This is a genomic window from Gemmobacter aquatilis (assembly GCF_900110025.1).
Classification (GTDB): domain Bacteria; phylum Pseudomonadota; class Alphaproteobacteria; order Rhodobacterales; family Rhodobacteraceae; genus Gemmobacter; species Gemmobacter aquatilis.
The window spans coordinates 113,684-168,145 of the sequence record NZ_FOCE01000005.1 but is presented as its reverse complement, the minus strand read 5'-3'; the positions used below and the strand labels follow the sequence as shown (position 1 = coordinate 168,145).

Below are 54,462 nucleotides of genomic sequence, written 5' to 3'. Positions count from 1 at the left end.
ATGGCGGTCGTGGCGATGGTGGTCACGTCGATGGCGCCCGCGCGGATCGGCGCGCCGACCACGGCGCCGGTGCCGCCCGTGGTGCTGCCGCCTGCGGTTTCCGCCACGCGGCGGGGCAGCGCCAGAACCTCACCGTCGCGCAGCGGGGCTTCGGGCTTGGTGGCGTTGTAGCGTGACAATTCTGCGGCATCGACGCCAACCCGCGCGGCAAGGCTGGCCACGGTATCGCCTCGCCGGGCGACAGCCACCTGATAGCCGGGATAGGAGATCACGCCGCGCGCATCCGGCGTGGGGCGGTTTTGCGCGGCGGAGCGCGCCGCCTCGGCGGTGCTGAGCCCGCTGCGCCGCAGATCCCAGTCGAAGGGTTTGCCACCGCCCGACTGGCAGGCCGCAAGCGCGAGGGTCAACCCGAAAGCGGGCAACAGCGGAAGGGGGGAACGGATGTGACTGCGCATGGATCTACCTCAACTCGGACGCCCGGTTGCCCCGGGTCGTGACTGATTACACCGTATCTGGTGGCCAAAGTCTACTCTGACGCGATCCCTTCGACCAGCGGAACAAAGCGCACTGGGCGGAGTTCCTCGTAGTCAAACCCCTGATCGGTGCGGGTGACCTTGATCAGGCTTTGCACCGCATCGGATTGCCCGACCGGCAGCACCATTACCCCGCCCGGCTTCAACTGCGCCAGCAGCGGCCCCGGCGGGTCTTCGGCGGCGGCGGTGACAAGGATGCGGTCGAACGGCGCCTGTTCGGGCAGGCCGAAACTGCCATCGCGGGTGACGGCGGTGATGTTGTTCAGGCCCAGGTCGCGGAACAGATCGACCGCCTCGCGCACAAGGCGGCGGTGCCGGTCCACTGTATAGACGCGGCGCGCCAGCAGCGACAGGATCGCCGCCTGATAGCCCGATCCGGTGCCCACCTCCAGCACCACATCGCGCGGCTGCACGGCCAGCGCCTGCGTCATCAACCCCACGACCGAGGGCTGGCTGATCGTCTGGCCGCAAGAGATTGGCAGCGGCATGTCTTCATAGGCGCGATCCGAGAAGATGTTCTTCACGAAACGACCGCGATCAATCCGCTCCATGGCGGTGAGCACGCGGCTGTCGGTCACGCCGCGCGAGCGCAGGGCAAAAAGGAAGCGCATCTTGCGTTCTGCCGGGTCGTCGTCGTGATCCGGCACCTCTGTCGTCATGCGAACCGCGCCTCAAGCTCTGCCAGCACGTCATGGGCGGTCAGATCGGCGCGCATCGGGGTGACCGAGACATAGCCTTCAAGATTGACGGCGGCATCGGTGCCGGGCTGGGTCGGCGTGTGCTGCGGCCCCCCCTTGATCCACAAAAACCGCTTGCCCGAGGGTGAGATATGCGGATCGGCGGAGAAGGTGGTATCGCGGCGGAAACCTTGCGCGGCGATGCGGGTGCCTTTGACATTCGCGCCGGATACAGGCGGAAAATTCACGTTGTAGAACAGGCGGTAATCGGCCTCGGCCTGCCAGATGCCCTTGTCGAGCAGCGCGCGCACCACGTCGGCGCCATGCACGCGGGCCGCCTCGAACGGGTCGGCCAGATCATTGGTTTCCGGCCCCATGAACTGCGACAGCGCAATCGCCGGAATCCCCTGCAACGCCGCTTCCATCGCGCCGCCGATCGTGCCGGAATAGAGCGTGTTCTCGGCGGCATTGTTGCCCCGGTTTACCCCCGACAGCACCAGATCGGGTCGTGCGCCTTCCAGCACGTCATAGATGGCGGCCAGCACGCAATCGGCAGGGCTGCCTTCGGTGGCAAAGCGGCGCGGGCCCAGCTTGGCGATCAGCATCGGGTGGGTATAGCTGATGCAATGGCCGACGCCCGATTGTTCAAAGGCGGGCGCCACGGTCCAGACCTCGCCCTTGGGGCCGGCGATGGCCTGCGCGATCTCGGTCAGCACTTCCAGACCGGGGGCGTTGATCCCGTCATCATTGGTAATCAGAATGCGCATCGGCCCCTGCCTTTCTCTTGCCTCCTGCTTAGACGAGGCGGGGTGAGGCGGCAAGCGCCGGGGCGGCGGAAGCCGGGATTTTCCACGGCTTCCACGGGTTTGCACCGCCTAGCGGTTGCGGAACTGCGGTTTGCGCTTTTCGGCGAAGGCGGCCATGCCCTCGCGCCGGTCCTCCAGCGCGAAGGTCGCGTAAAGCAGGCGGCGTTCCAGATGGATGCCTTCCTGCAGCGCCGTCTCGTAGGCCTTGTTCACCGCCTCTTTCGCCAGCATCACCACCGGGCGCGACGAGCGCGCAATCTGCGCTGCCAGTGCCAGTGCGGTGTCCAGATAGGCGTCATCCGGTTCGACCCGCGCCACCAGTCCCGCCGCCCGCGCCTCTTCGGCGGTCAGCACCCGGCCTGTCAGGATCATGTCCATCGCCAGCGCCTTGCCGACGACCCGGGTCAGCCGCTGCGTGCCGCCCGCGCCGGGGATGGTGCCGATGCGGGTTTCGGGCAGGGCAAAGCGGGCGCAGTCTGCCGCGACGATGATGTCGCACATCATCGCCAATTCGCAGCCGCCGCCGATGGCATGGCCCGACACGGCAGCGATGGTGGGTTTGCGGGCCGAGGCGATGCGTTCCCAACTCGCGGTGACGAACTGTTCGGAATAGACATCGAACAGGGTCTTGTCCTTGATTTCCTTGATGTCTGCCCCGGCTGCAAAGGCGCGGGCCGAGCCGGTCAGGACGATGGCGCCCACCGCCTCGTCCGCCTCCATCGCATCAACGGCGGCAGAAACCTCGCGGGTCAGCCGGTCGTTCAGGGCGTTCAGCGCCTCGGGGCGGTTGAGGGTGATCAGGCCCACGCCATGTTCGACGCGGGTGAGGATGGTGTCATAGGTCATGGGGCCCTCAGGCAATGGTGATGATGATCTTGCCCAGCCGGTCCGGGTGTTCCAGCCGGTCGAAGGCGCGGGGCACGTCGGCAAGGGGGAAGGTGCTGTCGATCTGCGGGGTGAAGGCGCCGGCGGCGAAGGCGGCGATCAGGCGGCGGAACTCCTCGCGGCTGCCCATGGTCGATCCGTGGATCGACAGTTGCCGCACGAACAGCCGCTGGATATCGGCGGAAGGGTGGGCGCCTGTGGTGGCGCCGCAGGTCACCAGATGGCCGCCCCGCGCCATGGCGCGCAGCGAGGCGGGCCATGTCCGCTCGCCCACATTGTCGATCACCAGATCGGCACCATCGCCTGCGGTCAGCGCGGCCACGGCCTTGGGCACATCGGCGGTGCGATAGTCGATGACCTCGACCCCCAGCGCGCGGAAATGGGCCAGCTTGTCAGCGCCGCTGGTGGTGACGATCACCCGCGCCCCGGCCATGCGGGCCAGTTGCATCGCGGCATAGGCCACCCCGCCGCCCGCGCCCTGCACCAGCACCGTCTGCCCCGGCCCGGCGGGGGCCTTGCCAAAGACCATGCGCCAGGCGGTCAAGTAGGCCACGCCAAGCGCCGCCGCCTGCGTGACATCTGTGCCCAGCGGCAGGGCCACCAGTGCGGCGGCGGGCACCACGATTTCTTCGGCGAAAGTGCCATCGCGGTGTTCGCCGAAGATCCGCGCCGAGCTGCACAGCGGCTGATCACCCGCAAGGCAGGCGCGGCACTGGCCGCAAGTGTCGTAGGGATACAGGATCACCCGGTCGCCCGGCGCAAAGCCGGTGCCTTCGGGCGCCTCGATCACCTCGCCCACGCCGTCCACGCCCATGATCTGGGGCAGCGAATGAGTGATGCCCGCCCCCGAATCACGCATGTAGAGATCAACGCGGTTGACCGAGGCTGCAAGCATCCGCAGCCGGGCCATGCCGGGGCCAGCGCTGGGGCGGGCGGTTTCGGTCAGGCGCGGGCCGTCGGGGCCGCGGCTGTGCAGGATGATGGCTTTCATGGTGGTCCTCCCGATAAAAAGACAACATATTTACGTTATTTGCGCAAGGGGTCTGTGGGCTTTCTCCGTGCTACGCAGATTTCCGCAGGTTCTGCCTGTATCAAGGCAGTTGCTGTTCGGAATATAAGTAAATATATTGTCTTAAATTTGGAGGAGGATCCCATGCCGCTTGACCCGGAAACCCGTGCCCAGCTTGTTGAAACCATGCGCCGCTTTGTCGATGAACGGCTGATCCCGCGCGAGGCGGAGGTGGCCGATGCCGATGCCATGCCCGCCGACATCATTCAGGAGATGCGCGACCTGGGGCTGTTCGGCCTGTCCATCGCCGAGGAATATGGCGGGCTTGGCCTGACCATGGAGGAGGAGGCGCTGGTGGTGATGGAGGTCGGCCGCGCAGCGCCCGCCTTCCGTTCCATGTTCGCCACCAATGTCGGCATCGGCAGTCAGGGCATCGCCATTGACGGCACGGCGGAGCAGAAGGCGAAGTATCTGCCGGGCTTGGCTTCGGGCGCGATTATCGGCTCTTTCGCGCTGACCGAACCGGAGGTCGGATCGGACGCGGGCAGCGTGCGCACCACGGCGCGGCGTGACGGGGATCACTATGTGCTGAACGGCACCAAGCGTTACATCACCAACGCCCCCCATGCCGGGTTGTTCACCGTGATGGCGCGCACCGATCCGGCGGTGAAGGGCGCCGGCGGCGTGTCGGCCTTTGCGGTCGAGGCGGGGGTGCCGGGGCTGAGCCTGGGCAAGCCCGAACGCAAGATGGGCCAGCAGGGCGCGCATGTCTGCGACGTGATCTTTGACAATTGCCGTGTGCCCGCAGAGGCGCTGATCGGCGGGCGCGAGGGGCAGGGGTTCAAGACCGCGATGAAGGTGCTGGACAAGGGCCGCCTGCATATCGCCGCTGCCTGCACCGGCCTGGCCGAGCGGATCATCGACGACATGGTGGGTTATGCCGTGGGCCGCAGGCAGTTCGGCAAGGCGATTGCCGAGTTCCAGTTGCTGCAGGGGCTGTTCGCCGACAGCAAGGCCGAGGCGCTGGCGTCGCGCGCATTGGTGCTGGATGCGGCGCGGCGGCGCGATGCGGGCGAGGATGTGGCGATGGCGGCAAGCTGTGCCAAGATGTTCGCCTCGGAAATGGTGGGGCGGGTGGCGGATCGCAATGTGCAGGTGCATGGCGGCGCGGGCTATATCCGCGACTACAGGGCCGAGCAGTTGTTCCGCGATGCGCGGCTGTTCCGCATCTATGAAGGCACGACGCAGATCCAGCAGACCATCATCGCCAAGGCATTGATTGCCGAGGCGCGTGGCAAGGCCGGTCTGTAAGCTGGCCGTTCAGTCTTCGCCCCCCTGCGCGTCATCCACGGCGCGCAGGTTCTGCCGCAGCCTGTCCATGTAATGCAGCATGTGGATCATGTCGTTGTTCGACAGATCGCGCATCGCGTCGGCATAATAGGCGGCGATGTCGGCCTGCATGTCCGACCAGCGCTGCCACCCGGCCGGGGTCAGCTTGATCAGGCGCGAGCGGTTGTCGTTGGCGTCTACCGTCCGCTCCACCAGCCCGCGCGCCTCCAGCCGTGACAGTACGCCGGTCAGGTTCTGGCGGCTGACCATCAGCAGCGCCGCCAGATCGCGCACCGCGATGCCGCCCACCCAGCGGTCGCGCACCAGCGCGCCGAGGATCGCCCATTGCTGGGTCGTCACTTCGTGCCGTTCCAGCGCCTTGGTGCCGGTCTTGTTCAGCATGTTTGCGCATTGATACAGCCGGAACGCCATCCGGTTGGCGAGGCTGAGGCCGAGCGGGTCTGATGGATCAACATCTTGCTTCATTGCGCCACCATCTGCCGCTGTGGGGGCGAGGTCAAGAGGGGCCAGTGTAGCGGGATCTTTCGTCAATATACGTAAATAAGTTGACATAAATAGCCCGCGCCCGGTATCAAGATTCGAGGAAGCCAGCGAAAGATTCGAGCGTCAGCTCTGCCGGGTGCGAAAGGAAAGTTCCTTTTCTCGGTGCGAAATCGGCTGGTCATGTGATGCGAGGAGGAAGCCGTGAGAGGCCTTAAAGGAAAAGTAGTTGTCATAACGGGCGGCGGCGGCGGGATCGGCACGGCCACCTGCCTGCGCTTTGCCGAAGCGGGTGCGCGGGTCGTGGTCTGCGACATCAATCTGGCTGCTGCCGAGGCGGTGGTGGCCCAGATCGTGGCTCAAGGCGGCGAGGCGCTGGCGGTGGCGGTGGATCTGACCGATTTCGCCGCGACCGGCGCTGCGGTCGAACAGATCGAGGCCGGGTTCGGCGCCATCGACGTGCTGGTGAACAATGTCGGCTGGGATCTGTTCGTGCCCTTCCTGAAATCGGAGCCGTCGTTCTGGTCGAAGATCATCGACATCAACCTGCGCGGCGTTCTGAACATCACCCATCCGGTGGTCGCCCGGATGCAGGCGCGCAAATCGGGGCGGGTGGTGTCGATCGGCTCGGATGCGGGCCGGGTCGGTTCGTCGGGCGAGGCGGTCTATGCCGCTTGCAAGGCCGGGGTCATCGCCTTTTCCAAGACCATGGCGCGCGAACATGCGCGGGCGGGCATCACCTTCAACGTGGTCTGCCCTGGCGTGACCGAAACCGCGATGCTGGAAAGCTTCATGGATGCTTCGGGCAACAAGGAAAAGCTGCGCGACGCTTTCACCAAGGCGGTGCCGATGGGCCGCATGGGCCGCCCCGACGATCTGCCGGGCGCCATCCTTTTCTTCGCTTCCGACGATGCGGGATTTGTCACCGGGCAGGTGATCTCGGTCTCCGGCGGCCTGACCATGCACGGGTGACCAGATGACCTACGAAGACATTCTTTACACTGTCAAAGACGGCGTGGCGACGATCACCATCAACCGCCCCGACAAGTACAACGCCTTTCGCGGCCAGACCTGCGAAGAGCTGATCCATGCCTTCAACAAGGCCGGGTGGGACAAGTCGATTGGTGTGATCGTGCTGACCGGCGCGGGCGAAAAGGCGTTTTGCACCGGCGGCGACCAGTCGGCGCATGAAGGCCAGTATGACGGGCGCGGTACCATCGGCCTGCCGATGGAAGACCTGCACACCATCATCCGCGATGTGCCGAAGCCCGTGATCGCCAAGGTGCGCGGCTTTGCGGTGGGCGGCGGCAATGTGCTGTGCACCATCTGCGATTTCACCATTGCAGGGGAAAGCGCGCAGTTCGGGCAGGTGGGGCCGAAGGTCGGCTCGGTCGATCCCGGTTTTGGCACGGCGTTCCTGGCCCGCGTGGTGGGTGAAAAGAAGGCGCGCGAGATCTGGTATCTGTGCCGCCGCTACAAGGCGGCCGAGGCGCTGGCCATGGGGCTGGTGAATGCCGTGGTGCCGGATGACCAACTGGACGCCGAGGTGGATCGCTGGTGCGCCGAGATCATGGAGAAATCGCCCACCGCCATCGCCATCGCCAAGCGCAGCTTCAACGTGGACACCGAACACCAGCGCGGCATCGCCGGTTTGGGCATGTATGCGCTGAGCCTCTATTACGACACCGACGAAAGCAAGGAAGGCGGGATCGCGTTCAAGGAGAAGCGCAAGCCCGATTTCCGCAAGTTCTCGCGCTGAGGCACGACAGCGGTGGCGCCCTGTCGAGGAGGGCGGGGCGCCATCGCCGGACATTACAAACCAAGAACAGGGAGGATTATAGGATGCGTGTACAAATTCTGTGCGCCGCTTCGGTGCTGGCACTGGCTGCGGGGGCCGCACTGGCCGAGGGCGAGGCGCTGAAAGTGGGCTATGTCACCGGGCTGACCGGCGCCTGCGCCCCGATTTCGGAAGACGGGCTGAACGGATCGAAGCTCGCGGTGGCCGATCTGAACGCCAAGGGCGGGATTCTGGGCCGCCCGGTGGAACTGCTGATCCGCGACAGCCAGACCAAGCCGGAAGAGGGCGGCAAGCAGGCGCGGGAACTGGCAGCCTCGGAAGGGATCGAGATGCTGACGGGCGTCTGTTCCTCGGCCGTCATGCTGGCGGTGAACGAGGTGGCGAAGGAATTCAAGCTGCCGCATCTGGCGATGATCGGATCGACCCAGAAGGCGAATATCGAGGCGTTCAACCCCTATTTCATCCAGACCCAGGCCAATGCCACGATGGAGGCGCGTGCCGCTGCCGAATATGTGGCCAAGAAGGCCGAGTGGACGCGCATCGCCCCGATGGGCTTTGATTACGAATGGGGGCACACCTCGGTCGAGGCCTTCACCGCGCGGCTGAAAGAACTGCGCCCGGATATCGAGATCACCGAGCCGGTCTACATGAAGGTCGGCGAGGCGAATATGGGGCCCTATGTGACGGCGGCGCTGTCCTCCAAGCCCGATGCGGTGTTTGCGGCGGTGTTCGGCGGCGGGCTGGTCAGCCTGATCAAGCAGGGGCAGGCTTTCGGTCTGTTCCAGAAATCGAACCTTGTCACGCTGCTGACGGTGGACACGCTGCAATCCATGGGCAGCGCCATGCCCAAGGATCATGTCTATGGCATCGCCCGCGCGCCCTTCTTCGCGCTGGAGCAGACGCCGGAACTGGCCGCCTTCATCGAGGCTTACCGCGCCGCCTATGGCGAATACCCGACCGACTGGGCGATCAACGGCTATGACGCGATGATGTTCTACGCCAAGGCCGCGACCGATGCGGGCGAAACCGGCGGCGATGCGGTGGTGGCCGCCTTCCAGACTGGCAGCTTCGACGGATTGAAGGCCAAGGGTTTGAAACTGCGCGGCTTTGACGGGCAGATGGATGCGCCCGCCTATGTGGGCGAGGTGAATTTCGATCCCGCCTTCCCCTTCCCGACGATGAAGAATGTCGAGAAGTTCGCCGGTGCCTCGCTGATGTTCAGCGAAGAGACCATCCAGGCCATGCGCGACGCCGCGCAATAAGGGGCGGAGGCGGCGCCGGGTACTGCCCGGCCTGCCACCGGAAAACAACCATGATCTGGGTTCAGCTTGTGAACGGGCTGATGGAGGGCATGATGCTCTTCCTCATCGCCTCGGGATTGACGCTTATCTTCGGTGTCTCGCGCATCGTGAATTTCGCCCACGGCTCGCTTTACATGCTGGGCGCCTTTCTGACCTATGCTTTCGTGCCGCTGATCGCGCCCGGCACGGTGGCGGGCTTCTTTGCCGCCGTGCTGGCGGCAGGGCTGGTGACGGCGGTGATCGGCACGGCGTTCGAGGTGCTGGCGCTGCGCCGCATCTATGGGCGCGACAGCCTGATGCAGCTGATCATCACCGTGGCACTGGTGTTCATCATCCGCGATCTGGTGCGCTGGATCTGGGGGCCGAACAGCCTGATGGTGCCGGTGCCCGATGCGCTGCTGGGCGCCTGGGTGGTGGGCGAGACCTGGTTCCCGCTGTTTCCCTTCGTGATCTTCGCGGCGGGTCTGGTGGTGGTGGTGGCGATGATCGGCACGATCCGCTTCACCCGGGCGGGCATCCTGTTGCGCGCCGCCACCGATGATCGCGGCATGGTGGCGCTGCTGGGCAGCAACGAGAAGCTGATCTTCACCGGCGTCTTTGCGGCGGGGTCGTTTCTGGCGGGGATCGCCGGGGGCATGGCCGCGCCCTATGGCGACGTGAACTATCTGCTGGATACCACGGTGATCGTGTCGGCCTTCATCGTCTGCGTGATCGGTGGGATGGGCAATCTGTATGGCGCGCTGGCCGGGGCGATGGTGGTGGGCCTCACCAAGGCGGTGGGGGTGATGTATTTCCCGCGCCTGTCGATGATGTTGATTTTCCTCATCATGGCGGCGGTGCTGGTTGCGCGGTCGATGGGCCGTCAGGGAGGGCCTGCACGATGAGCCTGCTGTCCAATCAAATGAGCCCGGCGCGCTGGGCGGTTCTTCTGGCCGCCGTTGTGGGGCTGGAACTGGCCAACCGGCTGACCGGGGCGGGCACCTCGCTGATGCTGGCCGAGATGCTGATCCTTGCGATCTTCGCGGCCTCGCTGAACCTGTTGATGAGCTATGGGCACATGGTCAGCTTCGGCCATGCCGCGTTCTTCGGGCTGGGCGCCTATGGCTTTACCCTTGCGGTCAGCCGGGCCGGGTTGCCGGTGGAACTGGCGCTGCTGTTCGGGCCGCTGCTGGCGGGGTTTGGCGGGCTGGTGTTCGGCGCACTGTGTGTGCGGCTGACCGAGATCTACTTTGCCATGCTGACGCTGGCCTGTGCCCAGATCACCTATACCGTGCTGTTCCAGTGGTATGACGTGACGGGCGGCGATACCGGCATCACCGGCTTCATGCCTGCCCGGTTCGGCCTGTCCGAGGCGAATTTCACCACGCTGGTGCTGGTTGTGCTGGCGGTCTGTCTGGCGCTGATGGCGCGGCTCGTCGCCTCGCCCTTGGGCCTTGCGATCCGCGCCGTGGGGCAGGACCGCTGGCGGGCCGAGGCGCTGGGCCTTGCGCCACGCCGGGTGCAACTGGTGGCCTTCGTGATCTCGGCGGCCTTCGCCGGGGTGGCCGGCACGCTGTTCGCGGCGTTCCAGGGCGCGGCCTTCCCCGATTATGCCGGGCTGGGCTTCACGCTGGAGGCGCTGATCATGGTGGTTCTGGGCGGGCTGCACAGCTTCTGGGGCGGGGTTCTGGGGGCGGTGCTGTTCACGCAACTGCGCCACTGGGCGCCCGTGCTGACCGGCCATTGGGGCCTGCTGCTGGGCATCGTTCTGCTGATCTTCGTCATCGCCCTGCCGCATGGCGTGGCCGCGCTGGGCGCCCGTCTGGGCCTTGGCCCGAAAGGAGACCGCGCATGAGCCCGCTTCTGTCAGCCCGTCAGGTGCGCAAGGCCTATGGCAGCTTTGTTGCGCTGAACAATATCGACTTCGATCTGGCGCGCGGCGAACGCCATGCACTGATCGGCCCGAACGGAGCGGGAAAATCCACCTTCATCGCCTGCATTGCCGGGCAGTTGCCGGGGGTGGAAGGCTCGATCCGCTTCAAGGGCGACGAGGTGGCGCGGCTGCTGCCCGCCGAGGTGGCGAAACGCGGGATCGGGCGCACCTTCCAGATCAGTCGGGCCTTTCTGCAGATGAGCGCGCTGGAAAACATGACCGCCGCCTTCATCATCGCCTCGGGGCGCTGGGCCAGCCTGTCGCGCGCCCTGCTGGCCGAGGCGGAGGACCGCGCGGGCGGGATGCTGGCCACGGTGGGCCTTGCCGCGCGGGCGGGCAGCCGCGTGGCCGACCTGTCGCTGGGCGACCGCAAGCGGCTGGAATTCGGCATGGTGCTGGCGGGCGACCCCGATCTGCTGCTGCTGGATGAACCGACGGCGGGCATGTCGATCAAGGAACGCCATCACCTGATGGAACTGGTGGCGACCCGCGCCGAAGAGGCGGGCAAGACGTTGCTGTTTGTCGAACATGACATCGACGTGGTGCTGAAGATCGCGCAGCGCGTGACGGTGATGGTGCGTGGGGCGGTGCTGGCCGCCGGAACGCCCGTCGAAATCGCCGCCAACGCACAGGTACAGGCCGTTTATCTGGGGGGGCATCACTGATGCTGCGTCTGACATCCGTCCATGCCGCCTATGGCAAATCCGAGGTGCTGCACGGCATCGACGTTGCGGTGCAACCGGGGCAGGTGGTCTGCCTGATCGGGCGCAACGGGGTGGGCAAATCCTCTACCATGAAGGCCATCGTGCAGGATCAGATCACCGTCACCGGCGGCGAGATCACCTTTGATGGCGCCTCGCTGGCGGGCCTGTCGCGGCACGAGATCGTGCGGCGCGGTGTGGGCTATGTGCCCGAAGACCGCCGCGTCTTTGCCACGCTGACCGTGCTGGAAAACCTGCGGGTGCCGCGCAAGGTGGTGGCGCAGGACCGGCGCATGTGGAGCCTCGATCAGGTCTTCGCGCTGTTCCCGCAGCTTCACGATTACCGCCACCGCATTGCCGGGGTGATGTCGGGCGGCGAGCAGCAGATGCTGTCGATTGCCCGTGCCCTGCTGACCCAGCCGAAGCTGCTGCTGCTGGACGAACCGCATGAAGGGCTGGCGCCCAAGGTGGCCGAAGAGGTGGTGGATGCCATTGTGGCGCTGAAGGCCGAGGGCGTTGCGATGATCGTCTCGGAACAGGCGCTGAACACCATCCGCCGCTGTGCCGACCGGGTGATCGTGGTGGACCGGGGCAGCACCGTTTGGGAAGGCACGGTGGATGCCTTCTATCAAGATCCTGAAATCGCAAGAAAATATCTGATGGTCCAATAGGGCCGGGAGAGACGCATGACCCGAACGATTTTCGATACCGAAGAACTGGATGCGATCCGCGATCTGGCCCGCAAATTCGCGCAAGACCGCGTGGCGCCGGGCTACATGGCACGCGAAAAGGCCGGGGCGATGGATATGGCGCTGGTGCGCGAGATGGGCAGCCTTGGCCTGATCGCCCCCGAACTGCCCGAGGAATTCGGCGGCATGGGGGCAGAGTTCCTGTATTCCGGCGCCATCGTCGAGGAAATCGGCCGCGCCGATTTCACCTTTGGCTATATCCCGCTGCTTGCCTCGCTGAACGGCCAGATCCTTGCGCAATTCGCCAAGCGCGAGATTGCCGCCGAATGGCTGCCCAAGCTGACGGCGGGAGAAATCGTGCTGTCCATCGGGCTGACCGAACCCAAGGGTGGATCGGATGCCGCCAGCCTTGGCCTGCGGATGGAACGCGACGGCAACCACTATATCCTGAACGGCGAGAAAACCTCGATCTCGGCCAACCAGATTTCGGCGGGCACCGTGCTGTTCGCCCGCTCTGGCCGCCCCGAGGACAAGGCGCGTGGCGTGTCGGCGCTGTTGGTGCCGATGGATCTGCCCGGCATCACCACCTCAAAATTCTCGAACATGGGGCAGAATTCCATCGGCCACGGTTCGATCTGGTTCGACAATGTGCGGGTGCCAGTGGACTATCTGCTGGGCGAAGAGGGCAAGGGCTTTGTGCAGGTGATGCAGGGCTTTGACTTCTCGCGCAGCCTGATCGGCCTGCAATGCCTTGGCACCGCGCGGCAAAGCCTGGATGAAACCTGGGCCTATGCCGGGGAACGCCGCGCTTTCGGCAAGCCGCTGGCCAGCTTTCAGGGCGTGGCGCATCAACTGGCGGATTTCGACACCAAGGTCGAGGCGGCGCGGCTGATGTCGATGAATGCGCTTTGGCTGAAGGACCGGGGCCTGCCGCATACCGCCGAGGCGGCGATGACCAAATGGTGGCCGCCGCTGCTGGCCTATGAGGCGATCCATGCCTGCCTGCTGATCCATGGCCATGCCGGCTATGCCGACGCGCTGCCCTTCCAGCAGCGGCTGCGCGATGTGCTGGGCCTGCAGATCGGCGACGGCACGGCGCATATCATGAAGAACATCATCGCGCGGGAACGCGCGGGCCGCGACGCGGTCAGCGGCTGACGCCGGAACAGGGAGGAGGACACCATGAAATTCGATGCGGTTCTGATCGAACCCCGCCGCGCCCGGATGGAGGCCGAAGGGCTTTGGCCGGGCAAGACCCTGCTGGATTACTTCGAGATGCGGCTGGCCGAAAAGCCCGATGCGCTGGCACTGACCGCCTTTACCGTGGCGACCGGCGCGCGGGCCGATCTCACATGGGCCGAAATGGACCGCCTGTCGTGGCGGGCGGCGGCGGGTCTGCACCGGCTGGGGCTGGGGAAGGACGATGTGCTGGCCTGCCAGTTGTCGAACTCGTGGCAGTTCGTGGTGCTGTATATCGCCTGCCGCAAGCTGGGTGTGGTGTTCAACCCGCTGATGCCGATCTTCCGCGAACATGAACTTCTGTTCATGTTGCGCCATGGCGAAGCGAAGGCCTTTGTCGTGCCAAAGCTGTTCCGGGGTTTCGATCACGAGGCGATGGCCGAAGGAATGCGCGGCAGCCTGCCCGATCTTGAACATGTCATCGTCATGGGGGGCAGCGGCGCCAACAGCTTTGACGCCTTGCTGCAAGACCCGGCGCTGGAGGCCACGCCGGACCTGCGTGCGATCAGCGCCCGCGACCGCGGCGATGCGAATGATGTGTGCCAGCTCATCTACACCTCGGGCACCACGGGGGAACCGAAGGGCGTGATGCACAGCGCCAACACCATGTATGCCAACCTTGTGCCCTATGCCGAACGGCTGGGGCTGGGGGCGGGGGATGTGGTGCTGATGGCCTCGCCCATGGCCCACCAGACCGGGTTCATGTATGGCTTCCTGCTGCCGGTGATGCTGGGCGCGCGCATGGTGCTGATGGACAGCTGGGACCGCGTGCTGGGCGCGCAACTGGTGGCGCAGGAGCGTGTCAGCTTCACCATGGCCTCCACTCCCTTCCTGATGGATCTGTCCACCACGGTCGAGGAACTGGGAACCGATTCCTCCAGCCTGCGCATTTTTCTGTGCGCGGGCACGGCGATCCCCGGCGCGGTAGTGGAACGGGCGCAGCGGATCCTGGGAACCAAGGTGATCTCGGCCTGGGGGATGACGGAAAACGGCGCGGTGACGCTGGTCAGCCCGTCGGACCCGGACGAACGCTCGATCAACACCGATGGCTTCCCGCTGCCGGGGATCGAGTTGCAGGTGCGCGGCCCGGATGGGCAGGTGCTGCCCACCGGGCAGGAGGGCGAGCTGTATGTGCGGGGCTGTTCCAACTTCGGCGGATATCTGAAGCGTCCGCATCTGAACAATGTCGATGACGCAGGCTGGTTCGACACCGGCGACATCGCCCGGATCGACGCGCAGGGTTACATCCGCATCTGTGGCCGGTCGAAAGACATCATCATTCGCGGTGCGGAAAACATCCCGGTGATCGAGGTGGAATCGATCCTGTTCAAGCACCCGGCAGTGCAGAGCGTGGCGATTGTCGGCTATCCCGACGAACGTCTGGGTGAGCGGGCCTGTGCCTTCGTGGTGCCGAAGGCGGGGCAGGATTTCAGCTTTGATGACATGCAGGCACATCTGAAGGCGCATCACCTGGCAGTGCAATACTGGCCGGAACGGCTGGAAGTGCGGCAGGCGCTGCCTTCCACCGCCTCGGGCAAGATCCAGAAATTCGCGTTGCGCAAGATGCTGCGGCAGGAAATGGGGCTGGAATGAGCGTCGCGGGCAAGATTGCCGCCGTCAGCGGGGCGGGCGGGCCGATGGGGCGTGCCGTCATCGCCCGGCTGGTGGCGGGGGGCATCGGCGGGCTGGCGCTCACCGACATTTCCGCCACGCGGCTGGCCGAGGCGGTGGCGGCGCTGCCGCCCGGCCTGCCGGTGGTGGCATTGCGCGGCGATGTGACGGTGGCGGACGAGGCTGCGGCCTTCACCGCTGCCGCGCTGGATCGGCTCAAAGGTGTGGACCTGCTGGTGAACCTTGTGGGCGGCATCCGCTCGCGCCAGCTTTACACCCCGTTTCTGGAGATGGAGGAGGCGCAGTTCCGCGCGACCTTCGATCTGAACCTGATGGGCGGCTTTCACCTGACCCGTGCCTTCGCGCCGGGGATGCTGGCGCGGCGCTGGGGGCGGATCGTCAACATTGCCACCATCGTCTATGGCGGCGAGGCGGGGCAGGCGGATTACGCGGCGGCCAAGGCGGCGGTCGCCTCGCTGTCCCGGTCCCTCGCGGCGGAATTCGCGCCGGATGTCACGGTGAATTGCGTGGCGCCCGGGCTGACCAATACCTCTGTCACCCGGCTGATGCCCGAGGCGGAGCAGAACCGGCTGGTCGGGCAGGCCTTCCATCGCCGCATGGCCGAGCCTGCGGAGACCGCCGAGGCGGTAGCGTTTTTCCTAAGCGACGCCGCCCGGTTTATCACCGGCGAGATGATCGCCGTCTCGGGCGGCATCCGCCCGCATCTTTGAGGTTTCCCATGGCTGTGCGCTATTTGATCGAGGATCAGGTCTGTCTGATCACGCTGGACAATCCGCCGGTGAATGTCATCGGGCAGGCTTTGCGCGCGGGGCTGGTCGCTGCGCTGGAGGCGGCCGAGGCGGCGGGGGTGCAGCGCATCATCCTGACCGGCGCCGGGGCGGCCTTTGCCGCCGGGGCCGATGCGCGGGAATTCGATACTCCGCCCGTGCCGCCGCATCTGCCCGATGTGCTGGCCCGGCTGGAACGCCTGCCTGCCATTGCCGCGATCAATGGCACAGCGCTGGGAGGCGGGCTGGAGATCGCGCTGGCCTGCCGCTATCGCATCGCCGCGCCCAAGGCGCTGCTGGGCCTACCCGAGGTCACGCTGGGCGTGGTGCCCGGCGCAGGTGGCACACAGCGCCTGCCGCGGATCATCGGCATGGCCAAGGCGGCGGATCTGATTGCCGAGGGTCGCACCTTCCTTGCCCCCGAGGCGCTGGATCTGGGCGTGATCGACGCCATCGCCGCTGATCCGGTGCAGGCCGCGCGTCGGCTGCCCGATGCGGTACTGGCCTGCCACCTTGCCGCGGCCGACCGGCCCACGCCCGCGCCCGAACCTCTGACGACCGCCCGCGCCCGTGCGGCGAAACGCACCGCCGGGCAGGTGGCGCCGCAAGTGGCGCTGGATCTGGTGGAGGCCGCGACCCTGCCTCTGCCCGAAGGGCTGGCCCGCGAACGCGCCGCCTTTCTTGCGCTGCGCGACAGCGATCAGGCCCGCGCGCTGCGCCATGTGTTCTTCGCCGAGCGCGCGGCGATGGGCCGCAAACCCGCCGCCCCGGCCACCGAGATCACGCAGGCCGTGGTGGTGGGGGGGGGCACCATGGGGGCGGGCATCGCCTATGCGCTGGACGGGATCGGCATCGCGGTGACGCTGGTCGAAACTGGCGCCGAGGCCGCCATCCGCGCCCGCGCCAATCTGCAAAACCTGTTCGACGAAGCGGTGCGCCGGGGCAAGCTGACGCCGGAGGCCGCAACGGCGCGGGCGGCGGGGATCGCGGTCGTCACTGGCTATGACGCGCTGCCCCCCGCCCAGATCGCCATCGAGGCCGCGTTCGAGGATATGGCGGTCAAGCGCGCGATCTTTGCCGCGCTGGATGCCGCGCTGCCGGAAACCACGGTGCTGGCCACCAATACCTCTTACCTTGATGTGAACCGGATCGCCGAAGGCATCCGCCACCCCGACCGCCTGCTGGGCCTGCATTTCTTCAGCCCGGCGCATGTGATGAAACTGCTGGAGGTGATCCGCGCCAGCGCCACCTCGGACACCACCTTTGCCACCGCGCTGCGGCTGGCGCAGCGGCTGAAGAAACTGCCGGTGGAGGCCGGGGTCTGCGACGGGTTCATCGGCAACCGCATCCTGACGCGCTATCGCCAGACCACCGACATCCTGCTGATGGACGGCGCCTTGCCGTGGGAGGTGGATGCCGCGCTGGAAGGCTTCGGCATGGCGATGGGGCCTTATGCGGTGCAGGATCTGTCGGGGCTAGACATCGCCTATGCCAACCGGCAGCGCAAGAACCTGAAGGCGCAGCCTGGGGTCCGCTATATTCCCATCGCCGACCGGATGGTCGAGGAGTTGAAGCGGCTGGGCCGCAAGACCGGCGCGGGTTGGTATGACCATGGCGGGGCGAGCCCCGCGCCGTCTGCCGAGGTGGCGGCGCTGATCGCCGAAAGCTCGGTCGCCGCTGGTATCCGCCGCCGCGCCATTCCGGCAGGGGAAATCGTGGAACGTGCGATCACCGCGATGATTGCCGAAGGCTTTGACATCCTTGAGGAAGGCATCGCCCGTCGCCCCGCCGACATCGATCTTGTGCTGATCCATGGCTACGCCTTTCCGCGCTGGCGGGGCGGCCCGATGCACCATGCCGATACCCTCGGCCTGCCGCAGTTGCTGAGCCGGATCACCGGCTATGCGGCGCAAGACCCGCTGTCCTGGCGCGTGCCGCCGCTGCTGTCGCGGCTGGTGGCGGAGGGGCGCCGCCTTGCCGATCTGAACCTCTCTGAAAGGGCCTGACTGATGGATGCCTTCATCTGCGATTATATCCGCACCCCGATTGGTCGCTATGCCGGGGCGCTGGCCCCGGTGCGGGCCGATGATCTGGCGGCGCTGCCGCTGGCGGCGTTGCTGGCGCGCAATCCGGGGCTTGACCCCGCGATGATCGAGGAGGTCTGGCTGGGCTGCGCCAATCAGGCGGGCGAGGATAACCGCAACGTCGCCCGCATGGCGCTGCTGCTGGCGGGCCTGCCGGACAGCGTGCCGGGGGTGACGGTGAACCGGCTGTGCGGTTCGGGGATGGAGGCGGTGGCGGCCGCAGCCCGGGCGGTCAAGGCGGGCGAGATCGGCCTTGCCATTGCCGGGGGCGTGGAAAGCATGACCCGCGCGCCTTTCGTGATGCCCAAGGCGGGTGCCGCCTTTGCGCGCAGCGCCGAGGTGCATGACACGACCATCGGCTGGCGGTTCGTGAACCCGAAGATGCAGGCGGCCCATGGCACCGACTCGATGCCCGAAACCGCCGAGAATGTCGCGGAGGAATACGGGATCGCCCGCGCCGATCAGGATGCCTTCGCCCTGCGCTCGCAATTGCGGGCGGTGGCGGCGCAAGCTAACGGGCGGCTGGCGGCGGAAATCCTGCCGGTGACTGTGGATCTGGGCCGGGGCAAGCTGGCGCAGGTGGCGCAGGACGAACATCCGCGCGCGGGCGCCACGGCTGAGGATCTGGCGAAGCTGCGGCCCATCGTGCGGGCGGGCGGCACGGTGACGGCGGGCAATGCCTCGGGCGTCAATGACGGGGCGGCGGGGCTGATCGTCGCCTCGGCAGAGGTGGCGCGGGCGCAGGGGCTGCGGCCGATTGCGCGGATTGTCGGGGCGGCCTCGGCCGGGGTGGCGCCGCGTATCATGGGCTATGGCCCGGTGCCCGCGATCCGCAAGCTGTGCGCGCTGACCGGGATCGGCCTGCCCGACCTTGCGGTGCTGGAACTGAACGAGGCCTTTGCCGCGCAGGCGCTGGCCTGCACGCGGGTGCTGGCGCTGGCGGATGACGATCCGCGGGTGAACCCCAATGGCGGGGCCATCGCCCTGGGGCATCCGCTGGGCATGACCGGCGCGCGCATCGTGGGCACCGCCGCGCTGGAACTGGCGCGCGGCGGCGGGCGTTATGGCATGGCCGCGATGTGCGTCGGCGTGGGGCAGGGCGTGGCGCTGCTGCTGGAGCGGGTCTGAGCGGCTCAGGCGCCGGGATTTGCCGCCAGTTGCGCCAGACGCAGGCAGACGCGGGTCGCCTTCGCCATGTCCTGTACGCTGACCCATTCCAGCGGGCCGTGGATTTCCTGCATCCCGGTAAAGATATTGGGCGTGGGCACGCCCATCTCGGTCAGCCGCGACCCGTCGGTGCCGCCCCGGATCGGCACCGACACCGGCTCCATCCCCTCGGCCCGGCAGGCGGCGCGGGCCAGTTCGACCGGCGTCATGTCCTGTTCCAGCCAGTAGCGCATGTTGCGATATTGCGGGCGGATGTCGCAGGTGATGCGGGCGCGCGGCTCGGTCGCCTGCACCGTGGCGCAGACCTGCCGCAGCAGATCGCCCTTTGCCGCCAGCCCGTCGCGTTCGAAATCGCGCAGGATGAAGCGCAACTCGGCCTCGGCTGCCGTGCCGCCCATCTGATAGAGGTGCAGGAACCCCTCGCGCCCCTCGGTCACTTCCGGCGTCTGGGTGGCCTGCGGCAGGGTCGCCACGATCTTTGCCGCCAGATGCAGCGCGTTGACCAGCTTGCCCTTGGCATAACCCGGATGCGCCGAAACGCCGGTGATCTTGACCACCGCCCCATCGGCGGAAAAGCTTTCAAACTCGATCTCGCCGGGTTTGGCGCCGTCGAAGGTGAAGGCGAAATCGGCGCCAAGATCCTTAGGCAGCCGGGCATCCACGCCGCGCCCGATTTCCTCGTCGGGGGTGAAGGCGATGCGCAGCGAGGGATGCGGAATGTCGGGATGGGCCAGCAGGTGGCGCGCAGCGGTCATCAGGATTGCCACCCCGGCCTTGTCATCGGCGCCCAGCAGAGTCGTGCCGCTGGCGGTGATGATGTCTTCGCCAAGCTTTTCCGCCAGATAGGGCGAGATTTCGGGTGACAGCAGCAGATCGGGCGCATCGGCAAAGGTGATCGCGCCGCCGTTATAGCCGCGATGCACCACGGGCTTCACCCCCTGCGCGGCAAAGGCGGGGGCGGTATCGACATGCGCCAGCAGACCGATGACAGGCCCCGGCGCGGTGGCGGGTATGGTGGCCAGAACCGCGCCATAATCGGTGATCCGCACCTCTGCCGCGCCGATTTCGGCCAGTTCGGCGGCCAGCATCCGCGACAGATCCAACTGGATCGCCGTGCTGGGCGATGTGGTCGCGTTCTCATCGCTTTGGGTATCGACGGCAGCATAGCGCATCAGGCGCTGTTCCAGTTCGCGGTCAAATTTGGGCATCTTTGGCTCTCCTGCACTTGCCGCGATCACGCCGCCGCGCGGGCGGCGTGTCAAGCCCGCGCGGCGCTCAGATCAGCCGCGCCAGCAGCGATTGCGCCAGCCCGTGCCCGGCCCGGCTGAGCCGGGCGTGTTTGTAGAACAAGCCGATGCGCAGCGGCGCCAGCGGCGGCAGCCCGTCGCCCACATCGGCGCGGCGCAACCCGGCGGCCAGCGTGGCCGGGGTCAGCGCGGTGACCCCCAGCCCCGCGCGGACAGCGGCCACCAGCCCTTCGACATCGTTGCACACCAGCAACGTGCGCCAGGGGCGACCGGCATCGCGCAGCGCACTGCGCATCCGGTCGGCATATTCGCAAGGATCGGGGTGGCGCAGCAGCGGCACAGGGGCGGCCGGATCAAGCTGTACTGCCGCGCTGATCGCCCAGAAGGGCGTCACGCGGAAAGACTGCACCAGCCAGGGCATCCCGTCCTCGGGGGCGATGGCAAAGATCATGTCCAGCTCCTCGGCCGCCAGCGCCGTGCGCAGATCGCGCGAGGCACGGCTCGACACCTCGATCCGCACCCCGCGATGGGCGGCGGCGAAATCGGCAATCGCCTGCAGCATGAAGGCATTCGAGAAATCTGTGGGCACGCCAACCCGCAGCCAGCCCGACAGCCGTTCATCAGCAAAGCTGGCGGCGATGTCGTCATTGATGCGCAGCATCTGCCGCGCCAGCGTATCCAGCGTGCGGGCGGCATCGGTCAGGCGGATCTGCCCCGCCTCGGCCAGCAGCAGCGGCTGGCCGATGATCGCCTCCAGCCGCCGCAATTTCTGGCTGATCGCGGGCTGGGTGCGCCCCAGCGCCTCGGCCGCGCGGGTATAGCCGCCAAGGTCGATGACGGTGACGAAGGCGCGCAGCAGATCGGTGGGGATATTGGTCGGCATGGCATAAGAATCCATTATGCAATGATCAAGTCAATCAATTTCCATTCTGCCGCAATGCAGCGCAGGCTGGCAGCAAGGAGAGTGCCATGACCCCAAACCTGACCAGACACGACTTCCGCCGCCGCTTCGGCTGCACCGGCCCCGTCGTTACCCCTGTGATCCACGTGCTTGGCGTGGCGCAAGTGGCCGAAAACCTCGACCATGTGGCGCGGGCCGGGGCGGCGGGGGCCTTTTTGATCAACCATGATTTCGACCGCGAGACCTTTCTGCCGATCCTGCGCCAGGCGCGGCGCGACCACCCCGACCTGTGGCTGGGCGTCAATTTTCTGGCCGAGGATGGCCGGACAGGCTTTCCGTTGCTGGGGGCGCTGGCGGCAGAGGGGCTGGCCCTTGATGCCCTTTGGGCCGATGACGCCTGTCTGAACGAGACCCGCGCCGATCAGACGGAGGCAGAGGCCATTGCGGCGGCGCGCGCCGCCTCGGGTTGGCAGGGGCTTTATTTCGGCGGTGTCGCCTTCAAGAAGCAGCGCCCGGTGGCCGACGCGGATTACCCGGCCTCCGCCCGGTTGGGCGCGCGCTGGCTGGATGTGGTGACGACCTCGGGCCTTGCCACCGGGCAGGCGCCCGATCTGGCGAAGATCGCCACTTTCCGCGCCGCGATGGGGGATCGTCCGCTGGCGCTGGCCTCGGGCATCACGCCCGACAACGCCGCAGCCTTCTGCGCCGATGTGGACTGTTTCCTTGTCGCCACCGGCATCAACCGCCCCGGCGATTTCTACACCATCGACCCCGCGCGCCTTGACGCGCTTCTGGCCATCACCCGCACGGAGGGAACCCGCCATGACTGACCTGAACAGCCCTGATCTGCACAGCCCGCGCGACAACCGTTGGTATCTGTCGCTGATGTCGCCCAACACCAAGGGGCCGAAATTCGCCTGGCTGGACCCGACCTCGATCTACATCAATCAGGCGGCCTTCGGTGATCTGCTGGATGATCTCTGTGCCGAGATTGCGCCTGACACGGTGGATGTGGTGGGGGGCTGCGATGCGATGGGCTTTGTACTGGGGGCGGCGCTGGCGGCGCGGCTGAACCGGGGCTTCCTGCCGATCCGCAAGGCGGGCAAGCTGTGTGTCGAAACCGACCGGGTGGAGTTTTCCAACTATTCCGGGCGGGAACAGGGGATGGAGATGCGCCAGCCTGCCTTCGCCACCGGCACCCGCGTCTTGCTGGTCGATCAGTGGATCGAGACCGGCGGCACGATGGATGGTGCGATCCGTCTGGTGGAAAGGCAGGGAGGCAGTGTGGCAGGGCTGGTGGCCGTGGCCATGGAAACCAATGCCCGCACCGCCGGGTATCGCGCGCGCTATCGCTGCGTGACGGCGGTGCTGCCGGGCAGCCGCTGGCAGACGCAATGCGATGCCCAAAATCTGGACAGCTTCGCCACCTATCAGGCCGAGCGCACGTTCCCCACCGCAGGGCGCAGCAGTGCTGCCTGATCAGGCTTGCATTTTGCATACGATCTGTCGCCATTATGCGTGCAGTAGCATGTGTAACGAGGCAGGATCATGGCCGCAAAAAAGACGCCGCGCGCCCCGCAATCGCGGACGGAAAAGGTTCATGCCGCCCTGCGGCTGGCGATCATCGAACAGCGCCTGACCCCCGGCGCGCGGCTTCCCGAAGATGCAATCGGCGAAAGCTTCGGCACCTCGCGCACCATTGCGCGCGAGGCGCTGGGGCGTTTGGCCGTGGAAGGGCTTGTCGATCTGATCCCCAATCGTGGCGCCTTTGTCGCCAACCCCTCGCTGGACGAGGGGCGCGATATCTTTGTGGTGCGCAAGGGGCTGGAGCGGATGGTGATGCTGCAGCTTGCGGCGCGCATGACACCAGAAATCGCCGGAATTTTGCAGAAATTTACCGAGGAAGAAGCAATTTACGCCGCTGTCAGCGAGGCTGAGGCCATTCGGCTGGCCGGGGAGTTTCACTTGCGGCTGGCTGAACTGACCGGCAATGTGTTGCTTTTGCGCTATGTAACCGAACTCGTTTCGCGCTGTTCACTGGTTCTGGCGATGTATGGCCGCCCCCATTCCGCCGATTGTGGCGCCGCTGAACACGCCCAACTTGTTGCCGCGCTGGTGGCAGGTGACGGGCCGCGTGCGGCAGATCTGATGGACCATCACCTGGATTCTGTGGCCGGTCGCGCCCTGATGGAACGCGTTGCGCCGCGCGATATCCGCGCCATCCTGTCGGACTATGCGCGCAAGGCCGAGTGACTTCTGGATGATTCGTATCGCGGGAAAATTGCATGCAATCCTGATATAGAAATCCGGCAGCTTTCCAAAATCCGAACCGAGCCCCCCGAAAGATGCCCGAATTTTGTGCGCCAAGAAAATCGAGCCCCTCCTCGCCCGTTTTGCGCCGAATCTGTGATGCCGCAGCGCAGAAGCGCCGCAAGACTTCTCTGCGGGATCAAACGACAGGAGTGGTGCACATGAAGAAATTCAATCTCGACCTCAGCCGCCGGGGCTTTCTGGGCGCTGGCGCGGCCCTTGCCGCCAGCTCGGCGCTGCGCTGGTCGCCGTCTTACGCGCAGGAACCGCAGGTTCTGAACTATCTGTCCTGGCCGGGCAATGCCGACCCCTATCTGGTCGCGGAGTTCGAGAAGGAGAACAACTGCAAGATCGCCATCAAGGAATATGTTGGCGGCGATCAGATGCTGGCGGTGATCAACCAGTCGCCGCCCGGATCCTTCGATGTGGTGCTGGCCGATGCCGAATACATGCACCTGCTGCACGAGGCCGATTTCCTTGAGGAACTCGACCCCGCCGATTACCCGCTGGCCGATTACTGGCCCGAATTCCAGAAATTTCCGCTGCACTGGTTCGACGACAAGCTGTTCGGCGTGATGAGCGATTTCGGCTATCTGGGTCTGTCTTACAACTCGGAAGTCTACAAGCCCGAAGAACTTGCCAGCTATGCCGCGATGTGGGAGGCGAAGGCGAAGGGCAAGGTCGGGTTCTTCGACTGGTATCTGCCCTCGATGGGCTGTGTCAGCCTGTCGAACAAGAACGCCAATCCCTTCGATATTGACGAGGCCGCCTTCGGCGCGCTGAAGGAAAAGCTGTTCTCGCTGAAACCACAGGCCTCGGGCTTCTATACCATTGCCGACATCTTCTCATCGTTGCGCAACGGGCAGGCGCATCTGATCCCCGGCATCGGGGAATGGATCACGCTGGGCCTGCGCATGGACGGCGCGCCCGTTGATACGATCCTGCCGGAAGAAGGCGGCATTCAGTGGACGGAAAGCCTGTCCATCGTGAAGGGCACGCCGAAGAAGGATCTGGCGCGTAAGTTCATCCAGTATACCGCCTCGCCCAAGGGGCAGGTTTTGCAGGCCACCAAGGCCGACAACAAGAAATCCATCCCCTCGATCGCGGGCTGGAAGTTGCTGAACGAAACCATGCCCGATCAGGCCGAAATCCTGCGCCTGCAATTCGACAAGCCGAACGTCATGGATGAATGGAAGAAGGGCCGCATCCACTTCCGCAAACTGCCGGTCCAGCAGGCCATCGAAGACTGGAACGATGTCTGGAGCGAGCTGAAGAGCCTGTGATGACCGAGGCATCCTTGCCCGAAATCTCTGCCGCGTCCTCCCCACCGGGGGGGCGCGGTACGCGGCGCGCCCGGGCCGCGCTGCCTTTGCTGCTGGGCTTGCCGGTGGCGCTGTGGCAGGTGGCGTTTTTCGTGCTGCCGCTGGCCTTTCTGGTGGTGGTGACCTTCTGGAAAGTGCGCAATTTCCGGCTGGCCCCGGCCTTCGATCTGGCGAACTGGGAAAAGGTGCTGACCTCGACCCCATTCCAGCGCGCGCTGGTCTATACCGCCGAGGTGGCGCTGGTGGCCACCGTGCTGTCGATGCTGCTGGCCTTTCCGGCCGCCCATGCGATTGCGCTGCGCCTGTCGGCGCGGGCGCGGGGCCGCTGGATCGCCTTTCTGATCATCCCGGTGTTTTCCAGCTATATCCTGAAGGTCTATGCGTGGCAGGTAGTGCTGTCGCCCGGTGGTCTGGTGAATACCGGGCTGGCCTTGCTGGGTCTGCCTGCGGCGGATCTGCTGGGGGGCACGCTGTCGCTCAACATCGGGTTGCTGACGCTGACGCTGCCGGTGGTGACGCTGATCCTGACCTTCGCGCTGATGGGCATGGATCACAGCCTGATCGAGGCGGCGCGGAATCTTGGTGCATCAAAAGTGCAGGTGCTGACGCAGGTCACGCTGCCTGCGATCAAGCCGGGGCTGGGGCTGGCCGGTGTGACCGCCTTCCTTCTGTCCTTCGGCGACTATGCCAGCCCGGTGTTCCTGACCGGATCAAACCCGCCGACACTGGCGATCCTGATCGTGGACACGGTGAAATCCGGCTCGCAATGGCCGCGCGCCTCGGTGATCGGGGTGTCGATGCTGGCGATCCTCGCGCTGGCCTTCGTGCTGGTGCAGGCGCTGACCCAAAAGAGGAAAACGCGATGACCGGGCGTATCCTGCGCAATCTGTATCTGGCCGCGCTTGCGCTGTTCATCGCCATGCCGATGCTGGTGATCGTGGTGTTTTCCTTCGACGCCAACCGCTTTCCGGCCCTGCCCTGGGGCGGGTTCACGCTGAACTGGCATCGCGAGGCGCTGGCGGATGCGATGATCCTCAGCGCGATGAAGAACTCGGTGATCGTCAGCCTTGGCACGGCGGTTCTGGCGACGGTGCTTGGCTTTTCGGCGGCCTATCTGGATTACCGCTATATGTTCTTCGGCAAGCGCCCGCTGATGCTGGCGGTGGCGGTGCCGCCGGCGGTACCGGTCACCATTCTGGGCATGGCGATGCTGGCCGCGCTGTCGCGCACGCCGATGTTCGGCACGCCTGCCGGGATCATCGTCTGCCATGTGGCGATTGCGGTGTCATTTTCCATGGCGCTGATCCGGCTGCGGCTGGGCGAGCTTGGCCCCGATCTGGAAGCGGCCGCGTGGAACCTTGGCGCCTCGCCGCTGGCGGCGCTGTGGCATGTGGTGATTCCGTTCTGCAAACCCTCATTGATCGCGGCCTTCTGCCTGTCGGCGGCGGTGTCTTTCGATGAATTCATGGTCGCCTGGTTCGTGGGCGGCGTGAACGAGACGCTGCCAGTGCGCGTTCTCAACCTGCTGCAAGGGCAGGTGAACCCCAAGATCAACGCCATCGGCACCCTGGTTCTGGCGATCAGCCTGATCCTTGTGACGCTGGCGCAGCGCTTTGCCCGGCTGGGCGGCGCCGGAAAGGAGACAGCATGACCGAGCCTTATGTGCGCCTTGAGGCGCTGGATATGGCCTATCCGGGGCACCATGCGGTGAAAAGCCTGAACCTCGACATCGCGGCGGGCGAGTTCATCGCGCTGATGGGGCCGTCGGGCTGCGGCAAATCCACCACGCTGCGGATGATCGCCGGGCTGGACAAGCCGACCGGCGGGCGCATCCTGATCGGCGGGCGCGACATGACGGAGGTGCCCGCCGAGGAACGCGGCACGCCGATGGTGTGGCAAAGCCTTGCGCTGTTCCCCTTCCTGTCGGTCGAAGACAACGTGGCCTTCCCGCTGAAGATGCGGGGCGAGTCGCCCAATGCCCGGCGCAGGCTGGCGAATGACTGGCTGGACCGTGTGGGTCTGGGCGGCATGGGCAAGCGCGACATCAGCCAGCTTTCGGGCGGGCAGCGTCAGCGCGTGGCGATTGCGCGGGCGCTGGTCACCCAGCCGTCGATCCTGCTGCTGGATGAACCCCTGTCGGCGCTGGATGCCCACCTGCGGGTGCATCTGCAAACCGAACTGGCCCGGCTGCACCGCGAGCTGAAGATCACCTTCATCTATGTCACCCATTCGCAATCCGAGGCGTTTGCGCTGGCTGACCGCGTGGTGGTGATGGCTGACGGCATCGTGCAGCAGGCGGGGCCGCCGCGCGATGTGTATCGGGCGCCGGTTAACGCCTTTGTCGCGGGGTTCATGGGGATGAACACCCGGCTGGAAGGCACGGTGACCGGGCGCGCCGATGGCATGATCTGGCTCGATTGCGCCGAGGGCCGCATGGCGGTGCCTGATACCGTGCCGGTGGCGGTGGGGGCCGTGCAATCCTTCGTCATCGGCGCCGACCGGCTGCGCCTGCTGGCCGAGGGCATGGCGGCGCCCGTGGGGCAGCCGCAGGTCTCGGGCAAGGTGGTGGGGATGGAATTCGTCGGATCGACGCAGACCATCTTCATCGAATCCGACACCGGGCGCGATTTCCGCCTGCAACGGCTGGATCTGGGCGACGATGCCACCCTGACGCCCGGCACGCCGGTCACCCTGACCTGGGATCCGCGCCACGCCTGGGCCTTGCCAAATACCTGAAAGGAACAAACGATGTATCAGGAAAAATTCATGCGCCGCGCGCTGGAGCTTTCGGCCTCGGCGCTGACCCTGCCGGGCACCGAGCCGTTCGGCGCCGTCATCGTCAAGGATGGCCAGATCGTGGGCGAGGGGCTGAACCATTCGCTGGCGCATTTCGACCCCACTTCGCATGGCGAGACCGAAGCGATCCGCGATGCCTGCCGCAAGCTGCAAACCGTCGATCTGCGGGGGTGCGAACTTTACACCTCGGCCGAACCCTGCGCGCTGTGCGTGGCGGCGATGGTGATTTCGGGCATCGGGCAGCTTTACTATGCCGCCTCGCTGGATCAATGCGGGCCTATCTTCGACAAGCTGCCCTTGGCGGAACGCTTTCCCATCGACGTGGCGCATCTGCGGGCGGAATGTGGCGGGCCGGTGCAGGGCCGGGCACTGCCCGCCGAACAGAAGCTGGACGATGAGGCGGTGGCGATCCTGAAGGCCTGGGCCGCGCCCCGGCTGGCCTGACGCGATGGAGTTCGATTTCACCACGCTGCCCCCGGCAGACCGCTATCGCCTGCTGACCAATTTCGTCGGCCCGCGCCCCATCGCGCTGGTCACCACGCTGAACCCCGATGGCAGCAACAACGCCGCGCCCATGAGCTTTTTCAACGTCTTCTCGCATGATCCGGCCCTTGTGGTGATCGGCGTGCAGATGCGACCGGACGGGCGCGAAAAGGATACGGTCGCCAATATCCGCCGCACGCGCGAATTTACCGTGAACATGGTGGATATGGCGCTGGCGCCGGGGATGCTGGCCTGCGCCATGACGGTGGAACCGGGGGTGGACGAGATCGCGCTGGCCGGGCTGACGGCGGTTGACGGTCACCGCATCGGCGCGCGGCGCGTGGGTGAAAGCCCCTGCGCGATGGAATGTCGGGTGGAACGGATTCTCGACTGGCCGGGCCGGGCGCTGGTGATCGGCGAGGTGGTGTTCATGCAGGTGCGCGACGCCTGCCTGGATGCGGCGGGGCGCTATGTGAACCCGGAGGCCTATCACCCCATCGCCCGGCTTCATGCCGACAATTATATCGTGGCCGACCGTCAGTTCGAGCTGAAGGTGCCACGCCTGCCAGAGCCGGAGGCGACCTGATGGAATGGCCGAATGGCGCGGGCTTTGCCGCCGCGATCACCTTTGACATGGATGCCGACAGTCTGATCCATGCCGCTGATCCGGCGGGCTGGCAGCGGCCCTATCCGATCAGCATGGGGCAATATGGCCCGACCGTCGCCATTCCGCGAATTCTTGAAACCTATCGGCGGCTCGGGTTGCGGCAGACCTTCTTCATTCCCGGTTGGTGCGTGAAAACCTATCCCCGGGCGGTGGAGGAGATTCTGGAAGGCGGGCACGAAATCGGCTGTCATGGCTGGATTCACGAAAACCCCGCCGCGCGCAGCCTTGCCGAACAGGGCGAGGATCTGGACCGCGCGATCGAGGCGCTGGCGGCGTTTTCCGGCACTCGCCCGCGCGGCTATCGCGCGCCGGTCTATCAACTGACCAATGACACGCCCGGCCTGCTGGCGGATCGCGGCTTTGCCTATGACAGCTCGATGATGGCGGATGACGATCCCTATGCGCTGGATCTGGGCGGGCGCAGCCTGATCGAGATCCCGCCGCATTGGGGCATCGACGACTGGCCGCCCTTCGCCCATTATGCCGAGATCGGCTACATGATGCCGGTGCGCGGCCCGACCGAGGGGCTTGCGCCGTTTTTCGAGGAGTTTGCGGCGGCCAAGGCGGATGCGGGTCTGTGGCACGCGGTCTGGCATCCGTTCCTGACCGGGCGGCGCGCGCGCTGGCAGGTGGTGGAACGCTGGCTGGAAACCGCGCTGACCGAAGGCGCATGGTTTGCCACCTTGGGCGAAATCGCCGATCATGCCGAAACGCTGCGCCGGGCGGGCCGGTTGCGCAGTATAGCCTTTCCCACCTATGCGGAGCGTCAGGAATGAGCTTTGATCTGATCATCCGGGGCGGCACGCTGCCCGATGGCCGTCAGGCCGATATTGCCATTCAGGCCGGGCGCATCGCCGCCGTGGAACCGGGCATCACCGCCGAAGCAGCCGAGGTGATCGAGGCCACTGGCAAGCTGGTCAGCCCGCCCTTCATCGACGCGCATTTCCATATGGATTCGACGCTCAGCTACGGGCGCCCGCGGGTCAATGCCAGTGGCACGCTGCTGGAAGGCATCGCGCTATGGGGCGAGCTGAAGCGGATCCAGTCGCGCGAAGACATCGTGGCCCGCGCGCTGGATTATTGTCGGCAGGCGGTGGCCAAGGGCGTTCTGGCTATTCGCAGCCATGTCGATGTGACCGACCCGGCCTTCCACACCGTCGAGGCGCTGCTGGAGGTGCGCGACCATCTGCGCGGTGTGCTGGATCTGCAACTGGTGGCCTTTCCGCAGGATGGCTGGTTCCGCGCGCCAGAGGGCGAGCGTCAGGTGATCCGCGCGCTGGATGCGGGCGTGGATGTGGTGGGCGGCATCCCGCATTTTGAACGCACGATGGCAGACGGCACGGCAGCGGTGCGCGCCGCCTGCCGCCTTGCGGCAGAACGCGGACTGCGCGTCGATCTGCATTGCGATGAAAGCGACGATCCGCTGTCGCGCCATATCGAAACGCTGGCGGCGGAAACCATCGCCTGCGGCTTGCAAGGCCGTGTGGCCGGGTCGCATCTGACCTCGATGCATTCGATGGACAATTACTATGTGTCGAAACTGCTGCCGCTGATCGCCGAGGCAGGGGTGGCGGCGATCCCCAACCCGCTGATCAACATCACGCTGCAAGGCCGGTCGGACAGCTATCCCAAGCGGCGGGGCATGACGCGGGTGCCGGAATTGCTGGCGGCGGGGGTGACGGTGGCCTTCGGGCAGGATTGCACCAAAGACCCGTGGTATCCGCTGGGGTCAGGCGACATGCTGGACGTGGCGCATATGGGCCTGCATGTCGCGCTGATGACCGCACCGCAGCAGATGCGCCAATGCTTCGATCTGGTCACCACGGCCCCCGCGCAGGTGCTGGGGCTGGAGTTCGGGCTGGAAAAGGGCCGCCGCGCCAGCCTGGTGGTGCTGGATGCCCCCGATCCGGTCGAGGCGATCCGCCTGCGCCCGGCGCGGCTGGTGGTGGTGTCGGACGGGCGCGTCGTGTCGCGCTGCGAACCGGCGCACATCAGCCCGCCGGTGTTCTGAGGTGGTCAGGACAGCCGCGCCAGCCGGAACTTCACCCGCCGGATCGGGATCGAGGATTCGATTGAGGCAACCCCGGCAATCTTGGTCAGGCGCCCGGTCAGGAAATGCTCGAACTCGTTCAGGTCGCGCACGGCGATGCGCAGCAGATAGTCGAAGCTGCCGGTCATCAGCCAGCAATCCACCACCTCGGGGCAGCGCGCCACCTCGCGTTCAAAGGTCACCAGCCGGTCATCCACCTGCCGGTCCAGCCGGACCGAGACAAAGACGCTGACACCGAAGCCCATCTTCGCCTCGTCGATGCGGGCGCTGTAGCCGGTGATGAACCCCTCGGCCTCCAGCTTGCGGATGCGGCGGGCGCAGGGCGAGGGCGACAGGCCGATCCGTTCGGCCAGATCCTGATGGGTCAGCCGCGCATCGCGCTGCAATTCGCGCAGAATCCGCTGGTCGGTTTCGTCCAATGCACCGCTCATCTTGCCTGCTTTCAGCGCCAAATCCAGAAACTGCGCTGGAATCTGGCGCATTATCTGTGCAACCGGGGTGACTTTAGCGACTTTCGGCAGGGATTGCGATCTATTCTGTGCTGAGGAGGAGACCCTGATGCGCGACGATACCCAAACCCTGAAAATCATTGAACAGCGGCTTTTGTGGCTGTCTCACTGGATGATCCATCACGCCAACCACATCCGCCCCAAGGCCGATGGCATCAAGGTGGGCGGGCATCAGGCCAGCTCCGCCTCGATGGTGTCGATCCTGACGGCGCTGTATTTCTCGGCGCTGCGGCCCGAAGACCGGGTGGCGGTGAAACCCCATGCCAGCCCGGTCTTTCATGCGATCCAGTATCTGATGGGCCATCAGACCCGCGAGAAGATGGAGAATTTTCGAGGGCTTGGCGGGGTGCAAAGCTATCCCAGCCGCACCAAGGACATCGACGATGTGGATTTCTCGACCGGCTCGGTGGGCTTGGGCGTGGCGATCACCTCTTTCGCGTCGCTGATCCAGGATTACATCCGTGCCAAAAGCTGGGGGCAGGGTGGCCCGCTGGGCCGCATGGTCGCGCTGGTGGGCGATGCCGAACTGGACGAGGGCAATATCTACGAGGCACTGCAAGAGGGCTGGAAGAACGACCTGCGCAACACCTGGTGGGTGATCGACTATAACCGCCAGTCGCTGGACGGGATCGTGCGCGAAGGGCTGTTCGCTCGGGTCGAGCAGATCTTTGCGGCCTTCGGCTGGGATGTGGTGCGGGTGAAATACGGCGCCCTGCAACGGGCGGCCTTTGCCGAACCGGGCGGCGACAAGCTGCGCGACTGGATCGACGCCTGCCCGAACGCCGAATATGCGGCGCTGACCTTCATGGGCGGTGCGGTCTGGCGCAAGCGGTTGCTGGATGATCTGGGCGATCAGGGCGATGTGACCGCGCTGATCGACCGGCGCGACGACGAGGCGCTGGCGGCGCTGATGGAAAACCTTGGCGGCAATTGCGTGGCCACCATGGCCGAAACCTTTGCCGCCATCGACCATGACCGCCCGACCTGTTTTCTGGCCTATACGATCAAGGGCTGGGGCACGCCGATTGCTGGCCACAAGGACAATCACGGCGGGCTGATGAACAAATCCCAGATGGCGGCCTGGCAGGCGCATATGGGCGTGCCCGCAGGCCAGGAATGGGAGCCGATGGCCACGGTGCAAGACCCTGCTGCACTGCAGGCCTTTCTGGCGCAGGTGCCGTTCTTCGCCAAAGGCCCGCGCCGCTTTGGCGATGCCCGGCTGGCGGTGCCCGCGATCAGCCTGTCCGCCGAGCGCGAGATTTCCACCCAGATGGCGTTCGGCAAGATCCTCGACGATCTGTCGAAGGGCGACAGCGATCTGGCCGCGCGTATCGTCACCACCTCGCCCGATGTGACGGGCACCACCAATCTTGGCCCATGGGTCAACCGCCGCAAGCTGTTTGCCCGTGCGGCACAGGCGGATGTGTTCATCGAACACCGCATCCCCTCGACCGCGAAATGGGAATTCACGCCCGAAGGCCAGCATATCGAACTGGGCATCGCCGAGATGAACCTGTTCCTCTTGCTGGCGGCGGCGGGCCTGTCGCACAGCCTGTTCGGCAAGCGGCTGATCCCGATCGGCACGGTCTATGACCCGTTCGTGTGCCGCGGCCTCGATGCGCTGAACTATGCCTGCTATCAGGATGCGCGGTTCATTATCGTGGGCACGCCGTCGGGCGTGACTCTGGCGCCGGAAGGTGGGGCGCATCAATCCATCGGCACGCCGCTGATCGGCATGGCACAGGACGGGCTGGCCGCTTTCGAGCCTGCTTTTGCCGACGAACTGGCTGTCATCATGGAATGGGCCTTCGACTATCTACAACGCGACGGCGCGGGCGACCCGGACGAACGCACCTGGCTGCGCGATGAAACCGGCGGCTCGGTCTATCTGCGGCTGACCACCAACCCGATCGAACAGCCGGGCAAGCGCCATGACGATGCCTTTCGCCAAGGTGCGGTCGATGGGGCCTATTGGCTGCGCCCGCCCGGCCCGAATTGCGAGGTGGTGATCGCCTATCAGGGGGCCGTGGCGCCCGAGGCGATCAAGGCGGCCGGGCAACTGGCCGAGGCGCGCCGCGATGTGGGCGTTCTGGCCGTCACTTCGGCCGACCGACTGAATGCGGGCTGGACGGCGGCACAGCGCGCCCGCTCGCGCGGCAATGCGCAGGCGGTTTCGCATGTCGAACGGTTGCTGGCCGATCTGCCGCCGCATTGCCGGATCGTGACGGTGATCGACGGACACCCGGCCACGCTGTCCTGGCTGGGCGGGGTGGTGGGGCATCCGACGATTCCGCTGGGGGTGGAGCATTTCGGCCAGACCGGCACCATCGCCGATCTGTACCGCCACTTCGGCATCGACGCCGTAACCATCGTTGCGCGGGTGGCGGGGCTGACCACAGGCCGGCGCCTCTGATCCCCCTCACCGGGTTGCCCCCGGATCTGCCGAAAATGCGAAGGCTGCCCTTTCGGGCGGTCTGTCAGGCCGTCGCCTGTTCGCGCAGGATCGCCACGGTCATCGAAATCATCAGATAGATCCCGCCGAAGATCAGCAGGGCGACCATGGTATTCTCAAAGGCGCGCGGATAGGCGGCTTCGTCGGGCGGCACCGGGCTGACCGAGACGGAGAGATAGCGCACCTGCCGGTTGGCCTCGACCCGCGCGGCTTCCATCGCCTGCAGGCTTTGTGCCAGCAGCAATTGCCGGGTCTGCACATCGGCCTGCGCCACCAGCAATTCGCCCTGCACCACCGCCAGACTTTCGCCACCGCCGGTGGTTTCTGTCAGCTTGGATCGCAGGCTTGCCACTTCGGCCTCCATCGCGGCGATGCGGCGGACCAGAGGGTCCATCCGGGCGCGGTTGGGGTTGGCATTGCTTTGCATCTGCTGCAGCGACAGGCGGTCGGCGGTCAGTTGCGTGTCAAGCTGCGTGATCTGCGTGGTGATCAACTGCACCTCGACCTCGGAGGACAGCACCTTGTATTTCTCTTGCAGCTCCACCACCCGGCGCTGTGCGTCGAGCATTTCCTGTTCGGCATTCTCGTAGGTGTCGCGCGCGCCCTTCATCTGGTCTTCGCGCATCCGCAGTGTCAGCTCGTCCACCTGTTCTTCGGCATAGCTGATCAGCGCCTGCGAGAAATCCACCGCCTTGGCCGGATCGGTAGCCAATACTTCCATGCGGATCAGGCCCTCGCTCGGGTCGTAGGAGATATGGATATTGCGCGAATAGGATTTGTAGGCGGCCTCCTGCGTGGCATCGGGTGACAGGCGTTGTACCGGGTCCACCGCCGGGTCGCTGAAATGCGCGCGATAGCCCAGATCCTTGTCCAGCCGCAGCATCGCGTCGCGCGATTGCAGATAACCCTGCACGGTGATCGAATCCTGCGAGGTGGCAAAGCCCGTACCCGACAGCAGACCGCCCAGACCACCAGCCCCCCCCGACGCGACGGAGGAGGATTGCTGGATCACAAATTCGGTTTTGGCTGCATAAAGCGGAGTTGCCACGAAGTAATAGTAGAACCCGGCCAGCAGCGTCGGCAGGCCGACGAAGAAGAACAGCCGCAGCGCCAGCAGCGCGGCCTTGCGCCGCCGCCGTTTTGCCAGATCGCGCTGGATGCGCATGATGTCGGCGGCATGGTTTTGTTCGGCCCGCACCTCAGTGGAGGGGACCTGAATTGGCTTGATCGTCTGGGGCAGGCGCACCCCGTCGCCGGGGACCGGCGCCAGCGCGCGCGTGCCGGAGTTCGGCGGCTCGTCATCGCCGCCGCCTGCACCACCGCCGATCAGCTCCAGCAGGCTGGCGCGCTGGAACGGGTCGATCCCGGCCTTGCGCAGCAGCCGCACCGCATCAAAATCGGATGTGGCGGGCAGGTTGTGCTTTTGCGCCAGCCGCCGGGCCAGCCGCAACTGGCGGCCGGTCAACCCTTCGCGCTTGATCGCCTCCAGATCGGTGCCTGCGGCGGTCGGGGCAGGGGCCGGCTTTCCAGCTTGTACCCGTGCGGCCGGATCGGGGGGCAGGAAAGACTGCGCGCCGAACCCGTCATCCCGCGGTTCGAACAGCATTTCCCCCGGCAGATCCGCCGGGGCGGCTTTGCGGGGCGGCAGCGGTTCGACGGTTTCGGGTTTGCGGACGCGGAAGCGCTTAGCCGTGAGTTTGGTATTCATACAGGCGCTTCGCTTCCTCAAGGGTTTCAAACATGTAAAGTTGGCCATCCTTCAACACGGCGGCCGAGCGGCAGAATTTTTCCAGAGTGGAGGGTTGGTGCGAGACGACGATGATCGTGGTGTTGCGCAACCGTTCCTTCAGGATCGCCCCGGCCTTGCGGTTGAATTCGACATCCGTGGTGCCGGGCATCCCTTCGTCGATCAGATAGATGTCGAATTCCAGCGACAGAAGCAGCGCGAAGGTGAAGCGCGCGCGCATCCCGGCGCTGTAGGTGCCCACCGGCATGTCGAAATATTCGTCCAGCCCGCACAGCCAGCGGCAGAAGCTTTCGACATAATCAGGGTCCAGCCCATAGAGTCGGGCGATGTAACGGGCGTTTTCGGTCGCGGTGTGCTTGTTGTTGACGCCGCCCATGAAGCCCAGCGGAAACGAGATGCGCGACGTGCGGATGATGCGCCCCTCGTCCGGTTTTTCAAGGCCGGCCATCATGTTGATGATCGTGGTCTTGCCCGTGCCATTGGGGGCGAGGATGCCCAGCGAATTGCCGAGTTCGACCTTGAACGAGGCCCGGTCCAGGATCACCTTGCGCCGCTTGCCGGTCCAGAAGGACTTGCTGACATTCTCGAACTCGATCATCCACGCCTCGCTTCGCCGCCTGTGGGCGGCGCGCACCGTTCCGGTTATGTCCCGGATAAGGTATCTTTCTTAACTTTTGGTCACTGCGTCTGCCAGACGGGAGATAAGCCGCCTTTCAGGCAGCATTATGTCAGCACAGGCGGGCGCTTGGCAATCACTCTGCCGTGTGGCGGGCGGGCCTCAGCGGGGGCGGCGCAGCAGCACAAGCGCGGTGGCCAGCAGGCTGACCAGCAGGCCCAGCCGGGCCGCCTCGGCCATGGCGCCGCCGGGCAGTGCACTGTCCAGCGCGACCAGCGGCACGGTGAAGCCGATACCCATCAGCCCCGCGATCCGCGCCATGTCGGCCAGACTAACGCCTTCGGGCAGCGGCAGGCGCAGGCGGCGGGTGGCCAGCAGCGTGGCCGCGATCAGCCCCATCGGCTTGCCGATCCAGAACGCCGCCAGCGTGACCAGCGTGGTGGGGGCAAAAGCTCCCAGATCGACGCCGCCGCGCGTCAGCCCGAACAGGAACAGCGTCAGCAGGATCGGCCGCACCAGCAGATGCGCGATGCGGTTCAGCGGGTCATGCAGCAGTTCCTCGGCTTCCGCGAACAGGCCAAAAGACCGGTCCGCATGGGGGATCGCCGGGATCACCGGCAACAGCCCCAGCGCGCCGGGCAAGCCCGAGGCGGCGACGCCGATCCAGCTCAGCGCCCCAGCCAGCAGATAGGGCCACAGATGCAGCGCGCGCTGGCGGTCACGTTCGCGCCCGGCGCGGGCATGGCGGCCGCACAGCAGCCAGACGCCAAGGCTGGCCACCAGCGGTAGGATCAGCCAGACCAGCCGCAGCGGTTGCGCTGGGAAAGCCAGACCCAGCGCCAGCAGCCCCGCCAGATTGGCGCCGATGCTGATCAGCAGCAGCAGATGCAAGGCCGGGCTGGCCGGGCCGAACACCCGCCGCCCGATGATATAGCACAGCACCACATCGCCCCCCAGCGGCACCGGCCAGCCGGTGCCGAAGCCCGCCTCCTCGGCCCGCACGATCAGCGCGGCGGTCAGCAGCCAGACCGCCACCCCGCCCGCCAGCGCGCCCAGCGTCGCCAGCAGCGGCAGCGCCGCCCGCGCGCCATGCAGCGCGCCACGCTCGAACCGATGCGCCTCCCACAGCTCCTTGCCCAGCAGGAAGAAGAACAGCGCCATCAGCAGATCCGAGGTGAGCGAGATCAGCGTCACGCGGGTATTGCTGTCCAGCAGCCAGCCCGGCAGATGCAGGGTCACCAGCCGCCATTCCATCGCATCATAATAGGTGGCCGGGGCAAGGTTGACCCAGAGCGTCGCCAGCGCCGCGCCCAGCAGCAGAGCATAGGCGAATTGCGGGATGAAGGAAGATACGCGATACATCAGGGCTCCGCCGGGGGTCGTTTGTTCTGTCGTATCGCTCCGCCGCGCCGCTCACAACGGCGCTTTCACTTGGCGGCCAGCGCCTGTTGCAGAGCGGCGCGCAATTCGGGCAGCAGCTCTGCCTCGAACCACGGGTTGCGCTTCAGCCAGCCGCTGTTGCGCCAGGACGGGTGGGGCAGCACGAACGTGCCCGGCGCGAAGCGGCGCCAGTCGCGCACCAGCGCATCGACGGGCTGGGTCAGGCCAAGATGGCGGCGATGGGCATAGCTGCCCGCAAGGACGCGCAGGCGGATATTCGGCAGCGCCGCATCCACCTCCGCGCCCCAGGTGGCGCGGCAGAGTGCGGGCGGCGGCAGATCGCTGCCCTTGGCATCATAGCCGGGAAAGCAGAAGGCGGCAGGCACGATGGCGATGCGCGAGCGGTCGTAAAAGGTGGCGGCATCGATGCCCAGCCAGTCGCGCAGCCGGTCGCCCGATGGATCGGTGAAGGGCTGGCCCGAGGCATGGACCCGCGCGCCCGGCGCTTGCCCCGAAATCAGCACGCTGGCCCCGGGCGCGAACCACACAACCGGGCGCGGCGCGTGCGCCGTGGCCGTGGCGGCGAAACGCCCGGCGCACAGGCGGCAGGCGCGGATACGGTCGGGCAGGCTGTCCATGCGGCAGATATGTCGCGGGGGGCATCGGCGGGCAAGGGGCTTGCCGTGGCGCGCGCTTCGTCCTAGGCGAAGGGAAATCTGCAAGGAGGTGCCCCGATGACCCCGCTTGATGCCGCCTATGAGGCGATGGTGGCCGCAGCCGATGGCGATGACGCGCCGCGCCTGCGCTTCTATGAACGGCTGGCCGATGGCGAGATGGTGCTGTTGCTGGCCACCGAGGCGGTGGGCGAGACTCTGGAGCCGCGGGTCTTCGATCTGGAAGACGGGCCGGTCGTGCTGATCTTCGACAACGAGGCGCGGCTGGGCAAGTTCACCGGCATCCCCGCGCCCTATGCGGCGCTGCCGGGGCGGGTGGTGGCGCAATTGCTGGCCGGGCAGGGGATCGGGCTGGGCATCAATCTGGGCGTGGCGCCCTCATCCATGCTGCTGCCGCCCTTTGCGGTGGACTGGCTGGCCGAAACGCTGGCGCATGGGCCGGAAGAGGCCGAGGCGCTGCCCGAACGGTTCGACCCGCCCAAAGGTCTGCCCGAGGCGCTGATTGCCGGGCTGGATGCCAAACTTGCCCGCGCTGGCGGGCTGGCGGCCCATGCGCTGCTGGCCGCGGTGACCTATGAGGGTGGGCGGCGCGGCCATATGCTGGCCTTCATCGACGCGGTGGCAGGGGCGCAGGCGGCGCTGGCGCGGGCCAGTGCCGAGGCGCTGACCTTTTCCGGCGTCGAGGCGGGCGAGATGGATGTGGCATTCCTCGCCTCGGACGAGATCGCCGCACAGGCCATGGCGCGCGTGGCGCTGCGCTTCGATCTACCCGAACCTGTGGCGCAAGAGCCATCTGCGCCCCAGGCCCCCGGCATGAACCCCGACAAGCCGCCGGTGCTGCGCTGAGCCGCTGACCAGGCGGAGCCGCCTGGCAGGCGGCAGGTCTTCGAGGTCGCCTGCGCGGCCTTGCGGCCGCTTGGCTCCGTTTTGCCTCCGGCGGGGATATTTGGGCCAAGATGAAGGGGCGGATTTGGGGTATATTGATACCTAATTTGTAAGGCATTGGTTTTGTGGTGTTTTATTGTGGGTTGGCGGGTTGACCTGTGGCGGGAAATGGCGGAAAAGCCGCCATCCGAGATACCGGGGGCAGATGCCTCCCTCTTTCCATGGGTTCCGCTATGAAAACCTTCACCGCTACTCCGGCGGATATCGAGAAGAAGTGGATCCTGATCGACGCCGAAGGCGTCGTTCTGGGCCGCCTCGCCACGATCGTCGCCAATATCCTGCGCGGCAAGAACAAGCCGACCTTCACGCCCCATATGGACATGGGTGACAACGTGATCGTCATCAATGCCGACAAGGTGCAGATGACCGGCAACAAGCGCAACGACAAGCGCTATTACTGGCACACCGGCCACCCGGGCGGCATCAAGTTCCGCACCGCGCGTCAGGTGCTGGAAGGCAACCACCCCGAGCGCGTCGTGGTCAAGGCGGTTGAGCGCATGATCACCCGCAACTCGCTGGGCGCCAAGCAGATGACCAACCTGCGCGTCTATGCGGGCACCGAGCACCCGCATGAAGCCCAGCAGCCGAGCGTCCTCGACGTGAAGGCTCTGAACCCGAAAAACACCCGGAGCGCCTGATCATGGCTGACATCAAATCCCTCGACGATCTGAAATCGGCCGTCTCGGGCGCTGCGGCTCCGGCTGCTGCCGCAGTGGCGGCCCCGCGTGAGCCCAAGCGCGATTCGCTCGGCCGCTCCTATGCGACCGGCAAGCGGAAGGACGCGGTTGCCCGCGTCTGGATCAAGCCGGGTTCCGGCAAGGTCGTGGTGAACGGCAAGGAAATGGCCGTCTACTTCGCCCGTCCGGTGCTGCAGATGATCCTGCGCCAGCCCTTCACGGTTGCCAATGTCGAAGGCCAGTTCGACGTGTTCGCGACCGTGGCCGGTGGTGGCCTGTCGGGTCAGGCCGGTGCGGTGAAGCACGGCATTTCGAAAGCGCTGCAGATCTATGAGCCCACCCTGCGGGGCGCGCTGAAGGCTGCTGGCTTCCTGACCCGCGACTCGCGCGTCGTGGAACGCAAGAAATACGGCAAGGCCAAAGCCCGCCGCTCGTTCCAGTTCTCGAAGCGCTGATATTTCGCCTTTGGCGATGGAGAGGCCCGCGCCCTGCGCGGGCCTTTTGCTTTTGGGCATTGCCCCTTGCCGTGTGGCCAGCCGGACATGAAAAAAGGGGCCGGAAACCCGGCCCCAGTCTGGGGGTAATCAGGGAAGGATGGGCAGGTCAGTCCTGCCAGAAGGGCTTTTCGGCCTCGACGGCGGCGGCCTGTTCGGTCAGCCCGATATCGCGCAGCAGATGCGGATCGAGATTGCGCAGGGCGCGGCGGCCATGGCGGCGCAGATCCCAAGTGAGGACAGTCTGGGCCAGCGCGATGACGATACGCGAAACCGGCGGCAGAGGCTGCACGTTGGAGAGGATCAGCGACGGGGCGGTCAGCTGTGACCGGGCCATGGGAGCACCTTTTGTGTTGATACAATGCGCGTAATTGCGTATAGATGTGATACAATATGAATTGTGCCGCCGCCAGAGGAACATTGTGACTGTTACAACTTGGCATCCTGACCTGAGCCTGTATCCCGGTCCGAAATACCTCGCCCTGACGCGGGCGCTGCGCGAAGCGATCCGCGCGGGCGAATTGCCGCCGGGCACGCAATTGCCCACGGTGCGCGATCTGGCCTGGACGTTGCAGGTGACGCCCGGCACGGTGAGCCGGGCTTACCAATTGTCCACGCAGGAAGGGCTGCTGGCGGCGACCGTCGGGCGGGGCACCTTCGTCGCCGCACGGGCGCCGCGTCTGGGGCCGACCCAGGCGCTGTTTCAGGAACGGGATCTGAAATCCGAGCCGTGGCTGGTCGATCTGCGCTCACCGCAATTGCCGGATGTGGGGCAGGGCGCGGCCTTCGCGGCGGCGCTGGATCGGCTGGGCCGCGGGATGAGTGCGGGGCTGGATGCTGCCTGGATCGACTATCCGACCCAGCGCGACGAGGCGCCGTTGCGCGCGGCGATCTGCGACTGGCTGTCGGACCGGCTGCTCGGCGCCGTCACCCCCGAGGATATCGCGCTGACACATGGCGGGCAGAATGCGCTGCTTCTGGTGTTCCTGTGCTGCCTGCGCGGCGATCGCCCGGTGATCCTGACCGAAGATCTGGCCTATCCGGGCATCCGTCATGCCGCGCGGCTGGCGCGGGCCGAGATGGTGGGGGTAGAGATCGACGCGCAGGGCATGATCCCCGAGGCGCTGGAGGCGGCCTGTCGGCGCCACGGCGCGCAGATCCTTGTGCTGACACCCGAGGCGCAGAACCCCACCGCCAGCCGGATGCCCGCCGCCCGCCGGGCCGAGATCATGGCCATCGCCCGCCGCTATGATCTGCAAGTGGTTGAGGATGATTGCTATTCCATCGCCGAAAGCAGCCTGCCCTCGCTGCGGGCGCTGGCGCCCGAGCGGACATGGTATGTCGGCTCGCTGTCCAAAAGCCTGTCTGCGGCGCTGCGCTTTGGTTATGTCATCTGCCCGGCGGGGATGGGCGAGGCGGGGCGGCTGACGGCGCAGCACGGCTTCTTCGCGCTGGCGCGTCCGGTGTCGGATCTGGTGCTGGATCTGATGGAAAGCGGTGCGGCCGAGATGTTGCGGCGCAAGGTGCAGGCGGCGTTTTCGGAGCGGTTGCAGGCGATGGTCAATGCGCTTGGCGGGTTCGAGCTGAGCTGGCAGCCGGGCCTGCCCTTCGTCTGGCTGCCGCTGCCCACCGGCTGGCGGGCCTCGACCTTCGCGCGCACCGCCGAGGCGGAGGGCGTGCTGGTGCGGCAGGCCGACGAATATGCGCTGATCCATGGTCGCGCGCCCCATGCGCTGCGCATCGCGGTTGGCGGTTCGGTGCCCTTGCCGCGCTATGATCAGGCGCTGGCCACACTGGCCCGACTGCTGCGCCGCCCGCCCTCGGATATGGCTGTCTAGGCACGCGGGCGATTTTTCCGACGCCAAAGAAACGGGCAGGGTGCCTCGGGAGGGGCTTGCGGCCCCTGCGCACGAAAAAAATGATCAAATTTTTTTCGTCTTTGAAATCATGCAATTGTCATGTTTCGTTCTGCTTATTCCCCTGCGGAAAGGCCGGTCTGGCAGATTTGTCCCCTTTCCTTGTGCAGGGGCCTATGCCAGAAATTTGGAAAACAAGCCGTTTATCGCCAGAAAATAAGGCATCCAACAGGGGGCATGATGGACAAAGGCAATTCACGAGGCCGCTTCCGTGATACGGAAGCCGCCAAGGGGTTGATGCTGGTCTCGCCGACCGCACTCTACGCCACGCTGCTGCTGGCAGCGCCACTTTTCGCCGTCGTCGTCTATTCCTTGATGATCGACAGCAAGACCGGCGCCTCTGCCGGGTTCACCTTCAACAACTATATCGAGGTCTGGACCGGCAAGATCTATCAGGCGATCATGCTGCGTTCCTTGATCGTGTCGATGACGGTGACGCTGATCACCGTGCTGCTGGCCTATCCCGTGGCCTATTTCGTCAGCTTCGGGGTATCGCAACAGCGCAAGGCGCTGTGGCTGTTCCTGATCACCATCCCGTTCTGGACCTCGTATCTGATCCGCGTGTTCATGTGGAAAGTGATCCTCGGCTATAACGGCGTGATCAATTCCGGCCTGATGAGCCTTGGCATCATCGACGAGCCGCTGACGGTGATCAACTATTCTGTCGGCTCCATGGTGGCCACGCTGGCCCATGCCTATGCGCCCTTCGCCATCCTGCCGATCTTCGTCAGCCTTGAAAAGATCGACCGGTCGCTGCTGGAGGCGGGGCAGGATCTGGGCGAAAGCAAGTTCCTCACCTTCTGGCGCGTCACCCTGCCGCTGTCGATGCCGGGGGTGATTGCCGCGGTGCTGATCGTGTTCATCCCGACCATCGGCGACTATGTGACCCCCGAACTGATCGGCGGCGGCAAGATCCCGATGATCGCCAACATGATCGAGGTGAAGATGCTCAAGCAGAACGACAAGGCGATGGGGTCTGCCATCGCGGTGACGGCCATGGTGATCGTGGCGGCTGTATCGGTGCTGTTCCTGCTGCTGAACAAGCGCTTCCTGAAAGGGCAGAGCAAGTGAAGAAAAGCCCCGCACTCAAAACCTATGCCATCGCCTATCTGATCTTCCTTTACGCGCCGATCGCGCTGCTGCCGATCTTCGCCTTCAATGACAGCCGGGTGATTGCCTTCCCGCTCAGCGGGTTCACCACAAGCTGGTTTGTCGAGATGTGGAACGACCAGCAACTCTGGATCGCCTTCAAGAACTCGCTGACCATCGCGGTGTCTTCGGCGCTGTTCTCCACCCTGCTGGGCATCTTCGGCGCCCGGGCCACCACCCGTTACAAGTTTCCGGGCAAGGGCGGCATTCTGGGCCTGATCATGCTGCCGCTGGTGCTGCCGGAAATGATCATGTCCATGGCGCTGCTGGTCATCCTGATCGGCATGGGGGTGAAGCTGTCGATCTTCACCATCATCATCGGCCATGTGCTGATCTGTACGCCCTATGCGGTGGCGATCCTGTCCTCGGCCTTCCAGTCGCTGGATCGCTCGCTGGAAGAGGCGGCCTATGATCTGGGCGAAACCCCGGCTTCCACCTTCCGGCTGATCATCCTGCCGCTGGTGATGCCCGGCATCATCTCGTCGCTGCTGATTGCCTTCACCATCTCGCTCGATGAATTCATCGTGGCCTATTTCCTGGGGGGCAATCAGACGGTGCTGTCCGTCTATATCTTCGGGCAGTTCCGCTTCCCGCAGCGGGTGCCGTCGATCATGGCACTGGGGTTCGTCCTCGTCTGCCTGTCGATCCTGCTGCTGACCATTGCTGAATATTTCCGCCGCCGCGGCATCGCGAAAACCGGCGCCAAGGATACCGGAGGCTTCCTGTGACCACCGAAAAACCCACGATGATCGAATTCCGTGACGTTCAGAAATACTATGGCGATTACCACGCCTTGCGCGGCATCACCGCCACGATCCGGGCGGGAGAGTTCTTCTCGCTGCTCGGCCCCTCGGGCTGCGGCAAGACCACGCTCCTGCGCACCATCGCCGGGTTCGAGGATATTTCCTCGGGGGCGGTGCTGATCGACGGCAAGCATATGGACGGCGTGCCCGCCAACAAGCGCCCCACCAACATGGTGTTTCAAAGCTACGCCATCTTCCCGCATCTGACGGTGGCGGAAAACGTGGGCTTCGGCCTGCGCCGCGATCCGCGCCCGGCGTCTGAAAAGGCCAAGGCAGTGGCCGAGGCGCTGGAGATGGTCGGCCTCAAGGGTTACGGCGCCCGCGCCGCGCACGCCCTGTCGGGCGGGCAGCGGCAGCGCGTGGCCCTGGCCCGCGCGCTGATCCTGAAGCCGAAGGTGCTGCTGCTGGACGAGCCGCTGAGCGCGCTGGACAAGAAGATGCGCGAACAGATGCAGATGGAGCTGATCAAGCTGCAACGGCAGGTCGGCATCACCTTCATTCTGGTGACCCACGATCAGGAAGAGGCGCTGGTCATGTCGGACCGGATCGCCGTGATGTTCGAAGGCCAGATTGCCCAGCTCGCCGACCCGGAAACCCTGTATCGCCGCCCCAACAGCCGTCAGGTGGCCGATTTCATCGGCACGATGAACTTCCTGCCCGCCAAGATCCTGTCGGAAAACGGCGTGGTCGAGGTGGAGGCGCAGGGGTTTGGCCGGCTGACGCTGGCCGCCGATCAGGTGATGGGCAGCAAGACGACCGAGGGCACCAGCATCGGCTTCCGCCCGGAAACCGCCACCATCCTGTTCGACGGGCAGGTGGCCACCGACCGCGAAACCCTCGCCACTATTGAGGAGGTCGTCTATTACGGCGACATGACCTATTACGATGTGCGGCTGGATGGCACCGAAAAGCCGATGCGCCTGTCGATGCGCAATGTCTTTGGTCGCCCGGTGCTGGACATCGGCACCCGCACCCGCGTGGGGTGGAGCCCGGGGGCGCTGGTGCTGTTCCGCTGATGCGGCAAGTCCGCCCGGCGGATTGGTTGACGCGGGGTTGGCTGGAAGCAGCCCCGCCGACGCTGATCTTCCATGCGCGCGAAAAACTGGCCGTCACGCTGGCGCGTGGCGGCTTTCGTCTGTTGGCGGCGCTGGCGGCCCATGCTGAAACCAGCGGCTGGGGGGTAGAGATCGTGCCCTATAGCCGCGAGACCGCCGATCTGGCGCTGGCGCAGGGCGGCCATCTGCACGTGTTTCTGGAAGACCGGCCCGCCTATGCCCCCAATGCCTTTCACGCGGTGCCCGGCTATCTGCGCGGCTACTGGTATTTTGACGAGATCGGCACCCGCAACAACTCCTCCCACCGCTTGCGCCGGTTCGATGCCCGGCTGGTGGCCGAGAAGTTTGCGCAGAATTTCCACGCCCGGCTTGCGGAACAGTTTGTGGCCGAAAATTTCTCGAAATTCCAGCAGCTTGCTCGCGGGTCTTCCCCCGTTCCGCAAGGCTGCCTTGCCCTGTTCGCGCAGGATTTCCTGACGCCGCGCTGGCACAAACACTATCTGACCGTGCCGGAATTGATCGAAACTGCGGTGGCGGCGCGCGGCAATCGCCCGCTTTGTATCAAGCCTCACCCGAACAATAGCCCGGTGGAGCTGGACTGGATCGCCCGCCACCATGCGCCCGAACAGGGGGTCTGGGTCACCGATGCCTCGATCCACGATCTGTTGTCCGCCTGCGATTGTGTGCTGACCGTCACCTCTGCCGTGGGGTTCGAAGCGTTCTTGCACCGCAAGCCGGTGGTGCTGGCGGGCCAGACCGATTTCGCGCAAAACGCCATCACCCTGACTGATCCCGCAAAGCTGCCCGAGGCGATTGCCGCCGCCATGGCGCAGGACTGGCCGCACGAGAAATTCCTCGCCTGGTTCCTGCGGCAGAATTGTATCGAAGATCACCCCCGCGCCCTGCCGATTGTGCTGGACCGTATACGCGCCAAGGGCTTTCGCCTTGGCCCCGATGCCGGGTTCTACTGATCCGCAGGCAGCAGGCCCAGCCCGCGCAGGTAGATGCCGACCCCGGTTTCCAGCAGGTCTTCCGGCGGAAACGGGCTTTTGGCGCCGCCACGCATGTACAGTTCCACCACCCCATGGCTCATCGCCCAGATATGCGCCGACACCATGCTGCCCGGCGGGCGGCGGGTGGGGGGCAGGTGGCGCGACAGCCCGTCCGCCGCGCGTTCCAGCACGCTGCGCGCCTTTTGCGCCACGGGTGCCAGATCGGGATAGGCGGCGGGGCTGAGCCCGCTTTCGAACATGGCGATGTAATGGCCGGGATATTTGCGCGCAAAGGCCAGATAGGCCCGCCCCGTCGCCTCGAACGCCGCCAGCGCCGAGGGTTTGCCGTCGTCAAAGGCATATTCCATCAGCGCCGCGAAAATCTCGTAGCCCTGCCGCGCCACCTCGGCCAGCAGGTCTTCGCGCCCGGCGAAATGGCGATAGACGGCGGCGGGCGTCACATCCGCCACCTTCGCCGCTTCCGACAGGGTAAAGCCGCTCGGCCCCTTTTCGGCGATCAGCCCCAAGGCCGCCTCGACCAGCGCCTGCCGCAGATTGCCGTGATGGTAGCCGCGTTTAGTCATTCGCGCCGTCAGACCACAGATCCGGCCCGCCGCAGATCAGGCTGTCGGGCACGCCGATCACGCGCGGATCCTTGCCCGCATAATCCACCGCATGCAGCAGCGTCTGGACTGCGGCGATCCGCGCGCGTTTCTTGTCATCCGACCGGATCACCGTCCAGGGCGCATGGTCCGAATGGCTGCGCGTCAGTGTTTCGGCAATCGCGTCGCAATAGGGCTCCCATTTGCCCAGGCCTTCCACGTCGATCGGTGACAGTTTCCACTGTTTCAGCGGATCCCGCTCACGTGCCAGCATCCGGCGCAACTGCTCGGCCCGGCTGACATCCAGCCAGAATTTCAGGAAGGTGATGCCTTCCTGCACGATCATTTCCTCGAATGCCGGAAGCTGTTGAAAGAACGCGTCTTTCTGGTTTTCGGTGCAAAAGCCGAACACGGGTTCCACCACGCCGCGGTTATACCAGCTCCGGTCGAAGATCACCATTTCGCCCAAGGCCGGAAACCAGTCGATATAGCGCTGGAAATACCACTGTCCCGCCTCACGGTCCGAGGGTTTGGACAGCGCCACCACCTGCGCGCCGCGCGGGTTGAGGTTCTGGGTCAGCGCGCCGATGGTGCCGCCCTTGCCCGCCGCATCGCGCCCCTCGAACACCAGAACGATACGCTTGCCGGTCTTTTTCACATCGGATTGCAGCTTGACCAACTGGATCTGCAGCGCGGCCATCTGCGCCTCATATTCCTTCTTGTCCATCTCTTCGCGGTAGGGATAGCCCTGCGACAGGATCTCGTCCTTGCCGCCCTTTTCGATGGCCTTGCGGATGGCTTTGGGGGCGTCTTGCTCGAAATAGCGGCTGATTGCGCCGTTGAAGGGCAGGTCCATCGCGGGTCTCCTTGGCTGTGGCGCCAGTATGGCGATTGGCGCGGCTAGCGCAATCCGGCGCGGGCGGCGGCGCGGTGGATGGCGGCGATCACCGTTTCGGGGTGGCTGTGCTGCGGCATGTGGCCTGCACCGGGGATCACCGTCAGCCGCGCGCCGGGGATCAGCGGCGCCAGACGCCGGGCATGTACCTCCAGCGGCACGATGGTATCGGCATCGCCATGCACCAGTTCCACCGGCAGGGCCAGCCCGGCATAGCGCGCCGCCATATCGACGACAAAGGGCCGCAGCCCGTTCACCTGCGCGGTGTTCACCCGCAGGCTGTCGCGCCGCAGGCTCAGCCCCGCGCCGACATGATCGGCATAGCCCTGCGGCACGGCATCCGGGGCGAAGATGCTTTCGACCGTGGTCCGCACATGGGTTTCGGGCACGAAGGCCGCGACCAGCGGCTGCACCAGCGATGCGGCGATGCGGCTGCTGTTGATCACATACCAGCCGCCCAAACCGCCCGGCCAGGGCATCGACGCGGCAGACACCAGCACCAGCCCGGCCGGCGGTTCGGGCGCAGTCAGCGCCCATCCCAGCGCCACCGCCCCGCCATAGCTATGCCCCAGCACCAGCGGCCGGTCTGCCCCCAGTTGGGCTGCGGCGCGGCGCAACAGATCGCCCTGCGCCAGCGGGCTGAGCCCCTTTGCCCTGGCCTCGTCAGACCAGCCCAACCCCGGACGATCCAGCGCGATCACCCGGTAATCCGGCGCCAGCCGCGCCACCAGATCAAAGGTGAAATCGCGGGCATTGCCGCTGGCGCCATGGATCAGCACCAGATCCGGCCCGCTGCCCGCCACCACCGCATGAAGGCGCAACCCGTCCACCGTGACAAACTGCCCCTCGGGCGGGTAGGCGGCCTCTGCCGCCGCCTCGCGTGCGGCAGCACGGCGGTCCACGACCACCGCACCGCCCGCAAGGGCCAAGGCTCCGATGAGAAGGCTAGCGGCCAATTTCCTGCAGATCATAGGGCGTGGACTGGTACATTTCGTTGATCCAGTTGCCATATAGAAGATGCGCGTGGCTTCTCCAGCGATTGAGCGGCGGCATCGCGGGATTGTCATCGGGGTAATAGTTCAGCGGCACATTGATCGGCGTGCCATTGGCCACGTCGCGATCATATTCCTGTTTCAGCGTGTCGCGGTCGTATTCGAAATGGTTGAAGATATACAGCGCCCGGTGCCCCGCATCCTCCACCAGACAGGGGCCGACCTCATCTGACCCGAGCAGCGTCTTCAGCCCCGGCTTCGTGTCGATCTCGGCCTGTTTCATCTCGGTCCAGCGGCTGACCGGAATCACGAAATCATCCGAGAACCCGCGCAGATAGGGCGAGGTCGGGCACAGATTGCGGTGGCGGAAGCAGCCGAAGGCTTTGTGATCCAGAATATGCTTCTGCACCCCGTGGAAGTGATAGATCATCGCCATCCCGCCCCAGCACACACCGAAGGTGGATTGCACATGGCTTTGCGTCCAGTCGAACACCCGCCGCAATTCGTCCCAATAGGTCACCTCCTCGAACGGCAGATGTTCGATCGGGGCGCCGGTGATGATCAGCCCGTCAAACTTCTCGCCGCTGTCCTCCACCTCGGCGAAGGGGCGGTAGAAGGTTTCCATATGTTCGGCGGCGGTGTTCTTGGTCTGATGCTCGCTCATGCGGATCAGCGACAGGTCGATCTGCAGGGGCGTGGCGCCGATCAGCCGGGCGAACTGGTTCTCGGTCTGGATCTTCTTCGGCATCAGGTTCAGCAGCGCGATGCGCAGCGGGCGGATGTCCTGACGGCTGGCGCGTTCAGGGGTCATCACGCTGACGCCCTCGCGGCTCAACACGTCGAAAGCGGGCAGGGTTTCGGGCAGGGTAATCGGCATCGTCGTCTCCGTTCAGCGGAGGGAATTAAGCGTGCGCGGCCTTCGCTTCAATGGCCTGGGCGATCAGATCGTTAAAGCTGCCCTGATCGCGCACTTGCGCCACCTGTTCGGCAGTGACCGTCACACCCCAGTTTGCCATGGCGGCATAGCGCGGCTGGCGATGGGCAAGGGCCTGGGCATAGGTCCAGCGCACAAAGGCGTCGGGGTCCACGGCCTCGGGCGGCTGGCCCGTTTGCATTCGATAGGTGCCCCACATTCGCTCAAGGAAATGTGGCTGGTAATACATCGGCTTCGGCGCGCGGTCGAAGCGGCGGATCAGCTCTGCCGTATGGGCATCCGATCCCTTGATCCACACCAGCAGCAGATTGTCCGACAGCGCGCGCAGCACCGGATCGGCGGGGTTTTCAGGGTCCACCACCTCGCAGATCGACCCGCCGCTGTCGCAGATGAAATTGTCGTATCCGTAGATATCCGCCGCGCGGTCGATGAAGCGCGGGGTATCCAGCAGGGCCGCAATCTCCGCCTCGCGGTGCTGATCCTGCCGACGCATGTATTCCGCGAAGCTGAGGCCCCCCAAGCCCGGATCGCCCGGCTTGCCCAGATAGGTCGACAGCGGCGCCAGATTGTCGAAGGTGATGTTCGACGCGATGTAAACCGAATCCGTGAGCAGCAACTCCCGCAGGAAGGGCACCTTCATCGCTTCACGCTTGAAGTTGTCGGAAATAAACTCGCCCATGTAGCGCGTGCCGATCCGGTAATCGACCGAGTAGTGAAACCACCCACCCGCGCCCCGCAGCATCGAGGCGAGATGCGTCTTGCCAAGCCCCGACATGCCGAACATCAGCACCCGCTTGCGCGGGGCCGCCCGCCAGTCGGCTGCCGTCCGGTAGATCATTGCATTGGCCCTCGGTTCCGTTTGGCCCCTGTTAGCGCGGCTTTGCGGCAAGTTCACGCGTAAAATGCGCAGACCGGCTGTGCAAAAAGGCCCCGCGCGCGGCGGGGCCCGTGTCGTGCGGCTTGTTCAGAAGGTGAAGCCTACCTTCACCCCAACGGCCACCGCGGTATTGCCCTTGAACTCGGCCCGCGCCACATCGGGCGTGCCGGTTTCAGGGAAGGAATCGCCCAGCCACAGATAGCGCACCCCGGTGGTGATCTTCATGTTGTCCTTGGTATAGACCGCTGCCAGACCCAGCCCCTTGTAGCCATTGGTCGGCGCCAGCGGCGACACCAGCTTGCCGGTGCCCGGCTCCCATGTGGCAAAGACCGAACCGGACCAGGTGTCGCTGAACTTGCGCCCCACGCCCAGGGTATAGCTGGTCGTGTCATCCAGATTGGTCAGGCTGCCGACCTTCGGGCCAAAGAACTGATCGGGGGCGATCTTGAAATCGCTCCAGTCCACCCAGCGGATCGTTCCGAAGACCAGCGTATCTTTGGCGACCCCGGTCTGGAAATCGAGGTTCACAGCCTGCGGTGTATCCACCTGCGTATTGGCGTCCAGCGTCGTCACCCCCAGCAACGCGGCAGCGCCGCCCGGCAGGGTTTCGACCGTATCAAAATTGTGCCGCACCTTGGAGAAATAGGTCAGCGCCACGCGCAGTGCGATTTCCGGCTTTTCATAGGCCGCGCCGATCACATAGCCATGGCCCCAGTCTTCCTTCAGCTCGGCCTCATAGCCATTGACCGAGTTATAGGTGGCCGGGTCCGTCGCATCGAAAGCCGGGCCATAGGCCACCCCGCTCAGCCCGACATGCCCCGAGGCCTTGGTCGCGCGCAATCCGCCATGGACCGAGATGTTGTCGTTGAACTTGTAGCGCAACAGCGCCGTCACCCCTTCGCTTTCCACTTCCGCGAAGGTGCCCCCCAGCATGTAAGACCCGGTGCCGGTGAAGCCGCTGAAAGCCGGATAATTAATATCCGCCCCATAGGCGTGATCATAGATCACTGCCGCCGAAAGCTTTTCGTTGATCTGGTATTTCAGCGCCAGTCCCGGCAGCGTGTGATCCCCTGCAACCGCACCCGAAGCGGTGGCATAAGGTGTAAGATCGGTGCCCGAAACGCTTGGGTTGATTTCCCCGAAGCCCAGCTCGACATAGTTGCCTTTTTCAAACAGGATTCCAATCGGTTGCCCTGATCTGTCAATGCCGCCAGCCTGTGCCGATCCGGCAGCAAGCAGCAGCACGCCGCAAAGCGACGATGCGTGTTTCATCTCTCCATCCCCGTAAATTCAGTCCACGATGCCGGGCTATTGCTGTCCGGTTCACCCAAGCCTAGGCGCCGCTTGACCTGCGGGTCAATCTCTGACGCGGCGTCACGATTTCAAGCTGTCCTGCGCTGCAGCATGACGACGGTTCTCGGCGCGGATGTTCATCCAGTTTGCGAGGAAAATGATGCAACCACCCAGCAGAACACGAAAATCCAACGACTCTCCATAAAGCGCCATGCCCACAAGGGCGATCAGCGGCAGGCGCGCAAAGTCGATCGGCACCACGACCGAGGCCGAAGCCAGCGACAGCGCCTTGGTCAGGCACAGATGCGCGATCACCCCGGCGGCGCCGATCAGGCCCAGCCAGGGCAGCGTGGCCGCGCTTGGCAAGGCGATACGACCATCGAAGCCCGCAGCGGCCAGCCCCAGCGCGCCCTGCATCAGCGTCAGCCAGAACAGGATCGACACGATGCTTTCCCCGCGCGTCAGCGCCTTGGTCAGGATGATCGAGGTGGCAAAGCACACCGCCGATGCCAGCGCCGCCAGCAGCGCCGGGTCCAGCGCCCCGAAATTGGGCCGTGCCACGATCATCGCGCCCCCGAACCCCGTAAGCGCGGCCAGAACCCGCACCCGCGTCAGCCTTTCGCCCAGAAACAGCGGCGACAGCAGGATCACCCAGATCGGCGAGGTGAATTCCAGTGCGAACAACTGCGCCAGCGGCAGCGTGGCCAGCGCCCAGAACCACAGGTTCTGCCCGGCGAAATGCGCCGTGTTGCGCAACAGGTGCTGGCCCAGCCGTCGGCTCTGCACCTCGCCCAGCCGCCCCAGCGCCGCCGCCACCGCGACAACCAGCCCAAACCCGACCACCGACCGCCACAGCATGATCTCGAACGTGTCATGCAGCCCCACGACCGCCCGCCCGGCCACCGCCATGGCGGTAAAGGACAGGATCGAGCCGATCATCCACAAGGCGGCGGCAAGCGGGCGGTGGGTCTGGGGCATGGCGGCTCTCGTGACGGCTTCTTGTCGCGCGGCAGTGAGCCTGCGCCGCGCCGGATTGTCCAGCCTTCAGCGCCGGTTGTGCATCTGCGCATGGCCGCTCTGCCGCTCTGCGCAGTTGTTGCCGGAACAAAAGAAGTTATCTGCTCAAGCAAAGTTTCTCGGAAAGGCGATCCCATGAATGCTCCGCTCAAGACCCCGCGCACCCCCCTGCACCCGGTGGACCCGCTGTTCCTGAACCGCTGGTCAAGCCGGGCCTTCGCGACCGACGCGATCACCGAGACCGAGCTTCTGTCGCTGATCGAGGCTGCCCGCTGGGCGCCTTCGGCAAGCAACCTGCAACCCTGGCGTTTTGCTTACGCCCTGCGCGGCGACGCGGGTTTCGCTGCGCTGGCGGCAACCTTGGCAGCGGGCAACGCGCTGTGGGCACCGCAGGCCGCAGCGCTGGTCGCCATCGCGTCGAAGGAAACCATGCTGCCCGCCGGGGCCGAGGCCGAGGTGGTCAACCCCGCCCATGCCTTCGATGCCGGGGCGGCCTGGGTCAGCCTGGCCTATCAGGCGCACCATTCGGGCTGGGTGGCCCACGCTATGGGCGGCTTTGATCGCGTGGCCGCGGCCGAGGCGCTGCACCTGCCGGCGGGCCATGTCCTCCATGCGGTGATCGCCATCGGGCGGCGCGGTGATGCGGCGGTGCTGCCCGAAGCGCTTCAGGCGCGCGAACAGCCCAGCCAGCGCCTGCCGCTGGACCGGATCGCCACGCGCGGCCAGTTCCCGGCGTAACCACAGGCGAGGGGCCGTGCCAAAGCGCGGCCTCACCCGCCGTCAGTCGCCGATGTCCTCGATGCGGAAATCGCGCAAGATGCCCCGCGTGGCGGTGAACCAGTCACTGTCGCGGGTGCGCGCCTGATGGGCGTCAAAGGCGGCGCGGTCGCGGAACGCCTCCATCACTTCCCAGATCAGCGGGTCATCGGTCGGCGTGACCTCGAAGGTCAGGCAGCCCGGTTCGGCGCGGGTCAGGCTTGTATGCACCGCGATATGCGCCGCAACGGCGGCGGCTTCCGCCGCCGTCATGCAGATCATCTGCCCGCGCAGCCGGATCATCCGCGCCCCCGGATTTTCTGCGAAAATCCGCAGAACCGAGTTTTCTGCGAAAACTCGGGCCACAGATCTTTCGCAGAAAGATCGGTGCGCTGGGTCATTCCAGCTCGATCGTGCCCGGCGGCTTCGACGTGCAGTCGTAGAACACGCGGTTCACGCCCTTCACCTCGTTGATGATCCGCGTCACCGTCTCGCCCATGAACTCATGGGTGAACGGATAGTAATCTGCCGTCATGCCATCAACCGAAGTCACCGCGCGCAGGCCCACCGCAAAGTCATAGGTGCGCCCGTCGCCCATCACGCCCACGGTGCGCATCGGCAGGATCGCCGCGAAGGCTTGCCAGATTTCATCATACAGCCCGTGCTTGCGGATCTGGTCGATATAGACGGCATCGGCATGGCGCAGGATGTCCAGCTTTTCGCGGGTGATCTCGCCGGGGCAGCGGATCGCCAGACCGGGGCCGGGGAAGGGGTGGCGGCGGATGAAATGTTCCGGCAGGCCCAGCTCGCGCCCCAGCGCGCGCACTTCGTCCTTGAACAGCTCGCGCAGCGGTTCCACCAGCTTCATGCCCATCTTTTCG

57 protein-coding genes (2 of these 57 only partly in view) are annotated in these 54,462 nt (G+C 65.6%); 34 read left to right on the top strand and 23 right to left on the bottom strand.

What is annotated here, in order from left to right; all coding sequences use genetic code 11:
* The 5 genes from BMX43_RS10745 to BMX43_RS10725 all read right to left on the bottom strand — a co-directional run.
* Positions 1-455 carry the start of a M23 family metallopeptidase gene (locus tag BMX43_RS10745; RefSeq protein ID WP_091301186.1) on the bottom strand. The gene continues 793 nt to the left of window position 1, outside the view, so the window shows 455 of its 1,248 coding nt (coding positions 1-455); its start codon is at positions 453-455; its stop codon lies beyond the left edge, outside the window.
* Positions 456-526: 71 nt separating this feature from the next.
* Positions 527-1,192 carry a protein-L-isoaspartate(D-aspartate) O-methyltransferase gene (locus BMX43_RS10740; protein WP_091301184.1) on the bottom strand — a complete coding sequence of 222 codons (666 nt, stop codon included), beginning with the start codon at positions 1,190-1,192 and terminating at the stop codon, positions 527-529.
* The gene (gene surE, locus BMX43_RS10735; protein ID WP_091301182.1) at positions 1,189-1,977 is read right to left on the bottom strand and encodes a 5'/3'-nucleotidase SurE; all 789 of its coding nucleotides are present in this window, start codon (positions 1,975-1,977) and stop codon (positions 1,189-1,191) included. Before surE ends, BMX43_RS10740 begins: the two co-directional genes overlap by 4 nt.
* Before the next feature lie 108 nt (positions 1,978-2,085).
* Positions 2,086-2,862, bottom strand: a complete 777-nt coding sequence (locus BMX43_RS10730) for an enoyl-CoA hydratase-related protein (protein ID WP_091301180.1) — start codon at positions 2,860-2,862, stop codon at positions 2,086-2,088.
* A 7-nt stretch (positions 2,863-2,869) separates the two neighbouring features.
* Positions 2,870-3,892 (bottom strand): zinc-binding dehydrogenase, encoded by a 1,023-nt coding sequence (locus BMX43_RS10725; RefSeq protein ID WP_091301178.1) that lies wholly within the window; start codon positions 3,890-3,892, stop codon positions 2,870-2,872.
* Between the two features lie 162 nt (positions 3,893-4,054).
* Between BMX43_RS10725 and BMX43_RS10720 the strand changes: the two genes are divergently transcribed.
* Positions 4,055-5,221, top strand: coding sequence for an acyl-CoA dehydrogenase family protein (locus tag BMX43_RS10720; protein WP_091301176.1), 1,167 nt, complete (start codon positions 4,055-4,057; stop codon positions 5,219-5,221).
* Between the two features lie 9 nt (positions 5,222-5,230).
* Here BMX43_RS10720 and BMX43_RS10715 read toward each other — a convergent pair whose 3' ends face one another.
* Positions 5,231-5,725, bottom strand: coding sequence for a MarR family winged helix-turn-helix transcriptional regulator (locus BMX43_RS10715; protein ID WP_091301175.1), 495 nt, complete (start codon positions 5,723-5,725; stop codon positions 5,231-5,233).
* A 219-nt stretch (positions 5,726-5,944) separates the two neighbouring features.
* Here BMX43_RS10715 and BMX43_RS10710 point away from each other — a divergent pair, with 219 nt between their 5' ends.
* From BMX43_RS10710 to pcaF, 12 genes are all read left to right on the top strand, one after another.
* On the top strand, positions 5,945-6,712 hold the full coding sequence (locus BMX43_RS10710) for an SDR family NAD(P)-dependent oxidoreductase (RefSeq protein WP_091301172.1): 768 nt from the start codon (positions 5,945-5,947) through the stop codon (positions 6,710-6,712).
* Between the two features lie 4 nt (positions 6,713-6,716).
* The gene (badI, locus tag BMX43_RS10705; RefSeq protein ID WP_091301170.1) at positions 6,717-7,499 is read left to right on the top strand and encodes a 2-ketocyclohexanecarboxyl-CoA hydrolase; all 783 of its coding nucleotides are present in this window, start codon (positions 6,717-6,719) and stop codon (positions 7,497-7,499) included.
* Between the two features lie 83 nt (positions 7,500-7,582).
* Positions 7,583-8,800, top strand: coding sequence for an ABC transporter substrate-binding protein (locus BMX43_RS10700; protein WP_091301168.1), 1,218 nt, complete (start codon positions 7,583-7,585; stop codon positions 8,798-8,800).
* Positions 8,801-8,850: 50 nt separating this feature from the next.
* On the top strand, positions 8,851-9,723 hold the full coding sequence (locus BMX43_RS10695) for a branched-chain amino acid ABC transporter permease (RefSeq protein WP_091301166.1): 873 nt from the start codon (positions 8,851-8,853) through the stop codon (positions 9,721-9,723).
* Positions 9,720-10,673, top strand: a complete 954-nt coding sequence (locus tag BMX43_RS10690; protein WP_091301164.1) for a branched-chain amino acid ABC transporter permease — start codon at positions 9,720-9,722, stop codon at positions 10,671-10,673. The genes BMX43_RS10695 and BMX43_RS10690 overlap by 4 nt, the downstream gene beginning before the upstream one ends.
* Positions 10,670-11,416, top strand: coding sequence for an ABC transporter ATP-binding protein (locus BMX43_RS10685; protein WP_091301467.1), 747 nt, complete (start codon positions 10,670-10,672; stop codon positions 11,414-11,416). The genes BMX43_RS10690 and BMX43_RS10685 overlap by 4 nt, the downstream gene beginning before the upstream one ends.
* The gene (locus BMX43_RS10680; protein WP_091301162.1) at positions 11,416-12,123 is read left to right on the top strand and encodes an ABC transporter ATP-binding protein; all 708 of its coding nucleotides are present in this window, start codon (positions 11,416-11,418) and stop codon (positions 12,121-12,123) included. The genes BMX43_RS10685 and BMX43_RS10680 overlap by 1 nt, the downstream gene beginning before the upstream one ends.
* 15 nt (positions 12,124-12,138) lie before the next feature.
* Positions 12,139-13,299 carry an acyl-CoA dehydrogenase family protein gene (locus BMX43_RS10675; protein WP_091301161.1) on the top strand — a complete coding sequence of 387 codons (1,161 nt, stop codon included), beginning with the start codon at positions 12,139-12,141 and terminating at the stop codon, positions 13,297-13,299.
* 24 nt (positions 13,300-13,323) lie between these two features.
* Complete coding sequence (aliA, locus tag BMX43_RS10670) at positions 13,324-14,973, top strand: cyclohexanecarboxylate-CoA ligase (protein WP_091301159.1); 1,650 nt, start codon at positions 13,324-13,326, stop codon at positions 14,971-14,973.
* Positions 14,970-15,722: an SDR family NAD(P)-dependent oxidoreductase gene (locus BMX43_RS10665; RefSeq protein ID WP_091301157.1), complete on the top strand. Its 753-nt coding sequence runs from the start codon at positions 14,970-14,972 to the stop codon at positions 15,720-15,722. The genes aliA and BMX43_RS10665 overlap by 4 nt, the downstream gene beginning before the upstream one ends.
* 8 nt (positions 15,723-15,730) lie before the next feature.
* The gene (locus BMX43_RS10660) at positions 15,731-17,785 is read left to right on the top strand and encodes a 3-hydroxyacyl-CoA dehydrogenase NAD-binding domain-containing protein (RefSeq protein ID WP_091301155.1); all 2,055 of its coding nucleotides are present in this window, start codon (positions 15,731-15,733) and stop codon (positions 17,783-17,785) included.
* Positions 17,786-18,991, top strand: coding sequence for a 3-oxoadipyl-CoA thiolase (gene pcaF / locus BMX43_RS10655; RefSeq protein ID WP_091301152.1), 1,206 nt, complete (start codon positions 17,786-17,788; stop codon positions 18,989-18,991).
* A gap of 5 nt (positions 18,992-18,996) precedes the next feature.
* Here pcaF and pepT read toward each other — a convergent pair whose 3' ends face one another.
* Positions 18,997-20,238 carry a peptidase T gene (pepT, locus tag BMX43_RS10650; protein ID WP_091301150.1) on the bottom strand — a complete coding sequence of 414 codons (1,242 nt, stop codon included), beginning with the start codon at positions 20,236-20,238 and terminating at the stop codon, positions 18,997-18,999.
* Positions 20,239-20,305: 67 nt separating this feature from the next.
* On the bottom strand, positions 20,306-21,160 hold the full coding sequence (locus BMX43_RS10645; protein WP_217643952.1) for a LysR substrate-binding domain-containing protein: 855 nt from the start codon (positions 21,158-21,160) through the stop codon (positions 20,306-20,308).
* Between the two features lie 86 nt (positions 21,161-21,246).
* Between BMX43_RS10645 and BMX43_RS10640 the strand changes: the two genes are divergently transcribed.
* From BMX43_RS10640 to BMX43_RS10590, 11 genes are all read left to right on the top strand, one after another.
* Positions 21,247-22,008, top strand: coding sequence for a beta/alpha barrel domain-containing protein (locus BMX43_RS10640; protein ID WP_245749445.1), 762 nt, complete (start codon positions 21,247-21,249; stop codon positions 22,006-22,008).
* The gene (locus BMX43_RS10635; protein ID WP_091301146.1) at positions 22,001-22,657 is read left to right on the top strand and encodes a phosphoribosyltransferase family protein; all 657 of its coding nucleotides are present in this window, start codon (positions 22,001-22,003) and stop codon (positions 22,655-22,657) included. The genes BMX43_RS10640 and BMX43_RS10635 overlap by 8 nt, the downstream gene beginning before the upstream one ends.
* 69 nt (positions 22,658-22,726) lie before the next feature.
* Positions 22,727-23,431 carry a GntR family transcriptional regulator gene (locus BMX43_RS10630; protein WP_091301144.1) on the top strand — a complete coding sequence of 235 codons (705 nt, stop codon included), beginning with the start codon at positions 22,727-22,729 and terminating at the stop codon, positions 23,429-23,431.
* A gap of 218 nt (positions 23,432-23,649) precedes the next feature.
* The gene (locus BMX43_RS10625; protein ID WP_091301142.1) at positions 23,650-24,771 is read left to right on the top strand and encodes an ABC transporter substrate-binding protein; all 1,122 of its coding nucleotides are present in this window, start codon (positions 23,650-23,652) and stop codon (positions 24,769-24,771) included.
* Positions 24,771-25,676: an ABC transporter permease gene (locus BMX43_RS10620; RefSeq protein WP_175482082.1), complete on the top strand. Its 906-nt coding sequence runs from the start codon at positions 24,771-24,773 to the stop codon at positions 25,674-25,676. The genes BMX43_RS10625 and BMX43_RS10620 overlap by 1 nt, the downstream gene beginning before the upstream one ends.
* A complete protein-coding gene (locus tag BMX43_RS10615) occupies positions 25,673-26,461 on the top strand; it encodes an ABC transporter permease (RefSeq protein ID WP_091301138.1) in 789 nt (262 codons plus the stop codon). Before BMX43_RS10620 ends, BMX43_RS10615 begins: the two co-directional genes overlap by 4 nt.
* Entirely contained in the window at positions 26,458-27,546 is a 1,089-nt protein-coding gene (locus tag BMX43_RS10610; protein WP_217643951.1) for an ABC transporter ATP-binding protein, read from the top strand. Before BMX43_RS10615 ends, BMX43_RS10610 begins: the two co-directional genes overlap by 4 nt.
* A gap of 12 nt (positions 27,547-27,558) precedes the next feature.
* Complete coding sequence (locus BMX43_RS10605) at positions 27,559-28,050, top strand: nucleoside deaminase (RefSeq protein ID WP_091301135.1); 492 nt, start codon at positions 27,559-27,561, stop codon at positions 28,048-28,050.
* Between the two features lie 4 nt (positions 28,051-28,054).
* On the top strand, positions 28,055-28,675 hold the full coding sequence (locus BMX43_RS10600) for a flavin reductase family protein (protein WP_091301133.1): 621 nt from the start codon (positions 28,055-28,057) through the stop codon (positions 28,673-28,675).
* The gene (locus tag BMX43_RS10595) at positions 28,675-29,532 is read left to right on the top strand and encodes a polysaccharide deacetylase family protein (protein WP_091301131.1); all 858 of its coding nucleotides are present in this window, start codon (positions 28,675-28,677) and stop codon (positions 29,530-29,532) included. The genes BMX43_RS10600 and BMX43_RS10595 overlap by 1 nt, the downstream gene beginning before the upstream one ends.
* Positions 29,529-30,767 carry a cytosine deaminase gene (locus BMX43_RS10590; protein WP_091301129.1) on the top strand — a complete coding sequence of 413 codons (1,239 nt, stop codon included), beginning with the start codon at positions 29,529-29,531 and terminating at the stop codon, positions 30,765-30,767. The genes BMX43_RS10595 and BMX43_RS10590 overlap by 4 nt, the downstream gene beginning before the upstream one ends.
* A 5-nt stretch (positions 30,768-30,772) precedes the next feature.
* Here the strand turns inward: BMX43_RS10590 and BMX43_RS10585 are convergent, their stop codons facing one another.
* Positions 30,773-31,237, bottom strand: coding sequence for an Lrp/AsnC family transcriptional regulator (locus tag BMX43_RS10585; protein WP_091301461.1), 465 nt, complete (start codon positions 31,235-31,237; stop codon positions 30,773-30,775).
* Between the two features lie 127 nt (positions 31,238-31,364).
* On the opposite strand from BMX43_RS10585, the gene BMX43_RS10580 reads away from it, so the two are divergent.
* On the top strand, positions 31,365-33,728 hold the full coding sequence (locus tag BMX43_RS10580) for a transketolase-like TK C-terminal-containing protein (RefSeq protein ID WP_091301127.1): 2,364 nt from the start codon (positions 31,365-31,367) through the stop codon (positions 33,726-33,728).
* A gap of 64 nt (positions 33,729-33,792) precedes the next feature.
* Here BMX43_RS10580 and BMX43_RS10575 read toward each other — a convergent pair whose 3' ends face one another.
* The 4 genes from BMX43_RS10575 to BMX43_RS10560 form a co-directional block, all read right to left on the bottom strand.
* Positions 33,793-35,475 carry a KpsE/RkpR family capsule polysaccharide export protein gene (locus BMX43_RS10575; protein WP_091301125.1) on the bottom strand — a complete coding sequence of 561 codons (1,683 nt, stop codon included), beginning with the start codon at positions 35,473-35,475 and terminating at the stop codon, positions 33,793-33,795.
* Entirely contained in the window at positions 35,453-36,112 is a 660-nt protein-coding gene (locus BMX43_RS10570) for an ABC transporter ATP-binding protein (protein WP_091301123.1), read from the bottom strand. Before BMX43_RS10570 ends, BMX43_RS10575 begins: the two co-directional genes overlap by 23 nt.
* Positions 36,113-36,292: 180 nt before the next feature.
* Positions 36,293-37,492 carry a Na+/H+ antiporter NhaA gene (locus BMX43_RS10565; protein WP_091301121.1) on the bottom strand — a complete coding sequence of 400 codons (1,200 nt, stop codon included), beginning with the start codon at positions 37,490-37,492 and terminating at the stop codon, positions 36,293-36,295.
* A gap of 65 nt (positions 37,493-37,557) precedes the next feature.
* The gene (locus tag BMX43_RS10560; protein ID WP_091301118.1) at positions 37,558-38,148 is read right to left on the bottom strand and encodes a uracil-DNA glycosylase family protein; all 591 of its coding nucleotides are present in this window, start codon (positions 38,146-38,148) and stop codon (positions 37,558-37,560) included.
* 96 nt (positions 38,149-38,244) lie between these two features.
* Between BMX43_RS10560 and BMX43_RS10555 the strand changes: the two genes are divergently transcribed.
* The 3 genes from BMX43_RS10555 to rpsI all read left to right on the top strand — a co-directional run bounded on the left by BMX43_RS10555 (position 38,245) and on the right by rpsI (position 40,261).
* The gene (locus tag BMX43_RS10555) at positions 38,245-39,030 is read left to right on the top strand and encodes a hypothetical protein (protein WP_091301116.1); all 786 of its coding nucleotides are present in this window, start codon (positions 38,245-38,247) and stop codon (positions 39,028-39,030) included.
* A gap of 272 nt (positions 39,031-39,302) precedes the next feature.
* Positions 39,303-39,767: a 50S ribosomal protein L13 gene (gene rplM, locus BMX43_RS10550; RefSeq protein ID WP_091301114.1), complete on the top strand. Its 465-nt coding sequence runs from the start codon at positions 39,303-39,305 to the stop codon at positions 39,765-39,767.
* Between the two features lie 2 nt (positions 39,768-39,769).
* Positions 39,770-40,261, top strand: a complete 492-nt coding sequence (rpsI, locus tag BMX43_RS10545) for a 30S ribosomal protein S9 (protein WP_091301112.1) — start codon at positions 39,770-39,772, stop codon at positions 40,259-40,261.
* Between the two features lie 148 nt (positions 40,262-40,409).
* On the opposite strand, the gene BMX43_RS10540 is transcribed toward rpsI, so the two are convergent.
* Positions 40,410-40,637: a DUF1127 domain-containing protein gene (locus tag BMX43_RS10540; protein WP_091301110.1), complete on the bottom strand. Its 228-nt coding sequence runs from the start codon at positions 40,635-40,637 to the stop codon at positions 40,410-40,412.
* An 85-nt stretch (positions 40,638-40,722) separates the two neighbouring features.
* Between BMX43_RS10540 and BMX43_RS10535 the strand changes: the two genes are divergently transcribed.
* From BMX43_RS10535 to BMX43_RS10515, 5 genes are all read left to right on the top strand, one after another.
* Positions 40,723-42,138 (top strand): aminotransferase-like domain-containing protein, encoded by a 1,416-nt coding sequence (locus tag BMX43_RS10535; RefSeq protein WP_091301108.1) that lies wholly within the window; start codon positions 40,723-40,725, stop codon positions 42,136-42,138.
* Between the two features lie 258 nt (positions 42,139-42,396).
* Positions 42,397-43,287 carry an ABC transporter permease gene (locus tag BMX43_RS10530; protein ID WP_091301459.1) on the top strand — a complete coding sequence of 297 codons (891 nt, stop codon included), beginning with the start codon at positions 42,397-42,399 and terminating at the stop codon, positions 43,285-43,287.
* Positions 43,284-44,093 carry an ABC transporter permease gene (locus BMX43_RS10525; protein ID WP_091301106.1) on the top strand — a complete coding sequence of 270 codons (810 nt, stop codon included), beginning with the start codon at positions 43,284-43,286 and terminating at the stop codon, positions 44,091-44,093. The genes BMX43_RS10530 and BMX43_RS10525 overlap by 4 nt, the downstream gene beginning before the upstream one ends.
* A 17-nt stretch (positions 44,094-44,110) precedes the next feature.
* Positions 44,111-45,184, top strand: a complete 1,074-nt coding sequence (locus tag BMX43_RS10520; RefSeq protein ID WP_091301458.1) for an ABC transporter ATP-binding protein — start codon at positions 44,111-44,113, stop codon at positions 45,182-45,184.
* Positions 45,184-46,194 (top strand): capsular polysaccharide export protein, LipB/KpsS family, encoded by a 1,011-nt coding sequence (locus tag BMX43_RS10515; RefSeq protein WP_091301104.1) that lies wholly within the window; start codon positions 45,184-45,186, stop codon positions 46,192-46,194. The genes BMX43_RS10520 and BMX43_RS10515 overlap by 1 nt, the downstream gene beginning before the upstream one ends.
* On the opposite strand, the gene BMX43_RS10510 is transcribed toward BMX43_RS10515, so the two are convergent.
* The 7 genes from BMX43_RS10510 to BMX43_RS10480 all read right to left on the bottom strand — a co-directional run bounded on the left by BMX43_RS10510 (position 46,188) and on the right by BMX43_RS10480 (position 52,786).
* Positions 46,188-46,799 (bottom strand): TetR/AcrR family transcriptional regulator, encoded by a 612-nt coding sequence (locus tag BMX43_RS10510; protein ID WP_091301103.1) that lies wholly within the window; start codon positions 46,797-46,799, stop codon positions 46,188-46,190. The genes BMX43_RS10515 and BMX43_RS10510 overlap by 7 nt on opposite strands.
* A complete protein-coding gene (ppk2, locus tag BMX43_RS10505) occupies positions 46,792-47,673 on the bottom strand; it encodes a polyphosphate kinase 2 (protein ID WP_091301101.1) in 882 nt (293 codons plus the stop codon). Before ppk2 ends, BMX43_RS10510 begins: the two co-directional genes overlap by 8 nt.
* Before the next feature lie 44 nt (positions 47,674-47,717).
* The gene (locus BMX43_RS10500) at positions 47,718-48,683 is read right to left on the bottom strand and encodes an alpha/beta fold hydrolase (protein WP_091301099.1); all 966 of its coding nucleotides are present in this window, start codon (positions 48,681-48,683) and stop codon (positions 47,718-47,720) included.
* Positions 48,658-49,581 (bottom strand): homoserine O-acetyltransferase MetA, encoded by a 924-nt coding sequence (metA, locus tag BMX43_RS10495; protein WP_091301097.1) that lies wholly within the window; start codon positions 49,579-49,581, stop codon positions 48,658-48,660. The genes BMX43_RS10500 and metA overlap by 26 nt, the downstream gene beginning before the upstream one ends.
* Before the next feature lie 25 nt (positions 49,582-49,606).
* A complete protein-coding gene (locus BMX43_RS10490) occupies positions 49,607-50,476 on the bottom strand; it encodes an ATPase (RefSeq protein WP_091301095.1) in 870 nt (289 codons plus the stop codon).
* Positions 50,477-50,602: 126 nt separating this feature from the next.
* Positions 50,603-51,787 (bottom strand): OmpP1/FadL family transporter, encoded by a 1,185-nt coding sequence (locus BMX43_RS10485; RefSeq protein ID WP_091301093.1) that lies wholly within the window; start codon positions 51,785-51,787, stop codon positions 50,603-50,605.
* A gap of 102 nt (positions 51,788-51,889) precedes the next feature.
* Entirely contained in the window at positions 51,890-52,786 is an 897-nt protein-coding gene (locus tag BMX43_RS10480; RefSeq protein WP_217643950.1) for a DMT family transporter, read from the bottom strand.
* 174 nt (positions 52,787-52,960) lie between these two features.
* On the opposite strand from BMX43_RS10480, the gene BMX43_RS10475 reads away from it, so the two are divergent.
* Positions 52,961-53,563 (top strand): nitroreductase family protein, encoded by a 603-nt coding sequence (locus BMX43_RS10475; RefSeq protein WP_091301090.1) that lies wholly within the window; start codon positions 52,961-52,963, stop codon positions 53,561-53,563.
* A gap of 42 nt (positions 53,564-53,605) precedes the next feature.
* On the opposite strand, the gene BMX43_RS10470 is transcribed toward BMX43_RS10475, so the two are convergent.
* Complete coding sequence (locus tag BMX43_RS10470) at positions 53,606-53,884, bottom strand: putative quinol monooxygenase (protein WP_091301088.1); 279 nt, start codon at positions 53,882-53,884, stop codon at positions 53,606-53,608.
* Positions 53,885-53,978: 94 nt separating this feature from the next.
* A protein-coding gene (gene guaA, locus BMX43_RS10465; RefSeq protein ID WP_091301086.1) for a glutamine-hydrolyzing GMP synthase crosses the window boundary here: on the bottom strand, positions 53,979-54,462 show its 3' portion. 1,076 nt of this gene lie beyond the right edge of the window; the window shows 484 of its 1,560 coding nt (coding positions 1,077-1,560); the start codon falls outside the window, past its right edge — the gene reads right to left on this strand; the stop codon is at positions 53,979-53,981.

Coding starts and splice junctions, on each gene's coding strand:
- BMX43_RS10625 (WP_091301142.1), top strand. CDS start 23,650: ATGAAGAAATTCAATCTCGACCTCAGCCGCCGGGGCTTTCTGGGCGCT.
- BMX43_RS10585 (WP_091301461.1), bottom strand. CDS start 31,237: ATGAGCGGTGCATTGGACGAAACCGACCAGCGGATTCTGCGCGAATTG.
- BMX43_RS10725 (WP_091301178.1), bottom strand. CDS start 3,892: ATGAAAGCCATCATCCTGCACAGCCGCGGCCCCGACGGCCCGCGCCTG.
- BMX43_RS10680 (WP_091301162.1), top strand. CDS start 11,416: ATGCTGCGTCTGACATCCGTCCATGCCGCCTATGGCAAATCCGAGGTG.
- BMX43_RS10500 (WP_091301099.1), bottom strand. CDS start 48,683: ATGATCTGCAGGAAATTGGCCGCTAGCCTTCTCATCGGAGCCTTGGCC.
- BMX43_RS10510 (WP_091301103.1), bottom strand. CDS start 46,799: ATGACTAAACGCGGCTACCATCACGGCAATCTGCGGCAGGCGCTGGTC.
- BMX43_RS10685 (WP_091301467.1), top strand. CDS start 10,670: ATGAGCCCGCTTCTGTCAGCCCGTCAGGTGCGCAAGGCCTATGGCAGC.
- pepT (WP_091301150.1), bottom strand. CDS start 20,238: ATGCCCAAATTTGACCGCGAACTGGAACAGCGCCTGATGCGCTATGCT.
- BMX43_RS10530 (WP_091301459.1), top strand. CDS start 42,397: ATGGACAAAGGCAATTCACGAGGCCGCTTCCGTGATACGGAAGCCGCC.
- BMX43_RS10675 (WP_091301161.1), top strand. CDS start 12,139: ATGACCCGAACGATTTTCGATACCGAAGAACTGGATGCGATCCGCGAT.
- BMX43_RS10490 (WP_091301095.1), bottom strand. CDS start 50,476: ATGATCTACCGGACGGCAGCCGACTGGCGGGCGGCCCCGCGCAAGCGG.
- BMX43_RS10600 (WP_091301133.1), top strand. CDS start 28,055: ATGGAGTTCGATTTCACCACGCTGCCCCCGGCAGACCGCTATCGCCTG.
- rpsI (WP_091301112.1), top strand. CDS start 39,770: ATGGCTGACATCAAATCCCTCGACGATCTGAAATCGGCCGTCTCGGGC.
- BMX43_RS10520 (WP_091301458.1), top strand. CDS start 44,111: ATGATCGAATTCCGTGACGTTCAGAAATACTATGGCGATTACCACGCC.
- BMX43_RS10565 (WP_091301121.1), bottom strand. CDS start 37,492: ATGTATCGCGTATCTTCCTTCATCCCGCAATTCGCCTATGCTCTGCTG.
- BMX43_RS10480 (WP_217643950.1), bottom strand. CDS start 52,786: ATGCCCCAGACCCACCGCCCGCTTGCCGCCGCCTTGTGGATGATCGGC.
- BMX43_RS10560 (WP_091301118.1), bottom strand. CDS start 38,148: ATGGACAGCCTGCCCGACCGTATCCGCGCCTGCCGCCTGTGCGCCGGG.
- BMX43_RS10630 (WP_091301144.1), top strand. CDS start 22,727: ATGGCCGCAAAAAAGACGCCGCGCGCCCCGCAATCGCGGACGGAAAAG.
- BMX43_RS10665 (WP_091301157.1), top strand. CDS start 14,970: ATGAGCGTCGCGGGCAAGATTGCCGCCGTCAGCGGGGCGGGCGGGCCG.
- BMX43_RS10475 (WP_091301090.1), top strand. CDS start 52,961: ATGAATGCTCCGCTCAAGACCCCGCGCACCCCCCTGCACCCGGTGGAC.
- BMX43_RS10700 (WP_091301168.1), top strand. CDS start 7,583: ATGCGTGTACAAATTCTGTGCGCCGCTTCGGTGCTGGCACTGGCTGCG.
- BMX43_RS10635 (WP_091301146.1), top strand. CDS start 22,001: ATGACTGACCTGAACAGCCCTGATCTGCACAGCCCGCGCGACAACCGT.
- BMX43_RS10470 (WP_091301088.1), bottom strand. CDS start 53,884: ATGATCCGGCTGCGCGGGCAGATGATCTGCATGACGGCGGCGGAAGCC.
- BMX43_RS10580 (WP_091301127.1), top strand. CDS start 31,365: ATGCGCGACGATACCCAAACCCTGAAAATCATTGAACAGCGGCTTTTG.
- BMX43_RS10690 (WP_091301164.1), top strand. CDS start 9,720: ATGAGCCTGCTGTCCAATCAAATGAGCCCGGCGCGCTGGGCGGTTCTT.
- BMX43_RS10620 (WP_175482082.1), top strand. CDS start 24,771: ATGACCGAGGCATCCTTGCCCGAAATCTCTGCCGCGTCCTCCCCACCG.
- BMX43_RS10660 (WP_091301155.1), top strand. CDS start 15,731: ATGGCTGTGCGCTATTTGATCGAGGATCAGGTCTGTCTGATCACGCTG.
- BMX43_RS10590 (WP_091301129.1), top strand. CDS start 29,529: ATGAGCTTTGATCTGATCATCCGGGGCGGCACGCTGCCCGATGGCCGT.
- aliA (WP_091301159.1), top strand. CDS start 13,324: ATGAAATTCGATGCGGTTCTGATCGAACCCCGCCGCGCCCGGATGGAG.
- surE (WP_091301182.1), bottom strand. CDS start 1,977: ATGCGCATTCTGATTACCAATGATGACGGGATCAACGCCCCCGGTCTG.
- BMX43_RS10740 (WP_091301184.1), bottom strand. CDS start 1,192: ATGACGACAGAGGTGCCGGATCACGACGACGACCCGGCAGAACGCAAG.
- rplM (WP_091301114.1), top strand. CDS start 39,303: ATGAAAACCTTCACCGCTACTCCGGCGGATATCGAGAAGAAGTGGATC.
- BMX43_RS10595 (WP_091301131.1), top strand. CDS start 28,675: ATGGAATGGCCGAATGGCGCGGGCTTTGCCGCCGCGATCACCTTTGAC.
- BMX43_RS10720 (WP_091301176.1), top strand. CDS start 4,055: ATGCCGCTTGACCCGGAAACCCGTGCCCAGCTTGTTGAAACCATGCGC.
- BMX43_RS10485 (WP_091301093.1), bottom strand. CDS start 51,787: ATGAAACACGCATCGTCGCTTTGCGGCGTGCTGCTGCTTGCTGCCGGA.
- BMX43_RS10605 (WP_091301135.1), top strand. CDS start 27,559: ATGTATCAGGAAAAATTCATGCGCCGCGCGCTGGAGCTTTCGGCCTCG.
- BMX43_RS10540 (WP_091301110.1), bottom strand. CDS start 40,637: ATGGCCCGGTCACAGCTGACCGCCCCGTCGCTGATCCTCTCCAACGTG.
- BMX43_RS10730 (WP_091301180.1), bottom strand. CDS start 2,862: ATGACCTATGACACCATCCTCACCCGCGTCGAACATGGCGTGGGCCTG.
- badI (WP_091301170.1), top strand. CDS start 6,717: ATGACCTACGAAGACATTCTTTACACTGTCAAAGACGGCGTGGCGACG.
- BMX43_RS10555 (WP_091301116.1), top strand. CDS start 38,245: ATGACCCCGCTTGATGCCGCCTATGAGGCGATGGTGGCCGCAGCCGAT.
- BMX43_RS10610 (WP_217643951.1), top strand. CDS start 26,458: ATGACCGAGCCTTATGTGCGCCTTGAGGCGCTGGATATGGCCTATCCG.
- BMX43_RS10515 (WP_091301104.1), top strand. CDS start 45,184: ATGCGGCAAGTCCGCCCGGCGGATTGGTTGACGCGGGGTTGGCTGGAA.
- BMX43_RS10640 (WP_245749445.1), top strand. CDS start 21,247: ATGACCCCAAACCTGACCAGACACGACTTCCGCCGCCGCTTCGGCTGC.
- BMX43_RS10715 (WP_091301175.1), bottom strand. CDS start 5,725: ATGAAGCAAGATGTTGATCCATCAGACCCGCTCGGCCTCAGCCTCGCC.
- BMX43_RS10645 (WP_217643952.1), bottom strand. CDS start 21,160: ATGCCGACCAATATCCCCACCGATCTGCTGCGCGCCTTCGTCACCGTC.
- BMX43_RS10575 (WP_091301125.1), bottom strand. CDS start 35,475: ATGAATACCAAACTCACGGCTAAGCGCTTCCGCGTCCGCAAACCCGAA.
- metA (WP_091301097.1), bottom strand. CDS start 49,581: ATGCCGATTACCCTGCCCGAAACCCTGCCCGCTTTCGACGTGTTGAGC.
- BMX43_RS10615 (WP_091301138.1), top strand. CDS start 25,673: ATGACCGGGCGTATCCTGCGCAATCTGTATCTGGCCGCGCTTGCGCTG.
- BMX43_RS10695 (WP_091301166.1), top strand. CDS start 8,851: ATGATCTGGGTTCAGCTTGTGAACGGGCTGATGGAGGGCATGATGCTC.
- BMX43_RS10570 (WP_091301123.1), bottom strand. CDS start 36,112: ATGATCGAGTTCGAGAATGTCAGCAAGTCCTTCTGGACCGGCAAGCGG.
- ppk2 (WP_091301101.1), bottom strand. CDS start 47,673: ATGGACCTGCCCTTCAACGGCGCAATCAGCCGCTATTTCGAGCAAGAC.